56 protein-coding genes, 1 tRNA gene and 2 pseudogenes (2 of these 59 cut by a window edge) are annotated in these 55979 nt (G+C 73.3%); 32 read left to right on the forward strand and 27 right to left on the reverse strand.

Going from position 1 to position 55979, the window contains the following annotated elements:
• The 5 genes and pseudogenes from fliS to GKE82_RS31465 all read right to left on the reverse strand — a co-directional run.
• Positions 1-203, reverse strand: the start of a protein-coding gene (fliS, locus tag GKE82_RS14665) for a flagellar export chaperone FliS (RefSeq protein WP_107567617.1). Its footprint begins 223 nt before the window's first position; only the first 203 of its 426 coding nucleotides appear in the window; the start codon lies at positions 201-203; its stop codon lies off the left edge, out of view.
• A 51-nt stretch (positions 204-254) separates the two neighbouring features.
• On the reverse strand, positions 255-1604 hold the full coding sequence (gene fliD / locus GKE82_RS14670; protein ID WP_154733812.1) for a flagellar filament capping protein FliD: 1350 nt from the start codon (positions 1602-1604) through the stop codon (positions 255-257).
• Positions 1601-1963, reverse strand: coding sequence for a hypothetical protein (locus GKE82_RS14675; RefSeq protein ID WP_107567619.1), 363 nt, complete (start codon positions 1961-1963; stop codon positions 1601-1603). Before GKE82_RS14675 ends, fliD begins: the two co-directional genes overlap by 4 nt.
• Positions 1964-2114: 151 nt before the next feature.
• Entirely contained in the window at positions 2115-3737 is a 1623-nt protein-coding gene (locus tag GKE82_RS14680; protein ID WP_154733813.1) for a tetratricopeptide repeat protein, read from the reverse strand.
• Positions 3738-3819: 82 nt separating this feature from the next.
• Positions 3820-4569 (reverse strand): annotated as a pseudogene (locus GKE82_RS31465) (glycosyltransferase); the annotation flags it as partial.
• A gap of 186 nt (positions 4570-4755) precedes the next feature.
• Between GKE82_RS31465 and GKE82_RS14690 the strand changes: the two are divergent.
• The 3 genes from GKE82_RS14690 to GKE82_RS14700 all read left to right on the forward strand — a co-directional run bounded on the left by GKE82_RS14690 (position 4756) and on the right by GKE82_RS14700 (position 7284).
• A complete protein-coding gene (locus tag GKE82_RS14690; protein WP_196189242.1) occupies positions 4756-5571 on the forward strand; it encodes a sigma-70 family RNA polymerase sigma factor in 816 nt (271 codons plus the stop codon).
• Positions 5572-5695: 124 nt separating this feature from the next.
• Complete coding sequence (locus GKE82_RS14695) at positions 5696-6727, forward strand: alcohol dehydrogenase catalytic domain-containing protein (protein WP_309233612.1); 1032 nt, start codon at positions 5696-5698, stop codon at positions 6725-6727.
• A complete protein-coding gene (locus GKE82_RS14700; protein WP_154733815.1) occupies positions 6724-7284 on the forward strand; it encodes a TetR/AcrR family transcriptional regulator in 561 nt (186 codons plus the stop codon). Before GKE82_RS14695 ends, GKE82_RS14700 begins: the two co-directional genes overlap by 4 nt.
• 71 nt (positions 7285-7355) lie before the next feature.
• On the opposite strand, the gene GKE82_RS14705 is transcribed toward GKE82_RS14700, so the two are convergent.
• Genes GKE82_RS14705 through GKE82_RS14725 form a run of 5 tightly spaced genes read right to left on the reverse strand, consistent with a single transcriptional unit; the run spans position 7356 to position 12292 of the window.
• The gene (locus GKE82_RS14705) at positions 7356-8276 is read right to left on the reverse strand and encodes a VOC family protein (protein ID WP_107567623.1); all 921 of its coding nucleotides are present in this window, start codon (positions 8274-8276) and stop codon (positions 7356-7358) included.
• A gap of 12 nt (positions 8277-8288) precedes the next feature.
• The gene (locus GKE82_RS14710; protein WP_154733816.1) at positions 8289-9065 is read right to left on the reverse strand and encodes an NAD(P)H-binding protein; all 777 of its coding nucleotides are present in this window, start codon (positions 9063-9065) and stop codon (positions 8289-8291) included.
• The gene (locus GKE82_RS14715; protein ID WP_154733817.1) at positions 9062-10528 is read right to left on the reverse strand and encodes a bifunctional 3-(3-hydroxy-phenyl)propionate/3-hydroxycinnamic acid hydroxylase; all 1467 of its coding nucleotides are present in this window, start codon (positions 10526-10528) and stop codon (positions 9062-9064) included. The genes GKE82_RS14710 and GKE82_RS14715 overlap by 4 nt, the downstream gene beginning before the upstream one ends.
• Positions 10528-11448, reverse strand: coding sequence for a fumarylacetoacetate hydrolase family protein (locus tag GKE82_RS14720; protein ID WP_154733818.1), 921 nt, complete (start codon positions 11446-11448; stop codon positions 10528-10530). Before GKE82_RS14720 ends, GKE82_RS14715 begins: the two co-directional genes overlap by 1 nt.
• Positions 11449-11464: 16 nt before the next feature.
• A complete protein-coding gene (locus tag GKE82_RS14725; RefSeq protein WP_154733819.1) occupies positions 11465-12292 on the reverse strand; it encodes a lysophospholipid acyltransferase family protein in 828 nt (275 codons plus the stop codon).
• Between the two features lie 76 nt (positions 12293-12368).
• Between GKE82_RS14725 and GKE82_RS14730 the strand changes: the two genes are divergently transcribed.
• The 10 genes from GKE82_RS14730 to GKE82_RS14775 all read left to right on the forward strand — a co-directional run bounded on the left by GKE82_RS14730 (position 12369) and on the right by GKE82_RS14775 (position 19491).
• Complete coding sequence (locus GKE82_RS14730) at positions 12369-13079, forward strand: TetR/AcrR family transcriptional regulator (RefSeq protein WP_107567628.1); 711 nt, start codon at positions 12369-12371, stop codon at positions 13077-13079.
• An 89-nt stretch (positions 13080-13168) separates the two neighbouring features.
• A complete protein-coding gene (locus GKE82_RS14735; protein WP_146175273.1) occupies positions 13169-13864 on the forward strand; it encodes a flagellar hook-basal body protein in 696 nt (231 codons plus the stop codon).
• Between the two features lie 161 nt (positions 13865-14025).
• The gene (locus tag GKE82_RS14740) at positions 14026-14754 is read left to right on the forward strand and encodes a flagellar hook-basal body protein (protein WP_158276672.1); all 729 of its coding nucleotides are present in this window, start codon (positions 14026-14028) and stop codon (positions 14752-14754) included.
• On the forward strand, positions 14751-15047 hold the full coding sequence (locus GKE82_RS14745) for a rod-binding protein (protein ID WP_107567631.1): 297 nt from the start codon (positions 14751-14753) through the stop codon (positions 15045-15047). Before GKE82_RS14740 ends, GKE82_RS14745 begins: the two co-directional genes overlap by 4 nt.
• Complete coding sequence (gene flgN, locus GKE82_RS14750; protein WP_154733820.1) at positions 15044-15613, forward strand: flagellar export chaperone FlgN; 570 nt, start codon at positions 15044-15046, stop codon at positions 15611-15613. Before GKE82_RS14745 ends, flgN begins: the two co-directional genes overlap by 4 nt.
• Before the next feature lie 6 nt (positions 15614-15619).
• Positions 15620-16930 carry a flagellar hook-associated protein FlgK gene (gene flgK, locus GKE82_RS14755; RefSeq protein WP_154733821.1) on the forward strand — a complete coding sequence of 437 codons (1311 nt, stop codon included), beginning with the start codon at positions 15620-15622 and terminating at the stop codon, positions 16928-16930.
• Between the two features lie 6 nt (positions 16931-16936).
• A complete protein-coding gene (gene flgL, locus GKE82_RS14760) occupies positions 16937-17845 on the forward strand; it encodes a flagellar hook-associated protein FlgL (RefSeq protein WP_154733822.1) in 909 nt (302 codons plus the stop codon).
• Positions 17842-18309, forward strand: a complete 468-nt coding sequence (gene fliW / locus GKE82_RS14765) for a flagellar assembly protein FliW (protein WP_107567635.1) — start codon at positions 17842-17844, stop codon at positions 18307-18309. Before flgL ends, fliW begins: the two co-directional genes overlap by 4 nt.
• Positions 18310-18371: 62 nt before the next feature.
• Positions 18372-18602, forward strand: coding sequence for a carbon storage regulator CsrA (gene csrA / locus GKE82_RS14770; protein ID WP_107567636.1), 231 nt, complete (start codon positions 18372-18374; stop codon positions 18600-18602).
• Between the two features lie 79 nt (positions 18603-18681).
• Positions 18682-19491, forward strand: coding sequence for a flagellin (locus GKE82_RS14775; protein WP_154733823.1), 810 nt, complete (start codon positions 18682-18684; stop codon positions 19489-19491).
• 54 nt (positions 19492-19545) lie between these two features.
• Here the strand turns inward: GKE82_RS14775 and GKE82_RS14780 are convergent, their stop codons facing one another.
• Positions 19546-20445, reverse strand: a complete 900-nt coding sequence (locus GKE82_RS14780; protein WP_154733824.1) for a LysR family transcriptional regulator — start codon at positions 20443-20445, stop codon at positions 19546-19548.
• A 104-nt stretch (positions 20446-20549) separates the two neighbouring features.
• Between GKE82_RS14780 and GKE82_RS14785 the strand changes: the two genes are divergently transcribed.
• The 3 genes from GKE82_RS14785 to ligA all read left to right on the forward strand — a co-directional run bounded on the left by GKE82_RS14785 (position 20550) and on the right by ligA (position 24668).
• The gene (locus GKE82_RS14785) at positions 20550-20978 is read left to right on the forward strand and encodes a VOC family protein (protein ID WP_154733825.1); all 429 of its coding nucleotides are present in this window, start codon (positions 20550-20552) and stop codon (positions 20976-20978) included.
• 102 nt (positions 20979-21080) lie between these two features.
• Positions 21081-22625 carry a protein kinase gene (locus tag GKE82_RS14790; RefSeq protein WP_309233613.1) on the forward strand — a complete coding sequence of 515 codons (1545 nt, stop codon included), beginning with the start codon at positions 21081-21083 and terminating at the stop codon, positions 22623-22625.
• Positions 22626-22640: 15 nt separating this feature from the next.
• A complete protein-coding gene (ligA, locus tag GKE82_RS14795) occupies positions 22641-24668 on the forward strand; it encodes an NAD-dependent DNA ligase LigA (RefSeq protein WP_154733826.1) in 2028 nt (675 codons plus the stop codon).
• A gap of 28 nt (positions 24669-24696) precedes the next feature.
• Here ligA and GKE82_RS14800 read toward each other — a convergent pair whose 3' ends face one another.
• Positions 24697-25224, reverse strand: coding sequence for a hypothetical protein (locus GKE82_RS14800; RefSeq protein WP_230316179.1), 528 nt, complete (start codon positions 25222-25224; stop codon positions 24697-24699).
• A gap of 82 nt (positions 25225-25306) precedes the next feature.
• On the opposite strand from GKE82_RS14800, the gene GKE82_RS14805 reads away from it, so the two are divergent.
• Both GKE82_RS14805 and GKE82_RS14810 read left to right on the forward strand, forming a co-directional pair.
• Positions 25307-25756 (forward strand): Fur family transcriptional regulator, encoded by a 450-nt coding sequence (locus GKE82_RS14805; RefSeq protein WP_196189243.1) that lies wholly within the window; start codon positions 25307-25309, stop codon positions 25754-25756.
• A gap of 78 nt (positions 25757-25834) precedes the next feature.
• Complete coding sequence (locus GKE82_RS14810) at positions 25835-26218, forward strand: hypothetical protein (protein ID WP_154733828.1); 384 nt, start codon at positions 25835-25837, stop codon at positions 26216-26218.
• Between the two features lie 14 nt (positions 26219-26232).
• Here the strand turns inward: GKE82_RS14810 and GKE82_RS14815 are convergent, their stop codons facing one another.
• The 8 genes and pseudogenes from GKE82_RS14815 to GKE82_RS14850 all read right to left on the reverse strand — a co-directional run bounded on the left by GKE82_RS14815 (position 26233) and on the right by GKE82_RS14850 (position 36327).
• Positions 26233-27219 (reverse strand): D-alanine--D-alanine ligase family protein, encoded by a 987-nt coding sequence (locus tag GKE82_RS14815; RefSeq protein WP_309233614.1) that lies wholly within the window; start codon positions 27217-27219, stop codon positions 26233-26235.
• Positions 27216-29195, reverse strand: coding sequence for a Stk1 family PASTA domain-containing Ser/Thr kinase (gene pknB / locus GKE82_RS14820; RefSeq protein WP_154733829.1), 1980 nt, complete (start codon positions 29193-29195; stop codon positions 27216-27218). The genes GKE82_RS14815 and pknB overlap by 4 nt, the downstream gene beginning before the upstream one ends.
• On the reverse strand, positions 29188-30624 hold the full coding sequence (locus GKE82_RS14825) for a penicillin-binding protein 2 (RefSeq protein WP_107567647.1): 1437 nt from the start codon (positions 30622-30624) through the stop codon (positions 29188-29190). Before GKE82_RS14825 ends, pknB begins: the two co-directional genes overlap by 8 nt.
• A 7-nt stretch (positions 30625-30631) precedes the next feature.
• The gene (locus tag GKE82_RS14830; RefSeq protein ID WP_154733830.1) at positions 30632-31933 is read right to left on the reverse strand and encodes an FtsW/RodA/SpoVE family cell cycle protein; all 1302 of its coding nucleotides are present in this window, start codon (positions 31931-31933) and stop codon (positions 30632-30634) included.
• 595 nt (positions 31934-32528) lie between these two features.
• A pseudogene (locus GKE82_RS31470) lies at positions 32529-33170 on the reverse strand (protein phosphatase 2C domain-containing protein); the annotation flags it as partial.
• A gap of 20 nt (positions 33171-33190) precedes the next feature.
• Complete coding sequence (locus tag GKE82_RS14840) at positions 33191-33703, reverse strand: FHA domain-containing protein (RefSeq protein WP_107567650.1); 513 nt, start codon at positions 33701-33703, stop codon at positions 33191-33193.
• Positions 33700-34479: a DUF3662 and FHA domain-containing protein gene (locus GKE82_RS14845; RefSeq protein ID WP_107567651.1), complete on the reverse strand. Its 780-nt coding sequence runs from the start codon at positions 34477-34479 to the stop codon at positions 33700-33702. The genes GKE82_RS14840 and GKE82_RS14845 overlap by 4 nt, the downstream gene beginning before the upstream one ends.
• A gap of 24 nt (positions 34480-34503) precedes the next feature.
• Positions 34504-36327 (reverse strand): serine/threonine-protein kinase, encoded by a 1824-nt coding sequence (locus GKE82_RS14850; protein WP_154733831.1) that lies wholly within the window; start codon positions 36325-36327, stop codon positions 34504-34506.
• A 172-nt stretch (positions 36328-36499) separates the two neighbouring features.
• On the opposite strand from GKE82_RS14850, the gene GKE82_RS14855 reads away from it, so the two are divergent.
• The 4 genes from GKE82_RS14855 to GKE82_RS30835 are packed head-to-tail and all read left to right on the forward strand — an operon-like array spanning position 36500 to position 39709.
• Positions 36500-37639, forward strand: a complete 1140-nt coding sequence (locus tag GKE82_RS14855) for a hypothetical protein (protein WP_154733832.1) — start codon at positions 36500-36502, stop codon at positions 37637-37639.
• 52 nt (positions 37640-37691) lie between these two features.
• Positions 37692-38219, forward strand: coding sequence for a DUF4446 family protein (locus tag GKE82_RS14860; RefSeq protein WP_107567654.1), 528 nt, complete (start codon positions 37692-37694; stop codon positions 38217-38219).
• Positions 38219-39076 carry a prephenate dehydratase gene (pheA, locus tag GKE82_RS14865; protein WP_107567655.1) on the forward strand — a complete coding sequence of 286 codons (858 nt, stop codon included), beginning with the start codon at positions 38219-38221 and terminating at the stop codon, positions 39074-39076. The genes GKE82_RS14860 and pheA overlap by 1 nt, the downstream gene beginning before the upstream one ends.
• A 39-nt stretch (positions 39077-39115) precedes the next feature.
• Positions 39116-39709: an HNH endonuclease gene (locus tag GKE82_RS30835; protein ID WP_154733833.1), complete on the forward strand. Its 594-nt coding sequence runs from the start codon at positions 39116-39118 to the stop codon at positions 39707-39709.
• Here the strand turns inward: GKE82_RS30835 and GKE82_RS14875 are convergent.
• From GKE82_RS14875 to dnaA, 7 genes are all read right to left on the reverse strand, one after another.
• Complete coding sequence (locus tag GKE82_RS14875) at positions 39706-40338, reverse strand: DUF4328 domain-containing protein (protein WP_154733834.1); 633 nt, start codon at positions 40336-40338, stop codon at positions 39706-39708. The genes GKE82_RS30835 and GKE82_RS14875 overlap by 4 nt on opposite strands.
• Before the next feature lie 315 nt (positions 40339-40653).
• Positions 40654-43200 carry a DNA gyrase subunit A gene (gene gyrA, locus GKE82_RS14880; protein WP_154733835.1) on the reverse strand — a complete coding sequence of 849 codons (2547 nt, stop codon included), beginning with the start codon at positions 43198-43200 and terminating at the stop codon, positions 40654-40656.
• 62 nt (positions 43201-43262) lie between these two features.
• On the reverse strand, positions 43263-45764 hold the full coding sequence (gene gyrB / locus GKE82_RS14885; protein WP_154733836.1) for a DNA topoisomerase (ATP-hydrolyzing) subunit B: 2502 nt from the start codon (positions 45762-45764) through the stop codon (positions 43263-43265).
• 150 nt (positions 45765-45914) lie between these two features.
• A complete protein-coding gene (locus GKE82_RS14890; RefSeq protein ID WP_107567660.1) occupies positions 45915-46298 on the reverse strand; it encodes a DciA family protein in 384 nt (127 codons plus the stop codon).
• A complete protein-coding gene (recF, locus tag GKE82_RS14895; protein ID WP_154733837.1) occupies positions 46295-47401 on the reverse strand; it encodes a DNA replication/repair protein RecF in 1107 nt (368 codons plus the stop codon). The genes GKE82_RS14890 and recF overlap by 4 nt, the downstream gene beginning before the upstream one ends.
• A gap of 5 nt (positions 47402-47406) precedes the next feature.
• Positions 47407-48525, reverse strand: a complete 1119-nt coding sequence (gene dnaN / locus GKE82_RS14900) for a DNA polymerase III subunit beta (RefSeq protein WP_309233615.1) — start codon at positions 48523-48525, stop codon at positions 47407-47409.
• A gap of 124 nt (positions 48526-48649) precedes the next feature.
• The gene (gene dnaA / locus GKE82_RS14905; protein ID WP_154733838.1) at positions 48650-50056 is read right to left on the reverse strand and encodes a chromosomal replication initiator protein DnaA; all 1407 of its coding nucleotides are present in this window, start codon (positions 50054-50056) and stop codon (positions 48650-48652) included.
• Positions 50057-50361: 305 nt separating this feature from the next.
• On the opposite strand from dnaA, the gene rpmH reads away from it, so the two are divergent.
• The 10 genes from rpmH to GKE82_RS14955 all read left to right on the forward strand — a co-directional run.
• A complete protein-coding gene (gene rpmH / locus GKE82_RS14910; protein WP_107567664.1) occupies positions 50362-50496 on the forward strand; it encodes a 50S ribosomal protein L34 in 135 nt (44 codons plus the stop codon).
• 5 nt (positions 50497-50501) lie between these two features.
• Complete coding sequence (gene rnpA / locus GKE82_RS14915; protein ID WP_107567665.1) at positions 50502-50912, forward strand: ribonuclease P protein component; 411 nt, start codon at positions 50502-50504, stop codon at positions 50910-50912.
• Positions 50912-51175, forward strand: coding sequence for a membrane protein insertion efficiency factor YidD (gene yidD, locus GKE82_RS14920; protein WP_107567666.1), 264 nt, complete (start codon positions 50912-50914; stop codon positions 51173-51175). Before rnpA ends, yidD begins: the two co-directional genes overlap by 1 nt.
• A 9-nt stretch (positions 51176-51184) precedes the next feature.
• Positions 51185-52033: a YidC/Oxa1 family membrane protein insertase gene (locus GKE82_RS14925; protein WP_154733840.1), complete on the forward strand. Its 849-nt coding sequence runs from the start codon at positions 51185-51187 to the stop codon at positions 52031-52033.
• Positions 52030-52512 carry a R3H domain-containing nucleic acid-binding protein gene (locus tag GKE82_RS14930; protein WP_154733841.1) on the forward strand — a complete coding sequence of 161 codons (483 nt, stop codon included), beginning with the start codon at positions 52030-52032 and terminating at the stop codon, positions 52510-52512. The genes GKE82_RS14925 and GKE82_RS14930 overlap by 4 nt, the downstream gene beginning before the upstream one ends.
• A 410-nt stretch (positions 52513-52922) precedes the next feature.
• A complete protein-coding gene (gene rsmG / locus GKE82_RS14935) occupies positions 52923-53633 on the forward strand; it encodes a 16S rRNA (guanine(527)-N(7))-methyltransferase RsmG (protein WP_154733842.1) in 711 nt (236 codons plus the stop codon).
• Between the two features lie 91 nt (positions 53634-53724).
• Positions 53725-54483 carry a ParA family protein gene (locus GKE82_RS14940; protein ID WP_107567670.1) on the forward strand — a complete coding sequence of 253 codons (759 nt, stop codon included), beginning with the start codon at positions 53725-53727 and terminating at the stop codon, positions 54481-54483.
• The gene (locus tag GKE82_RS14945; RefSeq protein WP_309233616.1) at positions 54476-55384 is read left to right on the forward strand and encodes a ParB/RepB/Spo0J family partition protein; all 909 of its coding nucleotides are present in this window, start codon (positions 54476-54478) and stop codon (positions 55382-55384) included. Before GKE82_RS14940 ends, GKE82_RS14945 begins: the two co-directional genes overlap by 8 nt.
• A 54-nt stretch (positions 55385-55438) precedes the next feature.
• A tRNA-Ile gene (locus GKE82_RS14950) sits at positions 55439-55512 on the forward strand.
• 199 nt (positions 55513-55711) lie between these two features.
• Positions 55712-55979, forward strand: the start of a protein-coding gene (locus GKE82_RS14955) for a peptidoglycan DD-metalloendopeptidase family protein (protein ID WP_154733843.1). 653 nt of this gene lie beyond the right edge of the window; the window shows 268 of its 921 coding nt (coding positions 1-268); it begins with the start codon at positions 55712-55714; its stop codon lies off the right edge, out of view.

The following is a 55979-nucleotide window of genomic DNA, read 5'->3' on the forward strand; positions in this document are numbered from 1 at the left end:
AGCGTCGCGAGGAGCTCGTCGACGATCGCCTCCGCGCGGGTCAGGCGGTCGCCGCCGTGCTTCCACGCGCCCTCGCCGAAGGCGGCCTCGGTCTGGCGCAGGAAGCGCAGCGCGCCGTCGTAGAGCATCACGACGAGCTGCTCGGGGGACGCGGTCAGGACGCTGCTCTCGCGGTACGCGGCGGGTCGGGCGTACGGGTTCATGGGGCGGAGGCCTCCGTGGTGTCGGTCGGGGTGAGACGCATGGCGGTCGGGCTAGGCCTGGCCGAGCGCGCCGAGCAGGTTGGACTGCTGGCTCTTGCTGCGGGACAGGGCGGTCTCCAGCGCGGCGAACTGCTTGCGCAGCAGCTCCTCGCGGCTGGCCAGGCGGGAGTCGAGGCGGCTCATCGCGTCCTTCAGGCGCGTGACCTCGCTGCCCGCCGCGGTGGCGGCGCCCTCGATCGTGCCGCCGACCTGGGTGGCCGGGGTGAGGGCGCCCTCGAAGCGCTGGGCGAAGCCGTCGACCCCGCCGCCGCCCAGAAGGCGCCGCACGGCGGTCGGGTCCGCGGCGAGCGTGGCGGCGAGCTTCGTGGTGTCGAGCTTGAGCTTGCCGGCGACGGCGTCGGCGCTGAACGTGGCGGAGCCGGTGGCGTCCCCGGTGGTGATGCCGAGGTCGGCGAGCGCGTCGGTGGCCTCCGGGTTGCCGGAGACGACCGCGCCGATCTGCCCGCGGAGGTTCGAGAGGATCCCCTGCAGCGCCGGGTCGCCGAACAGCGCGCCCTTGCGCGCGTCGGCGGAGGTGGACGCGTCCGGGACGCGCTTCTCGGTGAGCTTGCCGCGGACCGTGTCGACGGTCGCGTTGTAGGCGTCGACGAACGCCTTGAGCTTCTCGGTGATCGCGGCGGTGTTCGGCGCGGGCGCCCCGGCGGTCACGGTGACCTCGCCGGCGGTGACGGCCTTGAGCGTCAGCTCGACGCCGGGGACGGCGGTGGTCACGACGTTGGAGGACGCGGTGCCGGGGACGCCGTCGACGGTGAACTGGGCGTCCAGGCCGGCCTTCGCCTTGCCGGTGTCCTCGACGAGCCCGGCTCCGGAGGCGGTGATCGTGGCGGCGGCCCCGGTGGTCTTGCCGGAGAGGACGAGCTGCCCGCCGACGTTGACGGCGTACACGCCCGCGTCGGCGGAGGCGTTGATCGCGGCGACGGCGTCGTCGAGCGTGGCGCCGGCGGTGAGGTCGACGGTGGTCGAGCCGATCGTCAGCTGCGACGTGCCGGCCTGCGGGGTGAACGCGTAGGTGCGCTGGGGTGCGCGCGCGAGCTGCCCGACCTCCAGGCGCACCCCGCCGGGGGCGGCGCCGGCGATCTGGCGGGCGGTGATCTTCGTGGTGTCGGAGCTCTCGACGGTCTGGGTCTCGCCCCAGGTGGCGGCGGAGCGCAGCGCGACCGCCGCGGTCTGCAGGGCGCTGAGCTTGCCCTTGACCTCGTTCCAGCCGTCCTGGCGGGCCTGGGCGGCCGCCTGCCGCAGCTGCAGGCGGACCTTGCCGTTGCCCTCCACGGCCATCATCGAGCTGATGATGGACTCGGTGTCGAGCCCGGACGCCATGCCGCTGAAGCTGATCGGGCTCACGCCGCGTCGCCCCCCTGTCGGCGGCCGGGCGCGCCGGTCCCGAGGGCGGTGACGACCTCCGCGGGCGGGACCGCGCGCAGCACGCGGCCCTCGAGGTCGCAGAGGGCGATGACGAGCCGGCCGTCGAGGTGACCGTCGTCGAAGACGATCTGGTGGCCGTCGTCGTGCAGCTCCTCGAAGAGGCGGTTGGCGGCCTCGACCTCGGCCCAGACGTCGGCGGGGATGTCCCCCGGGACGGCGGGCTCGTCGGCGAACGCCGGCGCGGTCAGCGCGGCCTTGACCGCCTCGCGGTCGGCGCGCCGCGCCCGGGCGGCGGCGAGGTCGTGGACCTGGGCGACGTGTCCTGTGGTGAAGCTCATGCCGATCCCTCCTGGATCTCCGGGCGACCCGTCCGTGGGTCGTGTCCGCGCCTTCCGGTGATCGGTGTCCCCGGGGCGCCCTTGAGCGACCCCCTGGACGTTCGGTCGAGGGGCGGCGGGCAGCTGGATGTGGCGCGCGTACGGCACGCGCTCAGCCGGTGGGCTGGAGGTCGGGGGTGCCGGCGCGCAGGCGGCGCGCCTCGTCGGCGAGCGCCCGCGCGTCGTCGTCCAGGCCGCGGGCGACGGCGACCTCGCTGAGCCCCTCGAACGCGCGCGCGTCGGGGCCGGCGTGCTCCACGACGGCGATCCACTCGTCGGCGGCGGACTCCAGGAAGCCGCGGCGCAGGTACAGCCGGGCGAGCGCCTCGCGGCGTTCGCGCCAGGGCGCGTCGACGGCGTCGAGCACGGGCGCGAGCCGTTCGAAGGCGTCGAACTGCTCCAGGCGCGCGAGCGCGTCGAGCATCGTCAGCGCCGGCGGGCCGGCGGCGGCGGGCAGCGTCCCGGCGGCGGGGGTCGCGGCGGGCGCGTCGCGCCAGGCGCGCAGGGCGGCGACCTCGGCGGCGGGCAGGCCGACCGCCGCGGCGGCGTCGAGCTGCGCGTCGGCGACCGCGGTGCCCGCGGCGAGGCGGCAGAACAGGGCGGTGCGGGCCGCGGCGTCGGCGCACGAGGCGTCGGCGGGCACCTCCTCGGCGACGGTGCGGGCCCCGTCGAGGTCCCCGGTGGAGAGCAGCGCCTCGGCGAGGATCGCGCGGGCGGGGTGCGCGCCGGGCTGGGCGTCGAGCACGCGGCGCAGCAGCGTCGCGGCGGTGCCCACGGCGCCGTGCTCGAAGCAGGCGATGCCGACAAGGAACGCGGCGGTCGGGGCGAGCGGGCCGCCGAGCGCCTCGATCTCGGAGACGACCGTGTCGCCGGGCCGGCCGGCGCGCAGGAGCACGAGGGCGAGCTGCTCGATCGTGCCGAGGTAGCCGGGGTGGTCCACGAGCGCGGTGCGCAGCAGCTGCTCGGCGGCGGCGAGGTCGCCCTGGTCGCGGCGGACCTCGGCGAGCGCGCACGCGGCCATCGAGGTGCCGCAGCCGACGGTGGCGCTGTAGCGGCTGGGCGCGTCGCCCATCTCCTGGCAGCGGGCGAAGAGCTCGGCGGCGCGGTCGAGGTCGCCGCGCGCGCGGGCGCTGAAGCCCTGCTCGTAGACGACGTCGGTGAAGCCGGGCAGGAAGCCGAGGATCTCCGCGGCGACCGCGTCGACCTCGTCGAGGCGACCGGTGACGCGCAGGGACTTCACGTAGCGCGCGGCGAGCGACGGGACGTACCCGTAGCTGCTGCGGCCCGGGTCGCTGCGCAGCGCGGCCCACGCGTGCGCGAAGCGGTCGTGCGCGCGCTCGTTCTCGCCGGCGGCGGCGTACTCGCTGCCGAGGTTGAAGGCGAGGAACGGGGTGTCGACGCCCTCGGCGGCCTGCTGCTCGAGCAGCTCGATGTTGCGGCGCGACTTGCCCTTCGCGTCGCGCACGGCTCCGAGGTAGCCGAAGTGCTCGACGCGCACGGGGGTCCGCTCGATCCGCTCGGCGAGGTAGCCGGGGAGGTGGTGGGCGATCTGCTCGTGGACGCGGCCCTCGAAGCGGTAGGCCGGCCGGTTGCGGAACACGCGCAGCGCGTCGTGGGTGACGGCGGTGCCGTCCTCGAGGTCGCCGGTGTGGTTGACCTCGACGAGGTAGAACGCCTCGCGCCAGGTGCGGCCGGTGAGGGCGCGCAGCGCGGCGACGTCCTCCTCGATCAGCACCTCGTCGGCGTCGAGGTAGAGGGAGCCAGTCGCCGGTGGCGGCGTCGAAGCTGACGTTGCGGGCGGCGGCGAAGTCCCCGGTCCACTCGTGGTGCAGGATCCGCGCGCCGTGCTCGCGCGCGATCTCGACGGTGCGGTCGGTGGAGCCGGTGTCGACGACGACGATCTCGTCGACGGCGTCGCGCACCGCGGCCAGGCAGCGGCCGAGCATCGCCTCCTCGTCCTTGACGATCATGCACAGCGAGAGCGTCAGGCCCTCGGCGGGACGGGCGCGCGCGGCGACGCGGCGGGCGCGCTCGTCGAGCGTGCGCAGCGCGGCGGTGACGGCGGGCGGCAGGCCGGGCATGCGGGTGAGCCCGGCGGCCTTGCGGCGGGCGACCTCGCGCAGGTTGCCGGCGGCGTGCGGCAGCTCGGGGTCGAGCCGCAGCGCGGCCTCGAACAGGCGGGTGGCGGGGCGCAGCGCCCCGAGCTCGTAGAGCGCGACGCCCGCCCAGTTGAGCAGCAGCGGCTCGCGCGGGTCGTCCTCGAGCAGCTCGAGCGCCGCGTCGGCGACGGCGGCGAACACGGGCGCGACGACGGCGATCGCCGAGCCGTGGACGCCCAGTCCGGCCTGCAGGAGCGCGGAGCGCGCCTCCCAGCGGCGGTGCGGGTCCTCGACGTGCGCGGCCTCGCCGAACAGGCCCCGGTAGGCGGCGACGTCGCGGCGCGCGAGCAGCGCCTGCGCGCGCGGGACGAGCAGCGCGGCGGGTGTCGCGCGCGCCTGCGGAACGGGCGGCAGCGCGATACCGGTCCGCTCGGACGGATCGGGCGAGGGCGTGAGGCGGAGGGCCATGCCCAGGGTGGTCGGACAGCCGACGGCGCCTTTGAGTTCGTGGACGTCCTCCCCAGAAGTGGGGATGGAGACATTCGACACACGGACGACGCAAATACCAAGAAGCGGGGATATCGCTCCTAGCACATGGGGCCGACACTCTCCCTGTCCCCGCCGGTCACGCAGCCACAAAGGACCAACGAACCCATGCAGCAGGTCACCAGCAAGCCCCACCGCCGACTGTCCTCCGAGGACGCGCTGGCGCTGTGGAAGGAGTACCGCCGGACCGAGGATCGCGCGCTGCGCGACCGCCTCGTCCTCACCTTCGCGCCGCTCGTGAAGTACATCGTCTACAAGAAGGTCCGCGAGATGCCGGCCCGCTGCGAGGTGGAGGACTTCATCTCCTGCGGCCTCGAGGCGCTGATCCAGTCGATCGACCGCTACGACCCGGCGAAGGGCGCGACGCTCGAGCAGTACGCGTGGACGCGGATCCACGGTGCGGTGCTCGACGAGCTGCGCCGCCAGGACTGGGCGCCGCGTTCGGTCCGCCGCTGGGAGCGCGACATGGAGAAGGCCGCCGACGAGTTCACGACGCTGCACGGCCGCCGCCCGAAGACCGAGGAGCTCGCCGCCGCGATGGGGGTCACGGCCGCCGAGCTGCGCCGCAAGCGCGACGAGGTCACCCAGTCCGACGTCACCTCGCTGAACACGACGGTGATGAGCGACGACGAGACGACGATCGAGCGCCTGGACACGATCGCGTCCAAGGACGAGCGCCTGGACCCGATCCACATGGCGGCGACCGACGAGGCGAAGACGAAGTTCCGCGCCGCGTTCGCCCGGCTGCCCAGGCGCGAGCGCGAGGTCGCCGTGCTGCTCTACGTGAAGAACATGACGCTGGCCGAGATCGGCGACATCCTCGGGGTCAGCGAGTCGCGGGTCTGCCAGATCCACGGCGCGATGAAGAAGACGCTGCGCGCGGCGCTCGACGCCGACGAGGCGCTGTTCAAGGCCGTCGCCTGACGTACCGCCTCACCCCGCAGGTCCCTCCCTCCCCTCCCCGCGAGCGCCCCGTTCCCACCGGGGCGCTCGCGCGTTCTGCGGACCCGGCCGACACGTCCGATACAGAACGGTACAGTCTCGTTCCGTGCGTGCCCTGACCTACCTCGGCCCCCGCGACCTGCAGTGGCGCGAGGCCCCCGACCCCGTCCTCGCCGGCGACGGCCAGGCGATCGTCCGCCACCTCGCAGTGGCCACCTGCGACCTCGACGCGCTGATCGTGTCCGGTCGCTCCCCGTTCCCGGCCCCGTTCACGCTCGGCCACGAGGGCGTCGCCGAGGTGCTCGAGATCGGCGACGGCGTCACCACGGTCCGGCCGGGCGACCGCGTGCTCGTGCCGTTCCAGATCTCCTGCGGCACCTGCGGCGCGTGCCGGGCCGGGCGCAGCGGCAACTGCGAGACCGAGGCGCTGGGCACCACCTACGGCTTCGGGTTCGGAGAGGAGCTGACGCGCTTCGGCGGCTTCCTCGCCGACCGCGTCCTCGTGCCGTACGCGGACGCGATGCTCGTCCGGCTCCCCGACGGGCTCGCCCCCGAGGTGGCGGCGGGCGCGTCGGACAACCTCACCGACGCGTACCGGGCGGTCGCCCCGGCGCTGGCGCAGCGCCCGGGCGCCCCGGTGCTCGTGGTCGGCGGCGCGATGTCCGGGTCGATCGGCGTGTACGCCGCCGGGCAGGCCGTCGCGCTGGGCAGCGAGGACGTCCTCTACGTCGACGCCGACCCGGGCCGGCGCGCGCTGGCGCAGGCGTACGGGGCGCGGACGCTCGACCACGTCCCCGACCGCGTCGACCGCCGCTTCCCGGTGACGGTCGACGCGAGCGCCAGCCGCGAGGGCCTCGCGCTGGCGCTCGGGAGCCTCGACCGCGACGGGATCTGCACGAGCACCGCGATCTACTTCGACCCGGCGACCGTGCCGTCGTTCCCGCTGCTGGGCATGTACGTCATGGGCTCGACGTTCGTGACCGGGAGGATCCACGCGCGCCGCGACGCGCCCGCCGTGCTCGACCTGCTGGCCGCCGGGACGTTCGACCCCGCCCCCGCGACCACGCGCGTGGTCCCGTTCGACGAGGCGGCCGACGCCCTGGTCGAGGACTACGTCAAGCTCGTCTTCACGAGATGAGCGCCGCCCGCGACCGCGTCCTGCACACCGCCACGAAGCTCTTCCACCGGGAGGGCATCCGCGCGGTCGGGGTGGACCGGATCGCCGCCGAGGCGGGCGTCTCGAAGATGACGCTCTACCGGCACTTCGCGACGAAGGACGAGCTCGTCGCCGCCGTCCTCGTCGCGCGCGACGAGCCCGCGCTCGCGCTGCTCGCCGCCGCGGCCGACCACGCCGAGGGCGGCGCGCGCGGCGCCCTGCTCGCCCCCTTCGCGCTCCTCGATCCGTGGTTCGCCTCGCGCGGGTTCCGCGGCTGCCCGTTCATGAACGCGCGGCTCGAGCTCGCCGACGCCGACCACCCGGCGAGCGTCGTCGCCGCCCGCCACAAGGCGGCCACGCGCGACCACTTCCACGCCCGCGCGGTCGCCGCGGGCGCCGCCGACCCCGACGCGCTCGCCGACCAGCTCGCGATCCTCTTCGACGGCGCGATCGTGCAGGCGCAGCTGCGCGACCCCGCGTCGGTCGCCGCCGCCGCGCGCGCCGCCGCCACCGCGCTGGTCGACGCGGCGCTGGGCTAGCGCCGCGGGTCAGCGCAGCCGCGTCGGCCGTGCCGCGAGCTGGGTGCTCGACGGCCGGACGAGCGTGGTGCTCACGCCTCGGCACCCGCCGGGGTCCGGCCGGGCGAGGACGCCCACGACGGGCGGCCCGGCGTCGGGCGCGCGATCGGGAAGCCGGTGAGGAGGAACCGCGGCGGCGGCGGACCGCCCCACTGGTTGATCGTGCCGGGATGCATCGACCAGGTCTTCGGCTCGTAGCCCTCACGCATCTGCGCGAGCTCGGAGCAGCACTCGACCATCGCCCCGTCCTCGTCATGGAGGTAGAGGAAGTGGTTGTTGCCGGGCCCGTGACGCGACGGCCCCCAGATGCACTTGCGCCCGCGGTGCGCGCGGAGCCTGTCCGCGACCCGACCCAGGGCGTTGAGATCCGGGAACGCGTAGGCGTAGTGCGAGAGCTCCGCCTTCGGGGCCCGCGTCAGCGCGATGCCGTGGTGGTCGTCGTCACAGTGCCACCAGGACGCCAGCACCCCCATCCGGTCGGCGTTGCGGAAGCCCATCGCCTCCAGGAAGCGATCCTCCGCACGGTGGTTCCAGACCTTCGTCGAGACGTGCTCGAAGTGCGTCGGCCGCCCGTCCCGCAGCGGCACGTCGACGGTCTCCATCCCGCAGAACAGCTTGTAGACGTGTCCGCCCGGCGAGAGGACCTTCAGCGCCCGGTCGATGCCCGGCTCGCCGTCGTAGACCCCGCCGAGGAGCGTCGCGCCCGCGGCGGGCAGTGCGCTCTTGGCCCGCTCCAGCGCCGCGGCGTCCTCGACCTGCATCGCGAGGTGGTCGTAGCCACGGTTGCTGCCGTCCTGCACGAGGATCAGCTCGTGATGACGGTCGTTGCACGTGAGGTACGCCACGCCCGCGGTACGCTCGACCTCGGTCAGGCCGACGACCTGCTCCTGGAAGTCGACGGCGCGGTCGAGGTCGGCGACGTTGAGGGCGATGTGCCCGATGCGGGTGACCATGGGATCTCCTGTTCAGCTGGTCTCGGTGAGGAGCGCCTCGACGGGGCGAGGCGCGCGGCCGGTGAGCCGCTCGACGTGATCGGTCGGCGTGCCGTCGGCACCCGACGCGAAGTAGGCGGCCATGCGGACCACGTGCTCGATCTCGAAGGGCGATGCCCCCCGACGGGCGAGCCCGCGCGCGGCGAGGCGGGCGGGGATCGGGAGATAGCGCGCTCCCACCGCCGCGGCGATCTCGGCGAGCGTGACGCCGCGTGGACCGGTGAGCTGCCACGCCCCGGTCGCCGGCCTCGGGTCCAGCAGCACGCTCGCGGCGACGGCCGCCACGTCGCGCAGGTCGATCATCGCGATCGGCGCGCGGCCGAGCGGGGCGACGAGCACCGGCCCGACGCGCGGGAGCCCGAGCACGCCCTGCTGGAACATCGACGGTCGCAGGAAGGAGAAGCCCATCCCGGACGCCTCGAGCAGCTGCTCGGTCCGCCAGTGGGCGGTCGCGGTGGCGGACGCGCCGTTGGGACCCAGCGATGCGGCGCCACCGGAGACCTTCACCACGTGCCCGATCCCCGCGTCGGCCGCGGCCCGGACCGCGGCCGCTTCGAGCAGGTCCTGCTCGGGACCGTGCGGGGTGACGAGGAACAGCCGGGTGGCGCCGTCGAGCGCCCGCCGGACCGAGGGCTCGTCGCGCAGGTCGACCTCGGGCCGTCGCAGCGCCCGTGCCTGCGCGCCGCGCGCTTCGAGCAGCCGCATGACCTCGCCGCCGATCCGGCCGGTCGCTCCGAGGACGGCGATCACGTCGCCGACACCCCGCGAAGGGCGGCGACCGCCTGCCCGACATCCGCCACGCGGCCCGCCGCGAACACGAACCGGTCGGGACGCAGGAGCGCGAAGGTCAGCGCCCGGTCGTGCAGCCACGCGCCGTCGGCGCCCGGGTCGGCGACGGCGACGCCGGCCTCCTCGAAGAGCGAGGCCGCGACCGCGTCGGTCGTCACGGCGACCCAGCCGCGCGGCAGACGGTCGTCGAGTCGCCCGGTCTGGGGGAAGAGCGTCCCGACGGCGCGCCGCGGCGGCAGACGGTGCGGCGGGTGGGAGAACGCGCCGGCGCCGTAGGTCGGCAGCGGCTTGACGTTCGCGGCGAGGAACCGCTGGACGCGGGTCCCGTCGATCGCGTGCAGCCACGCGTCCCGCGCGCGGACGACCCACGGCGTGGTCGCCTGGACGATCCCGCCCATGAGGTTCGCCGTGCGCTGCATCGCCTCCACGTGTGGTCGGCGTTCGGTCTCGTAGCTGTCCAGCAGCGCCTCGGGCGCCCCGCCCAGGACGGCGGCGAGCTTCCACGAGAGGTTCGCCGCGTCGCGCGCGCCGGAGGAGAACCCCTGGCCCGCGAACGGTGGCATCACGTGCGCGGCATCCCCGGCCAGCAGCACGCGCCCGCGTCGCCAGGTCGCGGCCGTGCGCGTGTGGAACGTGTAGACGACCGCGCGCTCGACCTCGACCGTCTCGCCGTCGAGCCACTCGTCCAGCGCGGCGCGGACCGCGGCCGGCTCCAGGAACGGCGCCGGGTCCTCGCCAGGGTGGAGCATCCACTCCCAGCGGTGGCGTCCCGGAGACATCGGGAGCGTGACGGTGGGCCGGGCGGCCCGCCCGACGAAGTGCGGATGCGGGACGCGGGCGAGCGGCCGGTCGACCAGCGCGTCGACGACGATCCAGCGCTGCGGGGCCGTTCGGCCCACGAACGGGACCTGCAGGCGCGCACGGACCGCGCTGCCACCGCCGTCGCATCCGATCAGATAGCGGGCCGAGAGCCTCTCGCCGCGCCCGCCGCTGGTCGGCCTGACGTGCACGTCGACGCGGTCCGCCCGACGGTCGATCGTCTCCAGCTCGACGCCACGACGGATCTCCACCGTCGGCCGGTCGGCGAGCGCGCGGAGGAGGGTGCGCTCCATCGCCGGCTGGTTGATCGACACGAGCGGCGGATGGCCGAGCCGACCGACCGACGCGGCGAGGACCTCGACCGCGCGGCCGTCCTCGGTGACCACGCTCGCGCCCGCCTGCACCTGGGCGTCGGCGAGCACCGCGCCGTCCAGGCCGACGGCCTGGAGGATCCGGAGGACCTCGTCGTCCACGACCGCCGCCCGCGGGAGCGGGTACACGTCGTCCGCCCGATCGATCGCCAGGACGCGGACGCCCTGGTCGCCGAGCAGCAGCGCAAGCAGCTGCCCGACGGGACCCAGGCCGCAGACGAGGACGTCGACCATCAGACCGGGACTGCCGTCTCGGTGATCGTGTTCGTCAGGGTGCCGATCTGGTCGATCTCGAGCTCGATCGTCTGTCCGACGCGGATCCAGCGGTCGAGCTCCAGGCCGCAGCAGCCAGGCAGCGTGCCCATCGACAGCACGTCGCCGGCGTCGAGCCGCTCGCCCGCGGAGCAGTAGGCCAGCATCGCGCCGAGCGTGTGCTGGGGGTTCGCCGCGCTGCCCTCGCACCAGACCTCGCCGTCCACGCGGACGCGGCCGGTGGCCGCCGTCCAGTCGGGCAGCGCGTCGGCGGTGAGGACGTCCGAGCCGATCGAGTTGCAGAACGTCTTCGCCTTGACGACCGGACCGAAGACGTTGCGGCGCGCGTCGTCGGCCTGCACCTCCCGGGCGGACCAGTCGTTCAGCACGACCCAGCCGCCGACGGCCTCGAGCGCCTCCTGGGGGCTGGCATCCACGAGCGGCTTCGCGAGCACGCACGCGAGCTCGAGCTCGAAGTCGAGCCACCGGGTGTGCTTCGGCCACCACATCTCCTCGCCGTCGGCGAGCGTCGCCGCGTGGTTGCCGACGTAGAAGGTCGGGGCTTCCTTGAACCGGGCGTTGGGCCTGAGCTTCGGGAACGTCTTTCCGGTGACGCGCTCGAACGTCGCGATCACCTTCGGGACGGGCGCCGGGAAGAACTTCGTCGCGAGCACGCGGCTGGAGGCGATGACGTGGTCCTCGTAGAGCATGAACGCGCGCATGGAGCGCGGCCGGAACGGCAGGCCGGCGGTCGACGGGTCGGCGGCGGTGGCGGTCAGGGCGGCCTCGCGCGCAGCGGGCGTGAGCGCCAGGAACGAGAGCAGGTCACCGTCGTGGTCGACGCGGACCCAGCCGGCCGCGGTCTCGGCGATGACGCCGTCGGGTGTGGAGCGGAGCTTCATGGCGGAGCCTTTCGAGCTAGGAGGAGATGGCGTGGCGGACACGAGGAAGCAGGGCGCGCTGGTCGTCGGTCTCGCGCCGGGCGCGGAGCGCCGCGATGCCGGCCTCGATCTCGGCCCGGACCAGGTCGCGGCACTCGGCGCGTGCGTCGGGATCGCTCGCACGACCGGACCACGGGGTCGTCGGGATCGGGGCGCCGAAGCGGAAGTAGAGGCGGTCGGTCCCGGGCAGACCGGCAAAGCCGGAGCCCTTGACCACGAGGGTGCCCAGGTCGGGGCGCCCCACCCGCCGTGCGACCGCGCGCGCGGGGGCGGCGAGCCGGCTGTCCATGTCGAGGAGCACGTCGAAGCGATCCTCGGCGCCGACCGCGGCGAAGGGGACGATCGGGGCTCCGGCCTCGATCGCCATCCGCGCGAAGCCGGTGCGCTCGCCCCAGAGCAGCTCGTATCGCTGGCCCCGCCGCTTGTAGACCTCGCGGGCGCCGCCCGGGAAGACGAGGACGGCCTCGCCCGCGGCGAGGAGCGCGGCGCAGTTCTCGCGCGTGCCGGGAACGGCCCCCATGCGGATCAGGAGGTCACGCCAGCCCGGCACCGCGAAGTGGAAGCTGTCCCCCATCCCTCGGACGCGGACGCCGCGTCGGCGCTCGAGCTCACGGACGAGGGTGGGGAGATCCTGCATGCCGAGGAGCTGGTGGTTGCCGACGAGCATGAACGGCCCGCTCGTCGGGACGTGCTGGAGGCCCTGGAGCTCGGGACGGGTGGCGCGGTGTGCGACGTCGATCGCGACCTTCAGGACGTCCGCGACGCGGCTCGCGGGGATCGGGAGCGGGCTGTCGATGTCCGGCATGGATGACAAGCTATCTCAAGTCTGATGATCTTGTCAATCTTGTGAGGCGCGATCACCATGCCGCTACGATCTCCGCATGGCCAACGACGCGTCCCCCCCAGCGCCGTCCGATCGCCGGGCGCGCCGCAAGGCCGAGACCCGGGCGCGCCTGCTCGACGGCGCTCGCGTCGTCTTCGCACGACAGGGCGTGGACGCCACGCGGATCAACGAGATCACCGAGGAGGCCGACATCGGCTTCGGCTCCTTCTACAACCACTTCGAGAGCAAGGACGCGATCGTGGCGGCCCTCGTCGAGGAGCAGGCCGTCGGTCTCGCCGCAGCGATCGACGCCGCGACGGAGGGGGTCGACGACGTCGCGGAGATCGTCAGCGTCGCGCACCGCGCACTGATCCAGCACGCGCTCCGGGACACCGACCTGGGCTGGCTGCTCGTCCGGCTGGAGGCGTCGCACGACGTCGTCTCGCTCGCTCTCGGGCCCTACGCCGCGCGCGACCTCGAACGCGGGATCGCGGCGGGCCGGTTCGCCGTCGACGACGCGGCGATCGCCCTGGTCGCCTCCGGTGGCGCGCTGCTGGCCACCGTCCGCGCCGCACTCCAGGGCCGGTTCGTCGGGGACGTCGGCGTCGCGCACGCGGCAGCGGTGCTGCGGATCTTCGGCGTCCCCGCGAGCGAAGCCGCCGAGGTCGCCTCCCGCCCGATGCCGACGGTGGACGCGCCCGCCCCGTCGGCCGGCGGGCCCGGGCGCCCCGTCCCCGGCTCGCCCAGGTCCGCGACACCACGCGGGTGACGCGGCCGCCGCACCCCCGCCGGACGGACCTCGACCGTCCGTCCGCCCCGGTCAACCCGCCGGGCGCCCGGCCGACCATCCGGCCCGAGATGGAACGCGGCCTCTACATCGCGGCGTCCGGGATGCTCGCCGAGCAGGTCCGTCAGGACCAGCTCGCCAACGACCTGGCCAACGCCTCCACCCCCGGCTACAAGTCCGACCGCGTGAGCCAGCACAGCTTCGCGCGGGAGCTCGACCTCGTGAACCGCCGTTCCGGTGCCGCCGTCGGCACGCTCGGGGCGGGGGCGATCATCGCCGAGAAGCGCACCGACCTCACGCCGCAGACGCTGAAGGAGACCGGCGAGCCGCTGGACCTCGCCGTCGCGGGCGAGGGCTACTTCCAGGTGCAGACCGCGCAGGGCGTGCGCTACACGCGCGACGGCAGCTTCACCGCCGACGCGCAGGGCCGCCTCGTCGACCAGGCCGGGGACCCGGTGCTCGGCGCCGACGGCCGGCCCGTCCGGCTGAACGCGGACGGCACCGTCGACCCGGCGCGGGTCGGTGTCGTGGCGCTCACGAACGTCGCGAAGGCCGGGGACGGCCGCTACACCGGCACGCCGGACCGCGGCGCGGAGACCGGCACGGTGCGCACCGGGGCGATCGAGACCTCGGGCGTCGACGCGTCCCGCACGATGATCGAGATGATCGGGTCGCTGCGCGCCTTCGAGGCGGGTCAGCGGGCGATCACCACGATCGACGAGACGCTGCGCCTGGCCTCCGGCCAGGTCGGCAACCTGCCCGGCTGAGCCGCGCGCCGCCGCCAGGTCCCCGGATCCGGCGGACGGACCTGGACGCACGTCCGACCGCGCTCAAGCTGCGCCCCGCCTGACCGACCACCGGACGGAACCGGCGCGAGCCCTCACTCGCGAACCCTCACTCCGCACTGGAGATCCGGATGTTGGAAGGCATGTACACCGCGGCCGCCGGCATGGCGGCACAGCAACGCAGGCTCGACAGCCTGGGCAACGATCTGGCGAACGTCTCGACGACGGGCTACAAGCACGTCCGCGTCGCGTTCCGCGACCTCGTCTACACGCAAGCCGCCCGCGGCGGCGCCGACGGGGTCGAGCTCGGCAGCGGCGCGGCCGTCCGGACGCTCGGCCGCACGACGCAGCAGGGCGCGATCAAGCAGACCGGCGAGCCGTTGGACGTCGCGATCACCGGTGAGGGCTTCCTCGCCGTGCGGATGCCCGACGGCCGCCAGGCGCTCACCCGCGACGGCCAGCTGCGGCTCGACGCCACCGGCCGGCTCGTCACCGCGACCGGCGGGCTGCTGATGGACCCGTCGATCACGCTGCCCGCGGGCACGCAGCCCGACCGGATCGCGATCGGCGCCGACGGCACGATCACCGCGGACGGTCGCGCGGCGGGCCGGCTGCGGCTCGTCACCGTCACCGCCCCCGGGGCGCTCGACGGCGGTGCGGACAACGTCTTCTTCGCCACGCGCGGCAGCGGCGCGCCGACCGCCGCGCCCGCCACGACGTCGGTGCAGCAGGGGGCGCTCGAGTCCTCGACGGTCGACATCGGCAGCGCGATGACCGACATGATCAGCACGCAGCGCGCCTTCGAGCTCGCCAGCAAGGCGATCCAGATGCAGGACCAGATGCTCGAGGTCGCCAACGGGGTCAAGCGATGAGCACCTCCGTCGGCCCCGTCGACCAGGCGCTCCTCCCGGCGGAGATCCGCTCGGGGACCGCGCAGCAGCGGGAGGCGTACACCGCCGCGCTGGGCTTCGAGCGCCAGCTGGTCGAGCAGCTCACCAAGCAGCTGTCGGCGAGCACCGAGGCCGCGGGCGAGGAGGAGGAGTCGACCTCCGCAGCCACCCAGACCTACAAGGACATGCTGCCCGGAGCGCTGGCCGACGCCGTCATCGGCGCCGGCGGGCTCGGGCTCGCCGCCCAGATCAGCCGGGACGTCGCCGCCGCATGAGCACGCTCGTCCCCACCAACGCCTTCGGGGCCGAGGTCCTCGCCCACCTCGACGCGCAGCTCGCGTCGGGCCGGCGGCTGCTCGCCCACGTGCTCGGCCAGAGCCGCGCGATCCGCGAGAAGGACGTCGCGACCGTGCTCGTGCAGCTCGAGGAGATCCAGGCGGAGATGGAGCGCCGCGCGGGCCTGGAGCAGGAGCGCGCCCGCCTGCTCACCCGCGCCGGCCAGGCGCTCGGCGTCCCCGCGCACGTCGTCACGCTCGACGCGATGGGCCAGCTGCTCGGCGACGCGATGGCGGCCGCCGCCCGCGAGCGCAGCAGCGAGCTGCGCGGCCTGCTGGAGGAGATCGCCCGCGAGCACCGCGCCAACCGCGCGCTGATGAAGCAGGAGCTCGCGTTCCTGGACCACCTCATGCGCCAGCTCGGCGCGGGCGGCGACGAGACGGGCGGCTACGGCGTCGACGCGATGCCCGCCTCCGCCTCGCGGCAGCCCTACCTCCCGGTCGGCCGCGCCGCCGCCGACGCCCCCACGAGCTCCGCGCTGCGCGCGCTGGATCTGCAGGCGTAGCGTCCGATGCCCGTCTCCGGATTCAGCGGTCTGAACGTCGCCCTGCGCGGCCTGCTCGCCCAGCAGCGCGGACTCGACGTCACCGGCCACAACATCGCCAACGCCGAGCGCGCCGGCTACACGCGCCAGGAGGCGGTGATGAGCGCGGCCGCCTCGCTGCAGCTGTCCGCGGGCGCGGTCGCCGGTGGCGCGGGCGCGCAGCTCGGCCAGGGCGTCGAGGTCGAGCAGTACCGCCGCATCCGCGACCAGTTCCTGGACCTGCAGGCCCGCGCGCAGACGATGAGCGCCGGCCAGCACCAGACCACCGCGAAGGCGCTCGGCAACGCGGAGGCGCTGCTGGCCGAGCCCGGCGACGGCGGCCTGGGCAAGCTCATGTCGAACTTCTGGGACGCGTGGTCGACGCTGGCCGCCAACCCCGAGTCGGCGTCGGCGAAGTCCTCGCTGATCGGCCACGCGCAGAACCTCGCCGACGGCTTCCGGCGCCTGGACGCCCAGCTCGGCCAGCTGCAGACCGTCGCCGGCCAGGAGTACACGGACCTCACGAGCGCCACGGGCGTGGTGCGCCAGACCGCCGACGAGCTCGCGCGGCTCGACGCCGCGATCGTCCAGCAGACCTCGGCCGGGCGGACCCCGAACGACCTGCTCGACCGTCGCGACGAGCTGCTGGACCAGCTCAGCCAGTACGGGCAGGTCAGCGTCACCGACCTCGGCGGCGGCTCGGTCAGCGTCCAGTTCGGTGACGCCGCCGCCCCGCTGACCAACGGCTCGGCCGTCACCTGGCCGCAGACGCTCACCGCGCCCGGCGGCAAGCTCGGCGCGCTGCTGACGCTCCAGTCCGCGACCGGCCCGATCGGGGCGCGCCGCACCGACCTCGACACGGTCGCCGCGCAGCTCTCGACCGCGGTCAACGCGCTGCACGGCACCCCCCCGTTCTTCTCCGGCAGCACCGCCGCGACCCTGGCGGTCAACGCGACGTCCTCGACGCTCGACGCCGGCAGCACCGCGGCGGCCGGCGCCAACGACATCGCGCTCGCCGTCGCCGCGCTGCGCGGCGGGACGGCGGACGGCACCTACGCGTCGCTGGTGCGCAGCCTCGGCGACGACGCCGCGGCCGCCGACCGGCTCGCCGCGACCGCGGTGACGCTGAAGGCGGTCGCCCTGGAGCGCCGGACCGAGGTCAGCGGCGTCAGCCTCGACGAGGAGATGACGAACATGGTGCGCTTCCAGCGCGCCTACCAGGCGTCCGCGCGCGTCATGTCGACGATGGACGAGGCGCTCGACACGCTCATCAACCGCACCGGTCGCGTGGGGCTCTGATCGACGATGCGGATCACGCACACGATGCTCACCGACCGCCTGCTCGGCGACCTGCGCACCGGCAAGGACCGGATCGCCGAGGCCCAGCAGCAGGTGTCGACCGGCCGGCGGATCAACCGGCCCTCCGACGACCCCGCGGGCGCTCGCGCCGCGGTGGTGCAGCGCGCCGACCTCGCCGGCCTCGCCCGTCAGAAGGACGCGGTCGCCGAGGCGAACGACTGGACCGACGCGACCGACACGGCGCTCGGCGGGCTCGCCGACCTGCTGCACCGCGCCCGCGAGCTGGCCACGCAGGGCGCCAACGGCTCCTACACGCAGGCCGACCGCGAGAAGATCGCCGGCGAGATCGACCAGCTCGTCGAGGCCGCCAAGGAGCGCGCGAACGCGAAGGTCGGCGACCGCTACGTCCTCTCCGGCACGGCGACCACCACCCGGCCGTACACGCCGGGCGGCCCGGACACCTACGGCGGCGACACGGGCGCGGTGCTGCGCGAGATCGGGCCCGGGGTGACCGTGCAGGTCAACCAGCTCGGCTCCCAGATCCTCGGCTCCGGCCAGACCCCCGGGGACGGCCTGATGCTCGACACGCTCCGTGACGTCGCCCAGCACCTGCGCGGCGGCACGACCGCCGACCTCGCCGCCCTGCGCGGCGCCGACCTGCAGGGCCTGCAGGCCAACCTCGACACGATCTCGACCGCCCGCTCCGCCAACGGGGCGACCGCCGCGCGCCTGGCGTCGGCGGCGACGAGCCTCGGCGATCTCGAGCTCGCCGGCCAGACCCGGCTCGACCGGCTCGAGGGCGCCGACATGGCCCAGGCGATCCTCGCCCTCTCCACCCGGCAGTCCGCCTACGAGGCCGCGCTGAAGTCCGGCGCGACCGTCATCCAACCCTCCCTCATGGACTTCCTCCGATGACCAACGACAAGAAGGACCCCTCAATGACCGTCGTGCTGCAGAGCTCGCGGTTCGGGCGGATCGAGATCCCCTCGGACGCGGTGCTCGACTTCCCCGCGGGCCTCATCGGCCTCGGGGGCACCCGCTACGCGCTGCTGGCGCGCAGCGAGGAGAGCGCGTTCGTCTGGCTGCACTCGCTGGACGATCCCGAGCTCGCCGTCCCGCTGACCAACCCCTGGCGGTTCTTCCCCACCTACGAGGTGGAGCTGGCCGACGAGGAGGCCGACCGCATCGGGATCACCGACGCGGAGGCGACCTCCGTGTACGTGACCGTCCGTGCGGCAGAGTCCCTGCAGGACTTCTGCGCGAACCTCCGCGCGCCGATCCTGATCGCGCACGGTGCCGGCCACCAGGTCATCAACCAGGCCCCGGACGCGCCCGTGCGCGCGCCGCTGTTCCCGACCGCCGCCGAGCAGGCGGCCTAGGACGAGCGTCCACCGGACGAGTACGCTCGCACGACAGCCCATTTCCAAGGAGGAAGCCCGAGATGCTCATCATCACCCGACGCCCCGGCGAGAAGCTCATGGTCGGCGACGACGTCGTGATCGAGGTCATCGAGGTGAACGGCTCGTCCGTGCGCATCGGCATCGCCGCGCCGAAGTCGATTCCCGTGTACCGGGAGGAGATCTACTCCGCGGTGAAGGAGGAGAACACGGCCGCCGCCTCGGCGGACGCCGCGCAGCTCCCCGACGACCTTCCCAGCAGCACCAACACCTAGCCAGACGCACCCCGTCGCCGGCCCGGCCCTCACCGGACCAGCGGCGCTCAAGGACGAATCCCGAAAGGACCAGGACCGGATGTCCCTCCGCATTCAGAACAACGTCGAGGCGCTCACCGCGCACCGGCAGCTCACCACCACGAGCGCCCAGACCTCGAAGTCGATGGAGCGCCTGAGCTCCGGCTACCGCATCAACCGTGCGGCGGACGACTCGGCGGGCCTCGGCATCTCGGAGAAGATGCGCGGCCAGATCCGCGGGCTCGGCCAGGCGCAGCGCAACGCGCAGGACGCCGTGTCGCTCGTGCAGACCGCCGAGGGCTCGCTCGACGAGGTCCACTCGATGCTGCAGCGCGTGCGCGAGCTCGCGGTCCAGTACAAGAACGGCGCGCTCTCCCAGGCGTCCCGTGACGCGATCCAGACCGAGGTCAACCAGCTCGCCTCCGAGATCGAGCGGATCGGCTCGACCGCCGAGTTCAACGGCCTGTCGGTGCTGAACGCCGCGACCTCGATGACCTTCCAGGTCGGCGCCAACGACGGCGAGACGATCTCGGTCGCCACCGTGAGCCTCGGCTCCGCGGTCGGCACCGCCTACGCGTCGCTGAGCGCGACCGGCACCGCGGACATCTCCGAGATCGACGCGGCGATCGACGCGGTCACCGCGCAGCGCTCCGCGTTCGGCGCGGCGCAGAACCGGCTCGAGCACACGATGCGCAACCTCGGCGTCTACCAGGAGAACCTGGTGGCCGCGGAGTCCCGCATCCGCGACGTCGACATGGCGGAGGAGATGGTGAAGCTCAGCAAGAACCAGATCCTGACCCAGGCCGGCACGGCGATGCTCGCGCAGGCCAACCAGTCCCCGCAGTCGGTCCTGAGCCTGCTGCGCGGCTAGGAGAACGCACGGGGGCTCGACTCGCCGGCCACATGGCCGGACCGCCGGGCCCCCTCACGCTCTCCCCCAGGAGTCGGCGAGCGCCAGCACGGCGGCCGACTCCGACTCCGCCGTCCACATCGCCACGATCTCGTGGCGCAGCGGCGGGTCGAAGGGGATCGTGCGCAGGCGCGGGTGCGCAGCGGCGTCGAACCGGGACGCCGCGACGATCGTCTGGCCGCACCCGCGGCCGGCCGAGCGCAGCATCGCGCTGGCCCCGTCGTCCAGGGACCGGACCTGCTGGATGCGCAGCTGCTCCGGCTGGCGCCCGGCCGCTGCGACGGCGAGCCAGTCGAAGACGTCCGCGGACTGCTCCCGCTCGAACATCACGAACTGGCCGCGGCCGAACGCGTCGCGCGTCATCGCCGGGCGCACCGCCTCCGGGTGGTCGTCGCGCAGCACCGCGAGGATCTCCTCGCTGTCGAGGGTCAGGGAGCGCAGCGGCGGCCCGTACGGCATGCGGCCCCAGCCGACGACGAGGTCGACCTGGTCCCCATGGAGCGCGTCGAGGGCGTCGCCCTGGTGCTGGCGTACGACCTTCAGCTCGATCTCCGACCGGATCTGGGAGAACAGCCGGATCTGCTGCAGCACGCGCTCGGGCAGGTCGAGATCCACGGCGACGCGGAGCACGGCCGGCGCGGTGTCGGTCACGCGTTGCGCGGCCAGCGCGGCGCGGTGCGCCGCCGCGACCGCCTCCCGCGCGCCGGGGAGGAACGCCTTCCCCGCCCCGGTCAGCTCGACCTTCCGCGCGTCACGGTCGAACAGCTGCACGCCGAGCTGGGTCTCGAGACGTCGCAGCTGCTGGGACAACGCGGGCTGCGCGACCTGCAGGCGTTCCGCCGCCCGGCCGAAGTGCAGCTCGTCCGCGACCGCGAGAAACGACGTCAGCAGTCGCAAGTCGTAGGTCACAGACATGGATGCACAGAATGCATCATCGGGCCCACATCGCGTCTTGGACGCGCTCCACGCGGTCCGCGAAGGTGCGCTTCCACAAGCACCGACCGCCCGAAAGGCACCCCATGACCCGCATGATCTTCGTCAACCTCCCCGTCCGCGACGTCCAGGCCTCCCGCGCCTTCTACACGTCACTCGGCTTCACCATCAACGAGCGGTTCAGCGACGAGACGGTCGCCTGCGTCGTCGTCAGCGAGTCGATCTTCGTGATGGTCATGGAGCGCTCGCGCTTCGAGGGCTTCAGCCTCAACCCGATCTCCCCCGCCGGTACCACCGAGGTCCTCAACTGCCTCTCCTGCGAGAGCCGCGAGGAGGTCGACCAGCTCGTCACGAAGGCGCTCGACAACGGCGGCGCCACGTGGAAGCCGGCCATGGACATGGACTTCATGTACGGCGGCAGCTTCCAGGACCCGGACGGCCACGCCTGGGAGCTCAACTGGATGGATCCGGCGGCCCTCCACGGCGACGCGGCCCCGGAGGCCGCCACCGCCTAGCGCCCCTCGCAGGCCCGGTCCGGAAGGGAATCGGGCCCTTGTCATCGAAGCTGGGTCGGTGCGTGTGACACGAAACGCCGCCCCTCCCGCACAATACGTCCAGTGACCGTCACGGTCGGCACCCTGCTCAGCGATCGCTACCGGCTCGACGCCCACGTGGGCGCGGGCGGGATGTCGACCGTCTATCGGGCGTTCGACACCCGTCTGGAGCGGCAGGTGGCGATCAAGGTCCTGCACCCGCAGGGCGCGACGGACGCCGACCAGCTCGAGCGGTTCCGTCGCGAGGCGCGCGCCGTCGCCCAGCTGAACCACCCGCACATCGTGCAGGTGATCGACGCGGGCGAGCAGGACGACGCCTACCGTCCGACCCCGTACATCGTCTTCGAGTACGTCGAGGGCGAGACGCTGAAGGCCCGCATCCGCCGGCACGGCAAGCTGCCGATCGGCGAGGCGATCGCGTACACGATCGAGATCGCGCGCGCCCTGGGCGCCGCGCACGACGCGGGGATCGTGCACCGCGACGTCAAGCCCCAGAACGTCCTGATCGACGAGGAGGGCTCGGCGAAGGTCACGGACTTCGGGATCGCGCGGACGCTCGACCAGGAGGGCCTGACCGCCGACGGGCGCGTGCTCGGCACGACCGACTACGTGTCCCCCGAGCAGGCGCTCGGCCACGCGGTCACCGGCCAGTCGGACCTGTACTCGCTGGGCATCGTGCTCTACGAGATGCTCACCGGGGACGTCCCGTTCAAGGGCGAGAACCAGGTGGCGGTCGCGATGAAGCACGTCCGCGAGGACCTGCCCGACGTGCAGGTCCGCCGCCCGGAGGTCAGCGGCGCGCTCGCCGCCGTCCTCGACCGGGCGACCGCGAAGGAGCTCGACCAGCGCTACCGCTCCGACGCGACGTTCGTCGCTGACCTCGAGGACGTGCTCGTCCAGGAGACGCGCCGCACCGGTCAGGCGACGGGCGAGGCGACCGCGGTGCTGCGCACGCTGCCGGAGCAGTCGCGCCGCCGGCTGCCGCGCCGGGTCACGCAGCCGTGGCGGCTCGCCGTCCCCGGACTGCTGGCGCTGATCGCGATCGTCGGCACGGTCGTGATCCTCGCGCAGGGCGACCGGGTCGAGCGCGGCACCGGCACGCGGACCCCGGTCGACGTGAAGGCGCCGCCGGGCCTGCAGCCGATCAGCCTCGGGCAGGACCGCGCGACCGACTACGACCCGCAGGGCGACGGCGGCGAGCACTCCGACGCGGCGAAGTTCGTGCTCGACAAGGACCCCAACTCGATCTGGGACACCGAGCGCTACCAGGGCGGCGTGCTGACGAAGACCTCCCCGCCCGCGGACCCGGCGGACCTCGGGGTCGGCATCTACCTCGACGCCAAGCCGGGCGTCGCGGCCCGCGCGATGTCGATCCGCACGACGACCCCGGGCTGGAAGGGCAAGATCTTCGTCGCCAAGAGCGCGGTCCCCAAGACGTTGCCGTCCGACGGCTGGATCGAGCTGGCCGACGTCGACGCGACCGGTCGCACGACGAGCATCGACCTCGACACCGCCCGTCAGCCGTTCCGCTACTACCTCATCTGGATCACGAAGCTGCCCGAGGGCAAGGACCGGGCGGCGATCAGCGAAGTGGTGCTCTTCCGATAGGTAGCGTGCCGGGGGATGGCCGACGCTGACCCCCGGGACCGGATCGACGAGCTCGCCGCCGCGCTGCGCGGGTGGCGCGAGGAGTACTACGCCGGCGAGCCGTCGGTCGACGACGCGACGTTCGACGCGGCCGAGGACGAGCTGCGCGGGCTGCTGGCCGAGCACCCGGACCTGACCCCGGCCGACAACCCGCTGGACCAGGTCGGGGCCGCGCCGTCGGGCGCGCGGCGCGCGATCCGGCACGCCCGTCCGATGCTGTCGCTGGCGAAGGTCTCCCCCGCCAACCGCGAGGAGGGCGTCCGCGAGTTCGCGCAGCGGTTCCCCGGTCAGCCGCTCCGCGTCACGCCGAAGCTCGACGGGGTGTCGCTGAGCATCGTCTTCCAGGACGGGGCGCTCGAGTACGTCGCCACCCGCGGCGACGGGACGGCCGGCGAGGAGGTGACGTCCGCGGCGCGCGCGGTGATCCCGGAGCTGCCGACCGCGCTCGGGGACGGCGCAGCGGGGCGGGTCGAGGTGCGCGGCGAGGCCGTGATGCTGCAGTCGACCTTCGACGCGTACAACGCGGCGCACCCGGACAAGCCGCTGGCCAACCCGCGCAACGCGTGCGCGGGCACGCTGCTGCAGAAGGACCCGGCCGCGGCGGCGGAGGCGGGGCGCGTGCTGCGGTTCTACGCGTTCGACGTGCACGCGCCCGACGCCCCGGACCTGACGGTGCAGGGCCTCGCCGACCGCGGGTTCCACGTGCCGGCGATCGAGGTCGTGGAGGGCGCCGACGCGGTGCTCGAGGTGATCGCGGCGATCGAGGCGGCGCGGCCGACGAACGACTTCGACATCGACGGCGCGGTCGTCCAGCTCGACGCGGCGAAGGCGTTCGCCGCCGCGGGCAACCGGTCGAGCACGCCGCGCGGCGCGGTCGCGGTGAAGCTCGCGGCGGAGGAGCGGGAGACGGTCCTGCGCGACATCTCCTGGGAGGTCGGGCCGGGCGGCAAGGTCGTACCGCGCGCGGTGCTCGAGCCGGTGTTCGTCGGCGGCACCACGGTGTCGAGCGCGACGCTCGCCAACCAGGAGGTGGTCCGCGCGCGCGGCGTGAAGGTCGGCATGCGCGTGCTGGTCAAGCGCGCCGGGGACGTGATCCCGTTCGTGTCGGGTCCCGCCCCGGGCCCGCAGCCCGACGACGTGCGCGAGGCGGAGATCCCGACGCACTGCCCGTCCTGCGGCACCGAGCTCGTCGAGCAGGGCAACTCGCGGGAGCTGTTCTGCACGAACCTCGACTGCCCGGCGCAGACGCTGCGCCGGCTGCAGTGGTGGGCGGGCCGGGCGGCGGCGGACATGGAGGCCGTCGGCGAGGTGTGGATCGCGAAGCTCTACGAGGACGGCGTCCTGCGCACCCCGGCGGACTTCTACGCGATCACCGCCGAGCAGCTGATGGAGTACGACCGGATGGGCGAGGTCAGCTCGCGCCGGTTCGTCGAGTCGATCGAGCGGTCCAAGGACATGGGCCTGCGCCGGGCGCTGATCGGCTTCGGGATCCGTCACGCGCGTGAGGGCACGGCCAAGCGCCTGTGTCAGGCCGGCTTCGGATCGGTGGAGGAGATCGCGGCCGCCTCGGCGGAGGAGCTGGCGGCGGTGAAGGACATCGGGCCGATCGTCGCCCGGTCGATCGCGGACTACTTCGCGCGACCGGAGGTCGGGGAGCTCGTGGCGGCGCTGCGCGCGCACGGCGTGTCGCTCGACGTCCGCGACGAGGACCGGCCGGTGGAGGTGGCGGCCGCCGCCGACACGCCGCTGAAGGAGGCGACCGTCGTGGTGACCGGGGCGATCGTGCATCCGGACACGGGCGAGAAGGTCGCGCGACCGGCGTTCGTGCGGCTGCTGGAGCAGGCGGGCGCGACGAGCGCCTCGTCGGTGTCGGCGTCGACGACGTTCCTCATCACCGGCAACGACGTGGGCGCGTCGAAGACCGCGAAGGCGCAGAAGCTCGAGGTCGCGGTGGTCGACCAGGCGCAGGCCTGGGGCTGGCTGGCCGACGCGGGCGTCTCGTGAGCGACGCCCGCACGGGTGGTCGCGCCCGTCAGGCGTGGCCGACGAGGATGCCCACGACGGTGACGACGATGCCGCCGAGCGTCACCTGGACGAGCGAGCCGAGCCACGGCACCTGCAGGTAGCGCTGCCGGACGACGGCAATGAGCACGAGCTCGACCGAGACGACCGCGTAGGCGACGGCGAGCGCGGTCTCGCGGTCGCCGATGAGGAACGGCAGGGCGTGCGCGGTGCCGCCGACGAACGTGGCGCCACCGGTGAGGAGGCCGCGGGCGACGGCGCTGCCGCGACCGGTGATGGCGCCGTCGTCGCTGAGCGCCTCGCTCATGCCCATCGAGATCGCGGCGCCGAGTGCGGCGGCGAGGCCGACGAGCAGGGCGGTACGCGGTCCGGCCGCGTAGGCGGCGGCGAAGATCGGGGCGAGGGTCGAGATCGTGCCGTCGATGAGGCCGATGAGGGTGGGCTGCACGACCTGCAGCAGCCGGGTGCGCTCGTCGCTGCTGCGCCAGTGCCGCAGGACCTGGAGGGTCGAGGGGGGCGTGGTGGTGGCGGTCGACATGCCGGGAGGGTACCGCTGTTTGGAGAGATTCCAAAATAGGGAACCCTAAGACCTGCGGCCTGCTCCTGATACGGTGGAGGTCGTGGCGACGCTCACCACCCAGCACGACGCCGAGCTGACCGAGGCCCTCCGTCGCGGCGGGCTGCGCGTCACCTCGCAGCGACTCGTCCTGCACCGGCACCTGCGCGCGCAGGACACGCACGCCACCGCCGAGCAGATCCGCGCCGCGGTCGCCGACCGGCTCCCGGGCGTGTCCGTGCAGACCGTCTACGCGACGCTCGAGCTGTTCGAGCAGCTCGGGATCGTGCGCCGCGTCGCCGCACCGGGCGGGGCCACCCTGTTCGACTCCCGGCAGGCGCCGCACCACCACCTCGCCTGCCGCGTCTGCGGCCGCGTGCAGGACCTCGACGCGCCCGCGGTGGCGCTCGACGCGGTGCTCGACGCCGCCCGCGCCGCCGGCCACGCGGACCCGGTCGCGTCGGTGACGGTCACGGGCACGTGCGCGGACTGCGCGGACATCACCCGCGGCTAACCCACGGCTGGCCGATCGCTGGCCGGCCGGACGGCAGGCTGACCGGGCACACCGAACCCGGTCCACCAGGAGCCCGCCATGCCCGCCGTCAGCACCCCCGCCCCCACCGACGTCCTCGTCACGACCCTGCCGGTCGCGACGCCCCCGGTCCCGGACCCCGCGACGCTGCGGACCGTCCTCCTGACGCCGTCGCCCTACCGGTCGGGGGTCGCCGCCCAGCTCGCCGCCGCGGGCCGGCCGGTGCACGTCGTCGTGCCGATGCGCCCCACCCGGCTGCAGGCCTGGTGCTCGGACATCGACGGCGCGCACGCCGCCGCGCTGCGCGTCGTGCACGGCTGGCTCGACGGCCTCGCCGCCCACGGCGTCCGGGCGACGGGCGAGGTCGGGGATCCCGACCACGCGGTCGCGCTCGCCGACGCCGGGGCGCAGGCCCCGACGCTCGCGGTGCTCACGCTGCCCTGAGCGCGGCAGGCGCCCTAGAACCGCTGCGCGCGCTCGGCGCGGTGGCGGTCCAGCGCGATCCGGCAGAGCCGGTCCACGAGCGCGGGGTAGGCGAGCCCGGAGGCGTCCCAGAGCTTCCCGTAGACGCTCGTGGCGGTGAAGCCGGGCATCGTGTTGAGCTCGTTGAGCAGGACGGTCTCGCCGTCGACGAAGAAGTCGGCGCGGGCCAGGCCGCTGCAGCCGGCGCGGGAGAAGGCCAGCGCGGCGAGCTCGCGCACGCGCGCGGCGGCGGTCTCGGAGATCCGGGCGGGCACGACGAGCTCCATGCCGCCGGGCGTGTACTTCGCCTCGTAGTCGTACCACTCGCTCTGGATCACGATCTCGCCGAGCACGGAGACCTCGGGCGCCTCGGTCGGCCCGAGGACCGAGCACTCGATCTCCAGGCCGCCGCAGTTCGCCTCGACGATCACGCGCGCGTCGTGCGCGAAGGCGGTGCGCAGCGCGTCGGGCAGCTCCTGCGCCGCCCGGACCTTCACGATCCCGACGCTCGACCCGAGCCGTGCGGGCTTGACCCAGCACGGGAACCCGAGCGCGAGGACGTCCTCGCGCGCGGCGACGGCGTCGACGCCCTCCCCGGCGAGCGCGAGCGCGTAGCCGACCTGGGCGATGCCGCCGACGGCCATGAGGTCCTTGAAGACGACCTTGTCCATGCACGCGGCGGAGGCCAGGACCCCGGACCCGACGTAGGGGACGTCCAGCAGCTCGAGCATCCCCTGGACGGTGCCGTCCTCGCCGAACGGGCCGTGCAGGACGGGGAAGACGACGTCGGCGCCGAGCAGGCCGTGCCCGGGGACGACCTCGACCGGGATGCCGGTGGGGTCGCGCCAGCCGCCCTCGCGGTCGAGCAGCACCGGGACCACCTCGTGGCCGGCCTGCTCGAGGCCCGCGGCGACCGCGGCGCCCGAGCGCAGCGAGACGTCGTGCTCGGAGGAGCGGCCGCCGGAGAGGACCGCGACCCTCACGGCGTGGCGGTGGGGGTCGGGGTGGGCGTGGGCGTCGGGTCCGGGTTCAGGTCCGGGGAGAACGCGCCGACGGTGATCGTGACGCGCTGGCCCTTGCGGAGCTTGCCGTCCTTGGGGTCCTGGGCGAGGACGACGCCGTCCTGGTCGGGGCTGTCGACCTCCTGCTCGCGCGGGACGACGGTGAAGCCGGCGCCGGAGAGCGCGGCGGTCGCCTCGGCCGAGGTCTGGCCGGTGACGTCGGGCACGTCGACCTCCTCGGCCTCCTTGGCGACGGTGATCGTGACGCGCGAGCCCTTCGGCCGGGAGGTGCCGCCCGCCGGGTTCTGCGCGAGGACGGTGCCGACCTCCTCGTCGCTCTCCTGCTCGCGGACCGACACGGTGAAGCCCGCGTCCTCGAGCGTCGTCTCGGCGTCGTCGCGGTTCTGGTCGACGACGTTCGGGACCGCGGCGCGCTCGGCGCCCTCGGAGACCGTGATCGTCACGGTGCTGCCCTTCTCCAGCGACTCGCCCTGCCCGGGCTCGACGGAGATGACGCGGTTCTCGCCGATCTCGGCGGAGAACGCGGTCTCCTCGCGCACGAGGAAGCCGGCCTCGCGCAGCGCCTTGGTCGCCGCGTTGCGGCCCTGCCCGACGACGCGCGGGACGGTGGCGTTGCCGGGCCCGTCGCTGACGGTGAGCGTCACGGTCGAGCCCTTGTCGGCCTCGCTGCCGCCGTTGGGGATCTGGCCGATGACCTGGCCCTTGGGGGCGTTGGGGTCGTTCTTCGTGGTGATGTCGGTGTTGAAGCCGTCGGCGCGCAGCCGCGTGACGGCGCTGGCCTCGTCGACGCCGACGACCTGCGGGACCGTGACCTTGTCGCCGCCGAGCAGCAGCAGGCCGCCGACGATCGCGGCAGCGACGAGCAGGCCGGCGAGCAGCGCGACCCACCAGCGGCGCGAGCCGCGGTCGTCCTGCGGCGGCTCGGGCGGCGCGGTGGTCGGGTAGGCGTAGCCGTCGTAGGCGGAGACCTGCGGGATCGCGCCGGAGACCTGGGTGTGCTGCGAGAGCCCGGTCTCGGCGGGCGGCAGCCCGTAGGCGGTGGCGACGGCGGCGCCCGCGACCGACGTCACGCCGGTGGACCCGGCGCTGCCGCTCGCGAGGCGCTCGGCGACCTGCTCGAGCGCGGCGATGAACGCGTCGGCGTCGGCGAAGCGGCGGGCGGGGTCCTTCTCGAGCGCGCGCAGGACGACCGCGTCGAGGTCCGGGCCGACGGCGGGGTTGTAGGCGCTGGGTGGCGTGGCGGGCTCGTTGACCTGCTTGAGCGCGATCGTCACGGCGCTGTCGCCGTCGAACGGGATCCGGCCGGTGAGCAGCTCGAAGAGGATGACGCCGATGGCGTAGAGGTCGGACTGCCCGGTGACCGGGTGGCCCTGCGCCTGCTCGGGCGAGAGGTACTGGGCGGTGCCCATGATCGACCCGGTCTGGGTCATGTCGGAGACGCCGGCGAGCGCGATGCCGAAGTCGGTGACCTTCGCGCGGCCCTCGCCGTCGACGATGACGTTGTGCGGCTTGAGGTCGCGGTGGATGACGCCGCGCTTGTGCGCGAACTTCGCGGCGCGCAGGATCTGGATCGCGAGCTCGACGGCGGTCGCGGGGTCCTGCGGCGTGGGCGGGTTGGTGCCGTGGACGACCTGCTTGAGGGTCTGGCCCTCCACGTGCTCCATGGCGATGTAGTAGGTGCCGTCCCAGGCGCCGCGGTCGTAGACCGACACGACGTTGGGGTGCTGCAGGCCGGCGGCGCTGGACGCCTCGCGGCGGAACCGCTCGACGAACTCCTCGTCCTCGGAGAAGCGGCGGTGGAGGATCTTCAGGGCGACGTCGCGGCCGAGCTGGAGGTCCTCGGCGCGGTACACGTCCGCCATCCCGCCCGAGCCGATCCGCTCGACGACGCGGTAGCGACCATCGACGATGGTCTCGGGGGCAAGGCGCTCATCCATTCAGCAACGACTCCATGACCTGCTTGGCGATTGGTGCGGCGACGACGCCACCCTGGCCGCCGACGACGCTCTCGATCGTGACGGCGACGGCGATCTTGGGGTTTCGCGCGGGCGCGAACCCGATGAACCACGGCTGGTTGATGTTGCGCTGCACGTCCTTCTCCGCGGTCCCGGTCTTGCCCGCAACATCGATACCCGAGAGCGCCGCGGCGGTTCCAGTGCCCTCGCGCACGACGTTGGTCATCATCGCGATGAGCTTGTCGGCGGAGCCCTCGCTCATGACGCGGGACTGCTCCTCGGGCTCGATCCGCTCGACGGTGCGGCCGTCCTCGTCGACGATCCGGTCGGTCAGGTGCGGGCGCATCAGCCGGCCGCGGTTCGCCACGGCGGCGGCGACCATGGCCATCTGCAGCGGGGTCACGCGCAGGAGGTTCTGTCCGATCGCCATGCGGCCCACGTCGATGAAGCGTGACGTGGCGGGGATCACCTTCCCGTCACGGTAGGAGCCCGACGGGAGCATCTGGCCGTCGGGGTAGTCCAGCGGCGGGTCCTTGTCGAAGCCGAAGCGCCGCATGTACGTGCGCATCGTGTCCTTGCCGAGCCGCTCGGCGACCTCCGCCCAGACGGTGTTGACGGAGTTCGTCAGGGCGGTGGTGAGCGTGATGCGCCCGAAGCTCGCGCCGCCGGAGTTGTTCAGCGGGACGCCGGAGATCTCCTTGCCGCTGTTGCCGTCGAGCGTCGACTCGGGGGTGAACTCGCCGCTGTCGAGCGCCGCGGCCGCGGTGACGACCTTGAACGTCGAGCCGGGCGGGTAGCCGGCCTGCGTGGCGCGGTTGAGCAGCGGCGAGTTGTCCTCGTCGTTGGCCAGCCGCGAGAAGGTCTCGGCCGAGCGCAGGTCGCGCGGGTCGAAGCCGGGGAACGACGCCATGACCTTCACCGCGCCGGTCTCGGGCTCGATCGCGACGACCGATCCCTTGCGCCCGTTCAGCGCGTTCAGCGCGACGCGCTGCGCCTCGGGGTCGAGCGTCGTGAGGACGTTCTCCCCCACCGGGGTGCGGCCGATCACGCGGTCCACCACGCTGCCGAGCTCGCCGCGCTTGCCGCTCAGCGCGTCGTTGCGCGAGCGCTCCAGGCCGGCGCGGCCGAGCGTCGTGTACGAGTAGCCGAGCGCGTGGGAGAACAGGCCGCCCTCGGGGTAGGAGCGGCGATAGGTGTCGTCCTGGGCGGAGACGCTGCGCGCGAGCACCGTACCGTCGGCGGCGCGGATCAGGCCGCGCTTGATCCGCTGCTCCTCGAAGACGCCACGGCGGTTGAGCGCGTTGTCGTCGAGCTGCTGCGCCTCGAACACCGTCCACCGCGACGTGAACGCGATGAGCAGCGCGAACAGCAGCAGGAAGACGACGTACAGCCGGGCGATCGGGGCGTTCACGGCGGCCTCAGATCTCCCGGCGCGCCTTGTCGGAGACGCACAGCAGGAGCGCGAGCAGCACGAAGTTCGCGACGATCGAGGAGCCGCCGTAGGAGATGAAGGGCAGCGTGACGCCGGTGAGCGGGATGACCTTCGTGACGCCGCCGACGATGACGAACACCTGCAGCGCGAACACCGCGGTCAGGCCGGTGGCCAGCAGCTTGGAGAACGAGTCGCGGGCGAGCATCGCGACCTTGAACCCGCGCTCGACGATGAGCAGGTAGACGAGGATCACGGCGGCGGCGCCGACGAGCCCGAGCTCGTTGGTGATGAGCGCGTAGATGAGGTCGGTCTGCGCCGCGGGCAGGAACTGGATGTCGCCGCCCTGCAGCGTCGTGAACGCCTGGCCGAAGCCGGCGCCGAAGAAGCCGCCGTCGGCCTGCGCGAACAGCGACTGGGCGAGCTGCTCGCTGCCGCCGACCTGCTCGAAGAGCGAGCGGTCGAACGGGTCGCGCCACGCGTCGATGCGGTTCTGCACGTGCCCGACGGTGTTGGCGAAGAACCAGAACCCGGCGGCGAACATCCCCAGGCCGATGAGCGGGAAGCTCAGCCGGTTCGTCGCGACGTAGATCAGCGCGAGGAACCCGCCGAAGAACATCAGCGACGAGCCGAGGTCGCGGATGAAGACGAGCAGGACCATGGCGCCGCCCCAGATGACGAGCAGCGGCCCGAGGTGCTTCAGCGGCGGGATGACGATCCCGGCGAAGGTCCGTCCCCCGGTCACGAGCAGCTGCCGCGTGTCGCGCAGGTAGGACGCGAGGAAGATGACGATGCCGATCTTCGCGAACTCGGCGGGCTGGAACGTGATCGGGCCGATGCCGATCCCCAGGTAGGCGCCGTTGGTCTGCTGCCCGATGCCGGGCACGCGCGGCAGGAGCAGCAGCGCCAGCGACCCGACCGCGATGACGTACCGGTACTGCTCGAGCTTGCGGTAGTCGCGGCAGGTGATGATCGTCGCCGCGAACGCGATGAGGCCGAACACGAACCACTGCGCCTGCTCGCGCGCGAGGTCCTCGTCGAGGCGGTAGATCATCACCAGGCCGAAGCACGCGAGCACCGCGACGAGCGGGAACAGGTACGGGTCGGCCTCCTTGAGCATCACCCGCAGGAACAGGTGCGCGGCGAAGCAGAGGCCGAGGAAGATCGCCCCGTAGGTGAGCGACAGGTTCGTCAGCACGTCGTCGCGCTGGACGAAGACGGCCGTGAACCCGGCCGTCACCAGCAGCGACGCGGGGATCAGCGCGAAGAGCTCGCGTGTGCGCGCGCTCATCCGCCGGCCTGCCCGGCGAGCTCCCCCGCTCGATCTGACGCACCAGGTCGTTGGCGTCCTCCAGCGAGCGGAGCTTGTGCGCGGTGACCGTGTCCTGCGCGCGCGCCGGCAGCGTGCTCGCGGGCACGCCGGACACGAAGTTCTCGGAGAACATGTCCAGGCCGCCGGGCAGCTCGTAGGGCACGCCCTTGTACACGGTGACGAAGCCCTCGTCGTCGACGCCGACGAAGTACACGGCCTGGGAGGCGATGTAGCCGCCGGCCGCGAACGGGAACAGGACGACGAGCAGCCAGATCAGGCCGCGCGCGACCTTGCGGACGGGACCGCGCTCCTTGGCCTCCTTGACCTTCATGCCCGGCGCGCGCGGCTGGCGCTGCTGCACCGGGGCGGGCGCGGCGGTGGCGATCGACGACTCGCGCGTCGCGGGCGGGGCGTCGCGCAGCGCGGCCTGCACGTCGGCGACGGTCGGGGCGGTGTCGCCCAGCCGGGTCGCCTGGTCGTCGGCGGCGCCGGCGAACGCGACCTCCTCGAGGCGGAACAGGACGACGGTGATGTTGTCGCGGCCGCCCGCGGCGTTGGCGGCGTCGATCAGCGCCCGGCCCGCGTCGGGCAGCGACCCGGCCGCGGCGACGATCTCGCCGACGCGACCCTCGGGCACCATCGACGTCAGGCCGTCGGAGCACAGCAGGTACACGTCGCCCGCGCGGGCGCGCCAGGTGAGCCGGTCGACCTCGACCGCCGGCTCGGGCCCGAGCGCCCGGGTGATGATCGACCGCTGCGGGTGGACGTCCGCCTCCTCGGGCGTGAGCTTGCCCTCGCGGACGAGCTCGTCGACGAGCGAGTGGTCGCGCGTCAGCCGCTCGAAGCTGCCGTCCCGCAGCAGGTACAGGCGGCTGTCGCCGACGTGCGCGATCGACAGCTCCTCCTCGCCGACGTACGCGGCGGTGATCGTCGTGCCCATGCCCGCACGGTCCTCGTCGGCGCGCGAGAGCTCGTGGATCTGGGCGTTGGCGTCCTGGACGAGCGCGGCGAGGCGCTCCTCGACGCTGCCCTCGCCCTCGGGCAGGCCGGGCTCGAGCACGGAGACCGCCATCCGCGAGGCGACCTCGCCGGCCTGCGCGCCGCCCATGCCGTCGGCGACCGCGAACAGGGGCGCCCGCGCGAACGCGGAGTCCTCGTTGGCCCGGCGGGCACGGCCGGTGTCGGTGTCCTTGAAGTAGTCGGCGACGCGAAGCACGAAAAGGGTTCCTCTGGTCCCTACCCCTCGAGGTAGGTGAACTCACTGTCGCCGATCCGGACGCGGTCCCCGGCGTGGAGCGGCTGCGGGCCGCCCAGGAGCTCCTCGTTGAGGTAGGTGCCGTTGGTGGACCCGAGATCCTCCAGCACGATCACGCCACCCTGTCGCACCAGACGCGCGTGGCGCGAGCTGGCGAACGGGTCCTGGAGCCGGATCTCGGCCTGGTCTCCGCGACCCATGACCGCTCCTTCGCCGATCTCGTACTCCATCCCTGCCGTGTGCCCGGGGGCGCGCTCGACGACGAGCCGGGCGTCGAGCCCGTCGAGGTCGGTGCGCGGCAGCTCCGCGGCGCTGTGCAGGCCGGTCGCGTCCGAGGGCGCGCCGACGATCGGCTGGAAGGCCTGCGGGCCCTGCTGCGGCTTGACCGCGCTGCGCAGGTCCTTCAGCGCGCTGCGCGACACCCAGAGGATGAACAGGTACAGGACGGCGAGGAAGCCGAACTGCAACGCGACGGAGATCGGCTCGAGCGTCATTCGACCTCGAAGGAGACGGGGACGGTGCCGATGTCGAGGCGGTCGCCGCCCCGGATCGGGGTGGCGCCGCGGGCGGGGTCGCCGTTGACGCGCACGCCGTTGGTGGAGCCGAGGTCCTCGACCACCCAGCCGTTGCCGTGCGGGCGGATCTCCGCGTGCCGGCGGCTGACGTTGGAGTCGCCGAGCACGATGTCGCACTCCCGGCTGCGGCCGATGACCGCGCCGCCCGCCGGGACGACCATCCGCCGTCCCTCGGCGACGACGAGCGCCCGGCCGCGCCGCTCGGCGCGCTGCGGCTCGAGCGGCTCGCTGAGCCGCTCGGCGCTGGAGAAGACCATCGTGCTCGAGTGCTCGGCCTGGACGACCGCGGGCACGTCGCCGGTCGCGCGGGCGCGCGGGCTCTCCTCGGGGCGCACGAGCCGGGCCTGGATGCCGAACTCGCCGAGCCGCAGCCGGTCGTCGGTGTCGAACGTGATGACCGGCCGGGACACGAGCGCGAGGCGCTCCCCGCGGGCGTGCTCGAGCACGCGGACGGCCAGCTCGTCGGCGACCTCGTGCTCGATCGCGACGAACGACTCGCGGTCCTCGGGCGAGAGCCAGACGATGTACTCGTTCGGGACGTAGGTGCGGGACACGGACACGGTGCGGTGCTCGTCCATCTCCTTGACGAGCCGCCGGGCGATCTCGACCGGTCGCACGGGCGTGCGGAAGACACGGCCGAACGTCCCCTCGACGAGGCCGGCGATCCTGCTCTCGAGGTTGCGAAGGACGCTCATCTGCGGAAGACCTGCCCCGTCATGCTACGGAAGGGAACGGGTCTCGGGCCCCGAGCGTGACGGGGCGGACACCGCCCGCACCGCGACCGCGAGCACGGCGGCGAGCACCGCCCCGGCGACGAGCCCGCGTGGCTCGGGGGCGCCGGCCGTGGCGCCGAAGCCGTGGACGACCCCGCCGAGCGCCTGCGTGCCGGTCGCCAGCGCGGCCGCCCACACGGTCGCCGCGACGAGGTCGACGGCGGCGACGCGCCCGCGCACGAGCAGCGGCAGCACGGCGGCGGCGAGGCCCCAGAGCACGCCGACGAGCAGCAGCCCGCTGGACAGCACGGGCCAGGCGACGTCGGCGAGCACCGTGCCGGTCCCGAGGTCGCGCGGCGCGCGAGCGACGGCGGGATCGAGCAGGCCGGTGGCCCCGAACAGCAGCCGCTCGCCGCTGAGGGTCTCGGCGAGCAGCAGCCACCAGCAGCCGAGCAGCCCGAGCACGAACCGCTGGGCGGGTCGCGGCGCCTGGCCGGCGATCGTCGGGTAGGCGAGCGCGAGCGCCCCGAGGCCGAGGCCGGGCGCGAACGCGGGCAGCGACCACCACGCCCCGGCGCGGCGGGCGAGCAGCGCGACGGGCAGCGCCGCGAGGACGACGTAGGTGGCGGTGCCGGCGGCCCCCGCGTCGGTGAGCCAGAGCAGCAGGCCCGTGACGGCGGCCAGCCAGCCCAGGCGCGGCAGCAGCGCGACGAGCACCGCGGTGACCGCCGCCACGGCGAGCGGGGGCGCGAACGGCGCGGGACCGAGCCACTGGACCGCCGCGGCGAGCAGCACTCCGGCACCGAGCCCCGCCACGACGCGCTGCGAGGGGCGCGGGCGCACGGCGGCGACGAGCGACGGGTCGTCGTCCTCCCACGGGTCGTGGCGGCCGCCCCACGCGGCGCGCTCGAGCCGCTCGGTCGCGGGGGCGGCGATCGTGCCGGGCTCGTCGCCGACGTCGTCGAGGGCGTCGCGCAGCGCGTCGCGGAGCTCCTCGACGGTGCCGCGGTCCTCGGGGTGCGGGCGCACGCCGCGGTCGATCGCGGCGCACAGGGGCAGCGGCAGGTCGCGGCGCAGGCGGCCGAGCGCGGGCATCCGACGGCCGATGCGTCGCACGGTCTGGGCGGCGTGCGCGGGCCGCGCCGGGTTCATGCCGCGCACCGGGTTGACCCCGCACAGCGCCTCGTAGAGCACGAGCGCGAGCGCGTACAGGTCGGTGGCCGGGGAGATCTCGCCCCCCTCGGCCTGCTCGGGCGCCATGTAGGCGAGCGTGCCGACGAGGTCCCCGGTGCGGGTGAGCGCGTCGTCGCCGGCCATCCAGGCGACCCCGAAGTCGGTGAGCTTGGCGATCCCCTCGCCGTGCACGTCGCCGCCGGGCCGCGCGGGCACGAGGATGTTCCCGGGCTTCACGTCGCGGTGCACGATCCCGCGGGCGTGCGCGTGCGCGAGCGCGTCGCAGAGCACGACGCCGGTGAGCAGCACGTCGCGGTCGCTGAACGCGCCCTCGTCGAGCAGCTCGCGCAGGGTGTGGCCGCGGACGAGCTCGCTGACGAGGTACACGGTGTCGCCCTCGCGGCCCGCCTCGTAGAGCGCGACGATCCCCGGGTGCTGCACGCGCGCGGCGGCCTTGCCCTCGCGGGTTGCGCGCTTGGCGATCGCCGGGTCGCCGACCGCGATCCGCTTGACCGCCACCGCCCGGTCGAGCTGCTCGTCGTGCGCGACGTGCACGGTCCCCATCCCGCCCGAGCCGAGGCGACGCCCGAGCCGGTAGCGGCCGAGCACGAGCTCCGGGACGGCGCCGGGACGCGTGGTGTGCGGGGCGGTCTCCACCGGTTCGTCGTTCCGCTCCCGGGCGAGGTGTCCTGCCGACGGGGAAGGGATCGCACCGTTTGACGGCGAACTTGCAGGGGAAACACGCTCCTCACGGGGCGGTCATACTGCCTCTGCGGAAGCGGCGCACCCGGCCCTGCCCGGCGCTCCCCGCTGTCGCGCCCCCAAGACCATGTCGTTCTTCGACGACGACGAGCCCACACGCGCAACCAGGCCGGCCCGGCCCCGACGCCCCGCACCAGCGGCGGCCCGTCCTCGACGGTCCGCGGCCGCACCGGACCCGCAGACGCTGCGCAACCGGCAGATCGCCGCGCTCGGCGCCGGGATCGTCGTCTTCTTCCTGCTGGTCCTCGGCGTCAAGGGCTGTCTGGACAGCCGCAAGGAGCGCGCGCTCAAGGACTACAACCGCGAGGTGACGGCGATCGTCAGCTCGTCCAACGAGCAGGTCAGCGAGCCGTTCTTCGAGCTGCTCGGCGGCGCCACCGGCGACGCGACCGAGCTCGAGCAGGGGATCAACGAGTACCGCGTGGTGGCCGACCAGGACGCCCAGCGCGCCCGCAGCCTCGACGCGCCCGACGAGATGGCCCCGGCTCAGCAGAACCTCGAGCTGGTGATGAACCTGCGCGCCGAGGCGCTGCGCAAGATCGCCGACCGGATCGGCGCCGCGAAGGCCGACGGCGAGGACAACCGCCAGAGCGCGGAGAACGCGGTCCGCCAGATCGCCGGGCAGATGAGCGCGTTCCTCGCCTCCGACGTCGTCTACTCCCAGCGCGTCGCGCCGCTGATCAAGCAGGCGCTCGACGAAGCGGAGATCAGCGGGCAGAGCATCGCGACGAGCCAGTTCCTGCCGACCGTGGCGTGGCTGAACGTCGACCAGGTCGCCGGCCGGCTGGGCGCGCAGCGCGCTGGCGGCGGGCAGGGCGCGAGCAGCGCGCCGGCCCCGGGCACGCACGGTCACGGCCTGGAGAGCACCGCGGTCGGCACGACGACGCTGCAGCCCGGCGGCTCGGTGAACCGCGTGCAGGCCGGCTCGAACCTCGCCTTCACCGTGAAGTTCGCCAACCAGGGCGAGAACGACGAGACCGACGTGCGCGTGTTCGTGCGCGTGCGCTCGCCCGGCACGAAGACGATCAGCGTGTCGAAGACGATCAACCAGACGAAGGCCGGCACGTCGATCACGACCGTCGTGCCGCTGACCGACGCGCCGCCGATCGGCACGCCGTCGACCGTCGAGGTCGAGGTCCGGGGCGTCCCGGGCGAGAAGGTCCTCGACAACAACAAGAGCACCTACACCGTGCTCTTCACCCGCTAGCGGCCCGCGGCGCGCACGGTGCTCCGGGCGGCGTCCCGGATACCCTGCAGGCGTGGACGAGCTGAGCACGACCACCGGGATCGTCGCGGCCGTCGCCGTGGTGCTCGCGCTCGCCGCGCTGGCGTTCGCGGTGACCGCCACCGTGCGCCTGCGCCGCATCGCCGCGCACCAGCGCGTGGTCCTCGGGACGGGCGGCGCGCAGGACCTCGTGGCCCACGCCGCGCGGCTGGAGCACTCCTTCGCGGTCCTGCACGACTACGTCGAGGACGTGTCGGCGCGGCTCGACGACCGCCTCGCGACCGCGGAGCTGCGGCTCGACGGCGCGATCACCTACCACGGGCTCGTGCGCTACGACGCCTACAACGAGATGTCGGGCCGGCAGTCGACGTCGATCGCGCTGCTCGACGCGACCCGCTCCGGGGTCGTCGTGTCCTCGATCCACCACCGGGAGAGCGCGCGGATGTACGCGAAGCTCGTCCGCAACGGGCAGGGGGAGCTGCAGCTCTCCCCGGAGGAGCAGCAGGCGATCGAGCTCGCCCTGGCCCGCGAGGTCGAGCCCGTGGACGACCAGGCCGTCTGATGCGGATCGGCTTCCTCGGCCCCGCCGGGACGTTCTCCCACGCGGCCGTGCACGCCAGCCCGCGGACCCCCGCCGACGCGGAGCTCGTGCCCGCGGGCACGGTGCACGCGACCGTGCTCGCCGTCCAGTCGGGGACGGTCGAGCGGGCGCTGGTCCCGATCGAGAACGCCCTCGAGGGCGCGGTCAACGCGACGCTCGACGCGCTCGCCTTCGACGCCCCGGACGTGAGGATGGTCGGCGAGGAGGTCCTCGCGGTCCGCCACTGCCTCGTCGCCGCGCAGGACGTGCCGCTGGCGGCGATCCGCACGGTGCTCTCGCACCCGCAGGCCAACGGCCAGTGCCAGGACTTCCTGCGCCGCGAGCTGCCGTCGGCCGCGGTGCTCCCGGCGGCGAGCACCGCGGAGGCGATCCGGCTCGTCGCCGCCGGCGAGGCACCCGACCCGCCGGCCGCGGCGATCGGCACCGCCCTGGCCGCCGAGCTCTACGGCGCGGTGGTGCTGCGCGAGGGCGTCGAGGACGACGCGTCGAACGTGACCCGGTTCGTGTGGCTCGCGCGCGACGGGGCCGTGGACGACGCCGCGGACGCACCGGGCGGCAGGTGGAAGACGTCGGTGGTCTTCTCCGGGGACGGCGACGGTCGACCCGGCTGGCTGGTGCGCTGCCTGAGCGAGTTCGCGTTCCGCGGCGTCAACCTCACGAAGATCGAGTCGCGGCCCGCCCGGCACCGGCTGGGCCACTACCTCTTCCACCTCGACATGGACGGGTCGATCGCCGACCCGCGGGTGGCGGAGGCGGTCGCCGCGCTGGAGATCCACGGCGCCTCCACCCGCGTGCTCGGCTCCTACCTGGCGGCCTGAGGGGCTGGCGCTCGCCGCGTCGGCCGTTACACTCGGCGCGTGCCATCCACCACGCCAGCAGCGCAACTGCGGTCCACGTCGCTCTCCGAGCACCGGCGACGTGGACGAGAAGGTGGCCGGGTGCTCGTCCTCAACGCGACGTACGAACCGATCAACGTGTGCACGGTGCGCCGTGCCGTCGTCCTGCTGCTGAAGAGCAAGGCCGAGGTGATCGAGCAGGGGGAGCGTCCGCTGCGCTCGGAGTGCGAGGTGATGACGCGCCCCGCGGTGATCCGGCTGACCCACTACGTGCGCGTCCCGCGCGACACGCACCGGCGCAAGATCACCCGCCGCGCCGTGTTCGCCCGTGATGGCTGGGAGTGCCAGTACTGCGGGTCGCGCCAGCAGCTGACCGTCGACCACGTGATCCCGCGCTCCAAGGGCGGCAGCTCGGACTGGACCAACATCGTCGCCTCGTGCGCCCCGTGCAACCGGCGGAAGTCCGACCACCTGCCCGCCCAGGCGAACATGCACCCGCGCCGGCCGCCGCGCGAGCCGAGCCCGCACGTCTTCATCCACGTGGCGTCGCCGCGGATCCCGGCGGCCTGGCGTCCGTGGCTGCCGGACGCCGACGCCTACGCGGACGCCGCCTAGATCCGTCGGTCCTCGCCGGGCGGCGCCGCGGCGGCGACCTCGGTGAGCGCGCGGACGACGCCGATCGCGGCGACCGCGGCGGCGAGGGCGAGGATGTCCCCGATCATCGCGAGCCCGTCGGGCAGCCGCTGGTCGGCGAGGCTGTCCGGGTTGGCGGTGCCCACGATGGCCAGCGCGATCGCGGCGAGCCACGCCACCCACCAGCCGGCCAGCAGCGCGGCCGCTCCGCGGCCGCCCGCCCGCAGCAGTGCCGCCAGCACGAGCGGCGGGGCGAGGAGGTTGACCCCGGGCACCACCCAGGCGAGCAGGCCGCTGCGCGGCTCGGCGACCCGCCCGTCGAGGCGGTCGGCGAGCCGGCGGTGCGCCGCGTGCTGCCAGGGCAGCCACAGGGCGGCGACGGCGAGCAGGCAGACGACGCTCAGCACGAGCGTGATCGTCACGTAGTCGTCGGCGCGGCCGATGACCGAGTCGGGCACGGCGATGGCGACGTCCCCGACCTGGGTGTTCACCGCGTCCTGCACGATGCGCAGCCGGTTGACGTGCGCGTAGGCGTCGGCGATCGACGCGACGGCCGCGACCCAGAGGGCGACGACGGTCAGCTGTGCGCGGCCTTCGAGGGTGCGGAGCACGGCCGCGGAGCATAGGCGACCGCACGATCGGCGGAGCGCCCCGAGAACTGCGAAGGCCGCGGTTTCGACGGACCGCGGCCTTCGCCCAACTGTGACTGGAAGATCGTCGTCCTAGGTACGTCTGCCGTGGGACCAAGCGGCAAGGAGCGACGACGGTGCCCGGCTGGTATTCCGCTGAGCGGCCCAGCCAACCGGCTCAGGTGCCGGCCACCTCCAGGGTCCCGCAAGAACTGTGACTACAGATACGGACCACCTCCTTTCTCTGGTGAACCGACTGTAGCAACGGCCCGGACGGAACCTCAACGGTTGACCCGCTCAGGCCTCCTCAGCGGGCGCGTCGCCACCCGCCGGTTCGGATCCGGGCTCCGTGCCCATCGCCGCGTCGATGCCCTCGATCGGCTCGAGCGCCCCGTCCTCCTGGGCGCCGTTGCCCTCGACCACGAGCGCGACGGCCGAGACGCGGTCGTCGTCCTTGGGGTTCATCACGCGCACGCCGGTCGCCGCCCGGCCCTGCTGGGAGATGCCCTTGACGCCGGTGCGCTGCACCATGCCGCCCTCGGAGATGAAGACGAGCTCCTGGTGCGGGCGCACGACGAGCGCGCCGGCGAGGCCGCCCTTCGCGTCGGTGAGGCCGATCGTCTTGACGCCCTTGGCGCCGCGGGAGGTCTTGCGGTACTGGTCGATCTTCGTGCGCTTGCCGTAGCCGTTCTCGGTCACGACGAGCAGCTCCATGTCGTCGCGTGCGACGTCCATGGCGATGACCTCCTCGGCGTCCATGCCGCGCACGCCGGCGGTGTCGCGGCCCATGGCGCGCGCGTCGGACTCCGAGAAGCGCACGGTCAGGCCCGCGCGGGAGACCATGATGATCTCGTCGCCGGGGTCGACCGGGCGGACCGCGACGAGCTCGTCCTCGTCCCGGATCTTGATCGCGATGATCCCGTCGGCCTTGATCGGCGTGTTGTAGGCGAGGAACTCGGTCTTCTTGATCACGCCCGCACGGGTCGCGAACACCAGGAACTGCGTCTCCTTGAAGTCGCGCGTGGAGACGACCGACTGGATCCGCTCGCCCTCGCGCAGCGGCAGGACGTTGACGAGCGCACGACCCTTGGAGGTGCGCTGCGCCTCGGGCAGCTCGTAGACCTTCGACCGGTAGACCTTGCCGCGGTTGGAGAAGAACAGCAGGTAGTCGTGGGACGAGCAGACGAAGAGGTGCTCGATGAAGTCCCCGTCCTTCATGTCCATCCCGGTGACGCCGCGGCCGCCGCGCTGCTGGGCGCGGTAGGTCGCCAGCGGCAGCGACTTGATGTAGCCGCTCTTCGTCAGCGTGATGACCATCTGCTGGTCGGGGATGAGGTCCTCGATGTCGAGGTCGTCCTCGCTCGGGGAGATCTGGGTGCGGCGGTCGTCACCGAAGCGGTCGAGGATCTCGGCGAGCTCCTCCTTGATGAGGTCGAGCACCTTCTGCTCGTCGCCGAGGATCTCGCGCAGCTCACGCACGCGCTCGGTCTTGTCGGCGTGCTCCTGCACGATCGCGTCGGTCTCGAGCGCGGTCAGCTGCGAGAGGCGCAGGTCGAGGATCGCGGTCGCCTGGATGACCGACAGGTTGAAGCGGCCGACGAGCTCGGTGCGCGCCTCCTCGCGGTTCTTGGACCGGCGGATCAGCTCGATCACCGCGTCGAGGTTGTCGAGGGCGATGAGCAGGCCCTCGAGGACGTGGATGCGGGCCTCGAGCTGGGCCAGCTCGAACTTGCAGCGGCGGACGATGACGTCGCGCTGGTGCTCGACGTAGTGGCGGATGACCTCGCGCAGCGACAGCGTCTTGGGCACGCCGTCGACGAGCGCGACGGTGTTGACGCCGAACGTCGACTGCATCGCGGTGTGCTTGTAGAGCTTGTTCAGCGCGACCTTCGGGAGCACGTCGCGCTTGAGCTCGATGACGAGCCGCATGCCACGGCGGTCGGTCTCGTCGCGGATGTCGGAGATCTCCGAGAGCTTCTTCTCGTGCACGAGCTCGGCGATCTTCGTGATCAGGCCGCCCTCGCCGCCCTTCTTCACCGTGAACGGCAGCTCGGTGACGATCAGCGCCTCCTTGCCGCGACCGATGTCCTCGGTGTTCACGCGCGCGCGGACGCGCACGCGACCGCGACCGGTCTCGTACGCGTCGCGGATGCCCTGCAGGCCCATGATGATCCCGCCGGTCGGGAAGTCGGGGCCCTTGACGTGCTCCATCAGCCCGTCGACGGTGATGTCCGGATCGTCGATGAACGCCATCGTCGCCCGGATGACCTCGCCGAGGTTGTGCGGCGGGATGTTCGTCGCCATCCCGACCGCGATGCCGGAGGAGCCGTTGACGAGCAGGTTCGGGAACCGCGACGGCAGGACGGTCGGCTCCTGGGTGCGCCCGTCGTAGTTGGGCACGAAGTCGACCGTGTCCATGTCGATGTCGCGCAGCATCTCGACGGCGAGACGCGTCATCCGCGCCTCCGTGTACCGCATGGCGGCCGCCGGGTCGTCGTCGATCGAGCCGAAGTTGCCCTGGCCGTCGACGAGCGGGTAGCGCAGCGAGAAGTCCTGCGCCATGCGCACGAGCGTGTCGTAGATCGACGAGTCGCCGTGCGGGTGGTAGTTGCCCATGACCTCGCCGACGATGCGGGCGCACTTCGCGTAGCCGCGCGTCGGTCCGAGGCCCAGCTCGGACATGCCGAACAGCACGCGCCGGTGGACGGGCTTGAGCCCGTCGCGCACGTCGGGCAGGGCGCGCCCGACGATGACGGACATCGCGTAGTCGAGGTACGCGCTCTTCATCTCCTCCTCGAGCGCGCGGGGCTCGATGTTCCCGCCGTCCAGCACGTCAATCGCCATGGGGCGTCACCTTCCGTCCTTCGTGGTCAGTCATGTCCTGCGGTGGGCGCGTCGCGCGAGCGTCAGACGTCGACGGTCGCGGCGAGCGCGTTCTCCTCGATGAACGCCTTGCGGTGCTCGACCGCGTCGCCCATCAGCTGGGAGAAGATGAGGTCGGCCGCGGCCGCGTCCTCGATCGAGACCTGCGCGAGCGTGCGGGTCGTCGGGTCCATCGTGGTCGTGCGCAGCTGCTCGGCGTTCATCTCGCCCAGGCCCTTGAAGCGGCTGAGCGACACGCCGCGCTGCGCGACGGACAGCACCGCGGTGCGCAGCCCCTCGAACGTCGTGGCCTCCTCGCTGCGGTCGCCGAGCGTCACGGTGAACGTCGGCAGGCCGACGAGCTCGACGATCTGGCCGTGCAGCTTCACGAAGCTGCGGTACTCCGGCGAGTCGAACAGCGAGCGGCGGACGCGGTGCGTCTGCGCGAGGCCGGTCTTCTTCTCGATCCCGCGGACGGTCAGCACGTCGCCGTCCTGGTCGACGAGCTCGACCGACACCGCGTCGGCGTCGGTCGCCCCGTCGGCGAAGTGCGCGACCGCGGCGTCGGCGCTCGCGATCTGCGCGCCGAGGACGCCGGCCTCCTCGAGGAACCCGACGAGCGCGGCGCCGTGCGCGGCGCGCAGCGTCGAGGCCCAGCCCTCGAACTGCTTGAGCATCCGCGTGTAGCGCTGCCACCGCGCCTCGGTGACCTTGAACGCGTTGCCCTCGCGGTCGACGATCTGGAGCTTCTCGAACTTGTCGGAGAGGAGGACCTCCTCCAGCTCGGACTCCTTCTCGATGTAGCGCTCGTTGGAGCCCTGCTTGAGCTTGTACAGCGGCGGCTTGGCGATGTAGACGTAGCCGGCCTCGATGAGCTGCGGCATCTCGCGGAACAGCAGCGTCAGGACGAGCGTGCGGATGTGCGCGCCGTCGACGTCGGCGTCCGTCATGAGGATGATCTTGTGGTACCGCGCGCCCTCGATGTTGAACTCGTCGCGCACGCCGGTGCCGATCGCGGTGATCAGCGCCTGGATCTCGTTGTTCTTGAGGACCTTGTCGATCCGCGCCTTCTCGACGTTGAGGATCTTGCCGCGCAGCGGCAGCACCGCCTGCGTGTTGCGGTCCCGGCCCTGCTTGGCGGAGCCGCCCGCGGAGTCGCCCTCGACCACGAAGATCTCGCTCAGCGAGGGGTCGCGCACCGAGCAGTCCGCGAGCTTGCCGGGCAGCTTGGAGTTCTCCAGCGCGCTCTTGCGGCGCGTCAGGTCGCGGGCCTTGCGCGCCGCGTCACGGGCCTGGGCGGCCTGGATCGCCTTCTTGATGACGCTGGTGCCGACGCGCGGGTTCTCCTCGAAGAACTCCGCGAGCTTCGCGTTGACGACCGACGCGACGAACCCCTCCATGCCGGGGTTGCCGAGCTTCGTCTTCGTCTGCCCCTCGAACTGCGGGTCGCCGAGCTTCACCGAGATGACGGCGGTGAGCCCCTCGCGGACGTCCTCGCCGCTGAGGTTGACGTCCTTCTCCTTCAGCAGGCCCTTCTCGCGCGCGTAGCGGTTCAGCGTGCGCGTGAGCGCCGAGCGGAAGCCCGACATGTGCGAGCCGCCCTCGTGCGTGTTGATGTTGTTCGCGAAGCTGAACACCGACTCCTGGTAGGAGGTGTTCCACTGCATCGCGATCTCGACGTAGCCCTCCTCGGACTCCCCGTCGAAGAAGACGACCTTGTCGTGGGCCGCCTCCTTGGAGGAGTTGAGGTAGCTGACGAAGTCCTCGATGCCGCCCTCGTAGTGGAAATCGGCCTTGTGGCCCTCGCCGCGCTCGTCGGTGATCGTGATGCGCAGGCCGCGCGTCAGGAACGCGGTCTCGCGCAGCCGCTGCTCGAGCGTGTGGAAGTCGAACTCGGTCGTCTCGAAGATGTCGGGGTCCGGCGCGAACGTGATCGACGTGCCGTGCTCCTTCGTCGGCTCGCCCTTCTGCAGCTCCATCTGCTTGGCGCCGCGCGCGAACTCCTGGAACCACGTGTAGCCGTCGGTCTTGATCTCGACCTGCAGCAGCTCCGAGAGCGCGTTGACGACGGAGGAGCCGACGCCGTGCAGGCCGCCGGAGACCTTGTAGCCGCCGCCGTCGCCGAACTTGCCGCCGGCGTGCAGGACGGTCAGCACGACCTCGACGGCCGGCTTGTTCTCCTTCGGGTGCATGCCGACGGGGATGCCGCGGCCGTCGTCGGACACGGTCACCCGGTTGTCCGGGTGGATCGTCACGTCGACGCGCGTGGCGAAGCCCGCGAGCGCCTCGTCGACGGAGTTGTCGACGATCTCGTAGACGAGGTGGTGCAGGCCGCGGACGCCGGTCGAGCCGATGTACATGCCGGGCCGCTTGCGCACCGCCTCGAGCCCCTCGAGGACGGTGATGTCCGCCGCCCCGTAGGTCTCGGAGCCCTTCTGGCGCTCCTTGCGCGCGGCCTGCTCCTCGGCGCGCCGGGCGGCCGCCTCGGCCTCCTGCGCCCCGTCGCCTGCCTGCTCGCCCTGCACCTGCTCGTCCTCGTCAGCCATGCCGCTCCATCAGTACGCGAAAAACCCCGGTCACCGAGTCAGCCGACTCCGGGCCGGGGTGCGGGATCTGGTTGACGTAAGTCTACCACAGCAGCCCCACGCGGCCGGACCGTTCTCCGTCACGAAAGTGCTGCAAAACAGCACTTTCTCTCAGCGCTGCGGACGGCCGTCGCGCGCCCAGCGCACCGCGGGCGCCGCCTGGCAGCGCAGCGCGGTCACCAGCGGCTCGCCGAGGGCGGCGTTGAGCTGGTCCACCAGGGTCGGCGCGAGGAGGTCCAGCTCGGCCGCCCAGACGCTCGACCGGCACGTCACCGTGACCACCCCGCCCTGCGCCGCGGTCGGCTCCGCCTGCTCCGCGACGCCGGCGCCGACGGCCTGCGGCCAGACGCGCTGCACGTCGGCCAGCAGCGTCTGCGGGGCGAGCGCGTCCGCGAGCCGGGCGATCGACCCGGCCGCCGGGCGGGGCCCGCGCGCACGGTCGCGACGGCGCCGCAGCTCCGGGGCGGGGTCGCGCTCGGGGCCCGGGCCGCTCATGCCGCCTGCGCCTCCTGGAGGACGCCGTCCTCGGTCACCGCGATCCGCACGACGTCCGCCTCGCCGCCGCCGGGGACGTGCGCGAGGTCCGTCGTGGTGATGACGCTCTGGCCGGCGCGGCGCAGCCGCGCCACGAGCAGCCCGCGGCGGTCGGCGTCGAGCTCGCTCATGACGTCGTCGAGCACCATCAGCGGCGCGGCGCCCCGCACCTCCTCGAGCGCCTCGCGCTCGCACAGCAGCAGCGCCAGCAGGCCGAGCCGCTGCTCGCCCTGCGAGCCGTAGACCCGCAGCTCGCGGCCGTCCCGCAGGAGCGCGAGGTCGTCGCGGTGCGGCCCGTGCCCGGTGAAGCCGCGCTCCAGGTCGCCGTCGAGCCGCTCGGCGAGCTCCGCGGCGAACCCCTCGGGGCTATCGGCCTTCGTCCGCGGCCGGTAGCGCAGCTCCGGCGCGCCCGCGAGTCCCAGCTCGGCGGCGATCTGCACGAACCCGGGCTGCAGCAGCGCGACCGTCTCGGCCCGGTCGGCGCACAGCGCCAGCGCGTGCCGGCCCAGCTCGAGGTCCCAGGGCGCCATCGCCTCCCGACCGACGTACCCCGCGCGGACGCGGCCGAGCAGCGCGTTGCGCTGCGCGAGCGCCTGCTTGTAGGAGCGGCGCGTGGCGGTGCGCGACGGCCACAGGGCGCTGACGACCTGATCCAGGTGCGCGCGGCGCAGCGCCGGCGGGCCCTTGACGAGCTCGAGGCGGTCCGGCAGGAACACGCTGACCAGCGGCCGGGCCGGGTGGTCGACCAGGCGCTCCACGAGCGCGTCGTCGACGCGGATGCGCTTGGGCTCCCCCGGCTGGAAGCCGACGCTCAGCGCGTGCTCGTCGCCATGACGGTCGACGGTGTCGACCTCGACCCGTGCCGCGTCCGCGTCGAAGGCCACGCACTCGCGCTCGTTCGAGGTCCGGCAGGACCGCGCGGTACAGCCGAAGTACAGGCCCTCGACGAGGTTCGTCTTGCCGATCCCGTTGCGCCCGTGGACCACGGTGAGGCCCGGGCCCAGGCGCACCTCGACCCGCTCGTGCGTGCGGAAGCCCCGCAGCCGCAGGCGGGTCACGACCATCGCGGCTAGACGTTCAGCCGGATCGGCATGATCAGGTAGAGGAACCCGCTGCCGTCGCCGGCCTCGATCAGGCCCGGGCGCAGCGGGCTGATGAGCTTCAGCACCACGTCGCCGGACTCCACGCTCTCCAGGCCGTCGCGCAGGAAGTCCGGGTTGAAGCCGATCTCGAACGGCTCCCCGGTGAACGGGACCGGCAGCGGCTCGCTCGCCTCGCCGACGTCCGGGGTCTGCGCCGAGACGGTCAGCTCGCCCTCCTGGAAGGCCAGGCGCAGCGGCGCGTTCTTCTGCGCCATCAGGCTGATGCGCCGCACGACCCCGGCGAGCTCGTCGCCCGGCACGTGCAGCTCGTGCTCGTAGGTGTCGGGGAGCAGCTGGCGGTAGTTCGGGAACTGGCCGTCGATCAGCCGCGAGGACAGGACGGTCGCGCCGACCTCGAAGACCACCTGGTTCTCGCGCAGGCCGATCCGGATCTCCGAGGCGTCGCCGCCCTGGACGATCCGCTCGAGCTCCTGCAGCGCCCGCGCCGGCACGTTGGCCTCGAAGCCCTGCTCGATCGGCGCCTCGAGCTTCGTCTCCTTGACGCTCAGCCGGTAGGAGTCGGTCGCGACCATCCGCAGCTCGTCGCCGGAGGCCGAGACGAGGATGCCGGTGAGGATCGGGCGCGTCTCGTCGCGCGAGGCCGACCGGGCGACCTTGCCGATCGTCCCGACGAACGCGGCCGCGGGCATCGTCACGACCTGGTCGCCGGCGGCGTCGGCGCGCGTGGGCAGCGTCGGGAAGTCCTCGTTGCGCAGCGTGCGGATGTGGAAGCGCGCCGGACCGCAGACGATCTCCACGTCCTGCTCGGCCTGCCGCAGCTCGAGCGTCATCGGCCCGTCCGGCAGCTGGCGGGCCACGTCGAGCAGCAGCCGCGCCGGCAGCACGACGGTGCCGTCGCGCTCGACCGTGGCGATCAGCGGCACGCGGAGGGAGACCTCCATGTCGGTGGCGCGCAGTTCGACCGCGCCCTCGGCGGCGGCGAGCTGGACGCCGGACAGGGCCTGGACCGCGCTGCGGCTCGAGGCCACGCGCGTGACCGTCTGCAGCTGCGAGAGCAGCTCACGGCTGGTGGTGGACAGCTTCACGATGGAAACCTCGTATCACTGATAGGAGTCATCAGGCCTGTGGACGTGTGGAGAAGGCACCGAAATGGCCGCACGGTGCGGGGAACTCGCGCACACGTCGGCCCGCAGGGGCGTGCGAAGTCTGTCAGTCCTGCCGGTCGGCTCGGAGGCGACGGGTGAGGTCGTCGACCGTGGCGAGCGCGTCGGGGTCGGTCGCGAGGCGCTCGGCGGTCTTGCGGCACGCGTACATGACCGTCGTGTGGTTCTTGCCGCCGAAGGACCGGCCGATCGCCGGGAGGGTGGCGTCGGTGTGCTCGCGCGCGAGGTACATCGCGAGCTGCCGCGGCCAGGAGACGCGCGCCGAGCGGTCGCTGCCCAGCAGCTCCTCGCGCGTGATGCTGAAGGCGTCGCACACCAGGTCCTGGATCTGCTCCATGTCGATCCGCACGGTCTTGCGCGCCTGCGGGTAGAGCGTGTCGAGCACCCGGGTCGCGAGATCGGCGGTGATCGGCTCGCGCTCCAGCGACGCGAAGGCGACCACGCGGATCAGTGCGCCCTCGAGCGCCCGCACGTTCGTGGTGATGCGCTGCGCGATGACCTCGAGCGCGCCCTCGTCGGGCAGCGTCAGGCCGTCGTGGTGGGCGCGCTTGCGCAGCACGCCCATCCGCGTGGCGGGGTCGGGCGTGGTGATGTCGGCGACGAGACCGGCCTCGAACCGCTCGCGCAGCCGGTCGTGCAGGGCGTCGAGGTCGCGCGGGAGACGGTCGGAGGTCAGGACGAGCTGGCTGCCGGTGTCGTAGAGCGCGTTGAAGGTGTGGAAGAACTCCTCCTCGGTCTTCGCCTTCTGCTCGAGGAACTGGACGTCGTCGATGAGCAGGACGTCGTTGCGCCGGTAGGTCGCCTTGAAGCGGTCGATGTGCCCGCCGTGCAGCGCGCCGAGGAACTCGTTGGTGAACCGCTCGACGGTCGTGCAGCGGACGGTGAGCCCGGACCCGTAGCGCCGCACGTAGTTGCCGATCGCGTGCAGCAGGTGGGTCTTGCCGACGCCCGGGGGCCCGTAGAGGAAGAGCGGGTTGTACGCCTGGCCGGGCAGCTCGGCGACCGAGAGGGCCGCGGCGTGCGCGAAGCGGTTGGCGTCGCCGATGACGAACTGCTCGAAGGTGAGCTTCGGGTTCAGGGGGTCGGGCTGGGGCTCGTGCGGGACCACGGCGCGGGTGCCGTCGGTGCGCTCGGCGCGCCGACGGTCCCGATCGGCGCCGGCGTCGGTGCCGCGACCGCGGCCCGCCGGCTGCTTCCCGCGCGCGGGCGTGGAGGACTGCACCTCGACGGTGACCTCCGGGCCGAGCAGCGCGGCGGCGGTCGTGTCGAGCAGCCGCCCGAACCGCTGGGCGACGAGCGAGCGGATGCCGGCGGGGGCCTCCAGGGCGAGCAGCTCGCCGTCGAACCCGACGGGCTGCAGCGGCGTGATCCAGATCTCGTACGTGCTGTCCGGGACGGCCTGGCGCAAGGCGGCCTGCAGGCGGTTCCAGATGTCGTCGAGGTCGTGGGTCACGGCAGGGTCCGGCGGCACCGGGCGGAGCCCGGCAAGCGGTGGTGCGAGGTGCGGCGAGGACGGCCCTGCGGAGCGGCTGGATCAGGTGCTGCCGGGCCGGGCGGCGACCATACCAGAGGTCCTGGGAGCCGTCGGAGGCGCTCGCGTGCCGTCCGGGAGGGAGCCCGCAAAACGCGGCAGAATCGGATCTGCACACGGTGTGCACGTCCTGTTCACGGCCTGTGCGCAGGCCTACCGCACGGCTCGGACGGCGTGAGCGCGCTACACTGCCTCGCCCGTCGTCCAACCCCGGCGGGACTCTCACCATGAAGCGGACCTACCAGCCCAAGAAGCGCAAGCGCGCACGCACCCACGGCTTTCGCGAGCGTATGAGCACGAAGGCCGGTCGTTCGGTGCTCAAGCGCCGCCGCGACAAGGGCCGCAAGAAGCTCACCGTCTGATCGCGGTGGCGCAGACGCCGGGATCCGGCGGTCGGCGCTCCAAGCGCGGTCGCCTCTCGCGTTCCGCCGAGTTCGATCGGGTCTTTCGCAGCGGCCGCTCCCATGGCGGCCGCTATCTCGTGCTGTACACGTTCCCGCGCGGCGCCGATCCGGCCGCGGGCGAGGAGCTGCAGGCCGAGCCGCGCCTCGGGCTCTCGGTCTCCCGCAAGGTCGGCGGAGCCGTCGACCGGAACCTCGTCAAGCGCCTGCTGCGCGAGGCGTTCGTGACCGAGTCGCAGCGCCTCCCGGCGGGGGTCGACGTGGTCGTCGTCGCGAGGCCAGAGGCCCGGGAGCTCGCCGAGCGCGAGGGCCTGGCCGGCATGCGCCGCGAGCTCGGCGAGCTGGTCGGCAAGGCCGCCGGACCGGCGACGGACTGATGCGCGCGCGCCGGATCGCCACCGCGCCGATCCGGTTCTACCGTCGGGCCATCTCGCCCGCGCTCCCGCAGCGGTGCAAGTACGAGCCCAGCTGCTCCGCCTACGCCGCGCAGGCCATTCAGGACTACGGCATACTCCGCGGTCTCGTGCTCGGGGCGTGGCGCCTCCTGCGCTGCAACCCCTGGAGCCACGGCGGCTTCGACCCGGTGCACGCACAGCGCCTCTTCCGGCCGCGGGACCCCGGCCCGACCCAAACGAGCTAGCTGATCCCCATGACCTTCGTCCTGGCCAACATCTTCCAGCCGCTGATCGACGTGTTCGAACAGGTCCTCCTGTTCTTCCACGACACGATCGGCTTCGGCTGGGGGTTCTCGATCGTCTTCCTGACGATCGTCGTCCGAGCGCTGCTGCTGCCGCTCACCATCAAGCAGTTCAAGTCGATGCGGGCGCTGCAGGTGCTGGCGCCCGAGATCAAGAAGCTGCAGAACAAGTACAAGGACGACAAGCAGCGTCTGAACCAGGAGATGATGAAGTTCTACCAGGAGAACAAGGTCAATCCCTTCGGCTCCTGCCTCCCGGTCGTCGCCCAGCTGCCGGTCTTCCTCTCGCTCTTCTACATGCTGCAGAAGGACCTGCGGCAGGACATCTGCGGCCAGACCGCCAAGGCCTGTGGCGACCTCGCCACGGCCGCCTGGACGACCGGCACGCCCGGAGACGAGAAGTTCCTCTTCATCCCGGACATCACCGACAAGGCGACGGGTGGCGTGCTCATCGCGCTGATCGTCATGTACGTCGGCTCGCAGCTCGTCTCGAGCCTCCTGATGTCGGTGACCGCGGACCGCAACCAGCGCCTGATCATGATGGCGCTGCCGTTCGTGTTCGTGATCTTCATCCTGAACTTCCCGGCCGGCCTGATCGTCTACTGGATCACCACGAACGTCTGGACGATCGGCCAGCAGGCGATCGTGCGCCGCACGCTCGGACCGCCGCCGGACACCCGTGCCGCGATGGCCGAGGCGAACGCCGTCCAGCCCGTCGCGGCCGGCGGCACATCGGTTGCCGGCGCGGCCCCGCCGCCGCCGCCGCGCAAGAAGAAGAAGAAGACGGGACGCCGCAAGTGACCGACCGAACCCCGCCCGGCGCCGACGAGCAGGACGCACTGCTCGACCTGCTCGAGGAGGTCGCCGACGCACTCGACCTCGACGCGGAGATCGAGGTCGCCGTGGATGCCGACGGCGAGACGCTCGTGGGCACGCTCCATGGTGAGGACCTCGGGCTGTTCATCGGCCGTCACGGCCAGACGATCGATGCGGTGCAGCACCTCGCGGTCCGCACGCTGGCGGCGCTGAAGGACCAGCCCCGGCGCGTGGTCGTCGACGCGGAGGGCTACCGCGCCCGCCGCCAGGAGGCGCTGGAGCGCCAGGCCGACGAGGCCGCGGCCGAGGCGCTGGAACACGAGCGGCCGGTGGCCCTGGACCCGATGACCGCGAGCGAGCGCAAGCTCGTCCACAACTACCTCGCCGAGCGCGGGGACGTGGAGACCTACAGCGAGGGCCGCGAGCCCGAACGCCACCTCGTCGTGGCACCCGCCAAGAGCTGACGACCCGCGCACGCCCGCTGGAACCCGAACGCCCCGCCCGACCGCGGGGCGTTCGTCGTTCCGGGACCGTTCCACGTGAAACGTCCTCGCCCTCGCCGCGCCGCCCCGGGGAGGGCGGGTGGCTGCACCACGCGGGTTCGGTGGCGCTGCCCGCGTCGGGCGTTCCACGTGAAACGTCGAGCGCCGGGGGGTGGTGTTCCACGTGAAACATGGAGGCAGCCGCGAGCGTGCGGGAGGCCCTCGAGGGCGAGGTCCGGGCCGCCCGGGTGCCATGGCGCGTCGCGGGGTCGGCTCCGTGGAGCCCTCCGTGCCGGGAACGCCGGCGGTCCGGGCACGGCCGGCGCGGTCGCCGAGCACGTGGCGAGCCGACGGCAGGACGTTCCACGTGAAACGTCCCTACCGTCACGGGCGTGACCGTCGCGCTGCCCCGTCTCGAAGAGCTCGTCCTCGTCCACGACCTGCCTATCGCGGCAGCCGCCCGGCTCGACCTCCTGCTGGAGCGGTTCGCCACCGATCCCCAGGCGCCGACGACTGTCACGGCCCCGCGGGAGGGGGCCGACGTCCACGTTGCCGACAGCCTGGTGGCGCTGGAGGTGCCGGTGGTCCGGGAGGCCCGCCGCATCGCGGACCTCGGCGCCGGTGCCGGCGTCCCCGGGCTGGTGCTGGCCCTCGCGCTGCCGGAGGCGACCGTCGGCCTCGTCGAGAGCGTCGGGAAGAAGTGCGACTTCATGGCCCGGACCGCCGAGGCGATGGGTCTCACGAACGCCGCGCCCGTCGCCCGTCGGGCGGAGGACTGGCCGGACGGCATCGGGGTCCACGACCTCGTCACGGCGCGCGCGCTCGCGCCGCTCACCGCGCTCGTCGAGTACGCCGCGCCGCTGCTCCAGGAGGGAGGGCACCTGTGTGCCTGGAAGGGGCAGCGCGATCCCGCCGAGGAGGCGGACGGCGCGGCCGCCGCCGAGGCGACCGGGATGGCGCTCGTGGAGGTCCGGGCGGTCCGGCCGTGGCCGGGGGTCGAGGCCCGTCATCTCCACGTGTTCTGCAAGATCTCGCCCACGCCGCCGCGATTCCCGCGGCGCCCCGGCATGGCGCGCAAGCGGCCGATCGTGGCGACTTCCTGACCTCTTCGTGCCGATTCGCCGCGCCGGAGGTCGCTACGAGCGGGTTTTCCGGCCCGGCCCGACCCCGCGGACGGCTACCGTGGAGGGTCGCATGGGCACCGTGTACGCGATCGCCAACCAGAAGGGCGGGGTGGGCAAGACCACCACCGCCGTCAACGTCTCGGCCTGCATCGCCGAGGCCGGCTACGAGACGCTCCTCGTCGACATCGACCCGCAGGCCAACGCGACGGTCGGGCTGGGGGTCGCCAAGGACCTCGAGCCGAACGTCTACGACGTCCTCGCCGGCGACGCGCCGGCGCACGAGGCGATCGTGCCGTCCGCGATCGAGCGGCTGCACGTCCTGCCGGCGAGCCCGGACCTCGCCGGGGCCACGATGGAGCTGCCGCGCCAGGCCGGCTCCGAGGGCAACCTGCGCGACGCGCTCGCCCCGATCAAGGACCGCTTCGCCTACATCGTCCTGGACTGCCCGCCGTCGCTGGGCCCCCTGACCGTCAACGCGTTGGTCGCCGCCGACCGGGTGATCGTCCCGGTCCAGACCGAGTACTACGCGCTGGAGGGCCTGGCGGGCCTGCTCGAGACGCTGCAGCTCGTCCAGCAGCAGCTCAACCCGCGCCTGACCATCGCCGGGATGCTGCTGACGATGCACGACGGCCGCACGCGCCTCTCGCGCGACGTCGAGGAGGACGTGCGCAAGCACTTCCCCGACCTCGTCTTCGACACCGTCATCCCGCGCAACGTGCGCATCAGCGAGTCGCCGAGCCACGGGGTCCCGGTCACCCACTACGACCCGCACTGCGTCGGGGCGGACGCGTACTTCGAGCTCGCCAAGGAGGTCGCGGCCCGTGGCTGAGAAGCGCGGCATGGGCCGTGGGCTGTCGGCGATCCTCTCGGTCACGGCCGAGGACGTCGCCGGACCGGGCGGCGCGGCGGCCCCGGAGGGTGACGAGCTGCGCGAGCTGCCGGTCGGCGAGGTCCACCCGAACCCCAACCAGCCGCGCAAGCGGTTCGACGAGGAGGCGCTCCAGGCGCTGGCCGACTCGCTCGGGGAGCGCGGCGTGCTGCAGCCGGTGCTGGTCCGGCCCGCGCCCGGCGGCGCGAAGGGCTACGAGATCGTCGCCGGTGAGCGCCGCTGGCGGGCCGCGCAGATCGCGGGCCTCGCGGCGATCCCCGCGATCGTCCGCGAGCGCGACGACGCCACGACCCTCGAGGACGCGCTCATCGAGAACATGGCCCGGCAGGACCTCAACCCCGTCGAGGAGGCCCGCGCGGTCGCCGGTCTCGTCGAGGAGCTCGGGCTCACCCGGGAGGCCGTCGGCAAGCGCATCGGCCGCAGCCGCGTGGCCGTCTCCAACCTGCTGCGGCTGCTCGACCTTCCCGAGGAGGCGCTCGACCTGCTCGAGAGCGGTGCGCTGACCGAAGGCCACGGCCGCGCGCTGCTCATGGCCGAGGACCACGCCGACCGTCGCCGCCTCGCCCGGGCCGCCGCCGACCAGGGGTGGTCGGTCCGCGTGCTGGAGGAGCAGGCCCGTCAGGCCGGCACGGCAGGAGCGCGGAGCGCCACGCGCGGACGGGCGGCGATCCACCCCGACCAGGCCGCCGCCGCCGAGGACATCGCCGCGGCGCTGGGCGCCGCGCTCGGCGCCGACCTGAAGGTCAAGCCCCGCGGCACGGGCTATCGGGTCGAACTGACGTTCGACTCGCCCGACGAGGCGCTGGCGCTCGCGGAGCGCCTCGGCGTGTCGGTCGGCTGAGCGGCTCCGGCCGGTCGCCACGTCACGGCGCGGCTCGCTACACTGCGCGTCCCCGGGCGATTAGCTCAGTCGGTTAGAGCGCGTCTCTGATAAGGACGAGGTCGATGGTTCGAATCCATCATCGCCCACCTCGCAGCACTTGAAGGCCCCGCCCGCGCGGGGCTTTCGTCGTTCTCGGGGTGCCACTTCCCAACCGTGAGAAGTCCGTGAGGGAGGACTACTCCGCGGGCCCGGCGGGAAGTTCACTGCGCGTCACGACGCGGTTCCCGGCAGCGCACGCCAGACCGCCGCAGCACCTCCATCCTCCAGATCCCGAAAGGAGCGCCCGTGCGTCGGTCGCTGATCCCTGCCGTCCTGCTCACGTCCGTCACCCTCACCGGCGTGGCCGCCGGCTCCGCCCAGGCGGCCGACCTGCGCCTCCCGTTCGCCTGCGGCGCCCAGTTCACCGGCAAGACCTACTCCGGGCACAGCCCGCAGAACGCCATCGACTACAACGGTCTCGGCGGCGGCGACTCCGACCTCGGCATGAAGATCGTCGCCGCGGGCTCGGGCACGGTCACGAAGTCGCTCTACTACTCCAAGGCCTCCAACGTCG

The sequence above is a fragment of the Conexibacter sp. W3-3-2 genome (assembly GCF_009707605.1).
Classification (GTDB): domain Bacteria; phylum Actinomycetota; class Thermoleophilia; order Solirubrobacterales; family Solirubrobacteraceae; genus Paraconexibacter; species Paraconexibacter algicola.

Excerpts from the sequence above, each read along its gene's own strand:
- GKE82_RS14675 (WP_107567619.1), bottom strand. The coding sequence starts at position 1,963 with ATGAGCTTCACCACAGGACACGTCGCCCAGGTCCACGACCTCGCCGCC.
- GKE82_RS14690 (WP_196189242.1), top strand. The coding sequence starts at position 4,756 with ATGCAGCAGGTCACCAGCAAGCCCCACCGCCGACTGTCCTCCGAGGAC.
- GKE82_RS14700 (WP_154733815.1), top strand. The coding sequence starts at position 6,724 with ATGAGCGCCGCCCGCGACCGCGTCCTGCACACCGCCACGAAGCTCTTC.
- GKE82_RS14705 (WP_107567623.1), bottom strand. The coding sequence starts at position 8,276 with ATGGTCACCCGCATCGGGCACATCGCCCTCAACGTCGCCGACCTCGAC.
- GKE82_RS14715 (WP_154733817.1), bottom strand. The coding sequence starts at position 10,528 with ATGGTCGACGTCCTCGTCTGCGGCCTGGGTCCCGTCGGGCAGCTGCTT.
- GKE82_RS14720 (WP_154733818.1), bottom strand. The coding sequence starts at position 11,448 with ATGAAGCTCCGCTCCACACCCGACGGCGTCATCGCCGAGACCGCGGCC.
- GKE82_RS14725 (WP_154733819.1), bottom strand. The coding sequence starts at position 12,292 with ATGCCGGACATCGACAGCCCGCTCCCGATCCCCGCGAGCCGCGTCGCG.
- GKE82_RS14730 (WP_107567628.1), top strand. The coding sequence starts at position 12,369 with ATGGCCAACGACGCGTCCCCCCCAGCGCCGTCCGATCGCCGGGCGCGC.
- GKE82_RS14735 (WP_146175273.1), top strand. The coding sequence starts at position 13,169 with ATGGAACGCGGCCTCTACATCGCGGCGTCCGGGATGCTCGCCGAGCAG.
- GKE82_RS14740 (WP_158276672.1), top strand. The coding sequence starts at position 14,026 with ATGTACACCGCGGCCGCCGGCATGGCGGCACAGCAACGCAGGCTCGAC.
- GKE82_RS14745 (WP_107567631.1), top strand. The coding sequence starts at position 14,751 with ATGAGCACCTCCGTCGGCCCCGTCGACCAGGCGCTCCTCCCGGCGGAG.
- flgN (WP_154733820.1), top strand. The coding sequence starts at position 15,044 with ATGAGCACGCTCGTCCCCACCAACGCCTTCGGGGCCGAGGTCCTCGCC.
- flgK (WP_154733821.1), top strand. The coding sequence starts at position 15,620 with ATGCCCGTCTCCGGATTCAGCGGTCTGAACGTCGCCCTGCGCGGCCTG.
- flgL (WP_154733822.1), top strand. The coding sequence starts at position 16,937 with ATGCGGATCACGCACACGATGCTCACCGACCGCCTGCTCGGCGACCTG.
- fliW (WP_107567635.1), top strand. The coding sequence starts at position 17,842 with ATGACCAACGACAAGAAGGACCCCTCAATGACCGTCGTGCTGCAGAGC.
- csrA (WP_107567636.1), top strand. The coding sequence starts at position 18,372 with ATGCTCATCATCACCCGACGCCCCGGCGAGAAGCTCATGGTCGGCGAC.
- GKE82_RS14775 (WP_154733823.1), top strand. The coding sequence starts at position 18,682 with ATGTCCCTCCGCATTCAGAACAACGTCGAGGCGCTCACCGCGCACCGG.
- GKE82_RS14780 (WP_154733824.1), bottom strand. The coding sequence starts at position 20,445 with ATGTCTGTGACCTACGACTTGCGACTGCTGACGTCGTTTCTCGCGGTC.
- GKE82_RS14785 (WP_154733825.1), top strand. The coding sequence starts at position 20,550 with ATGACCCGCATGATCTTCGTCAACCTCCCCGTCCGCGACGTCCAGGCC.
- ligA (WP_154733826.1), top strand. The coding sequence starts at position 22,641 with ATGGCCGACGCTGACCCCCGGGACCGGATCGACGAGCTCGCCGCCGCG.
- GKE82_RS14800 (WP_230316179.1), bottom strand. The coding sequence starts at position 25,224 with ATGTCGACCGCCACCACCACGCCCCCCTCGACCCTCCAGGTCCTGCGG.
- GKE82_RS14810 (WP_154733828.1), top strand. The coding sequence starts at position 25,835 with ATGCCCGCCGTCAGCACCCCCGCCCCCACCGACGTCCTCGTCACGACC.
- pknB (WP_154733829.1), bottom strand. The coding sequence starts at position 29,195 with ATGGATGAGCGCCTTGCCCCCGAGACCATCGTCGATGGTCGCTACCGC.
- GKE82_RS14830 (WP_154733830.1), bottom strand. The coding sequence starts at position 31,933 with ATGAGCGCGCGCACACGCGAGCTCTTCGCGCTGATCCCCGCGTCGCTG.
- GKE82_RS14840 (WP_107567650.1), bottom strand. The coding sequence starts at position 33,703 with ATGACGCTCGAGCCGATCTCCGTCGCGTTGCAGTTCGGCTTCCTCGCC.
- GKE82_RS14845 (WP_107567651.1), bottom strand. The coding sequence starts at position 34,479 with ATGAGCGTCCTTCGCAACCTCGAGAGCAGGATCGCCGGCCTCGTCGAG.
- GKE82_RS14855 (WP_154733832.1), top strand. The coding sequence starts at position 36,500 with ATGTCGTTCTTCGACGACGACGAGCCCACACGCGCAACCAGGCCGGCC.
- pheA (WP_107567655.1), top strand. The coding sequence starts at position 38,219 with ATGCGGATCGGCTTCCTCGGCCCCGCCGGGACGTTCTCCCACGCGGCC.
- gyrA (WP_154733835.1), bottom strand. The coding sequence starts at position 43,200 with ATGGCGATTGACGTGCTGGACGGCGGGAACATCGAGCCCCGCGCGCTC.
- gyrB (WP_154733836.1), bottom strand. The coding sequence starts at position 45,764 with ATGGCTGACGAGGACGAGCAGGTGCAGGGCGAGCAGGCAGGCGACGGG.
- GKE82_RS14890 (WP_107567660.1), bottom strand. The coding sequence starts at position 46,298 with ATGAGCGGCCCGGGCCCCGAGCGCGACCCCGCCCCGGAGCTGCGGCGC.
- recF (WP_154733837.1), bottom strand. The coding sequence starts at position 47,401 with ATGGTCGTGACCCGCCTGCGGCTGCGGGGCTTCCGCACGCACGAGCGG.
- rpmH (WP_107567664.1), top strand. The coding sequence starts at position 50,362 with ATGAAGCGGACCTACCAGCCCAAGAAGCGCAAGCGCGCACGCACCCAC.
- yidD (WP_107567666.1), top strand. The coding sequence starts at position 50,912 with ATGCGCGCGCGCCGGATCGCCACCGCGCCGATCCGGTTCTACCGTCGG.
- GKE82_RS14925 (WP_154733840.1), top strand. The coding sequence starts at position 51,185 with ATGACCTTCGTCCTGGCCAACATCTTCCAGCCGCTGATCGACGTGTTC.
- GKE82_RS14940 (WP_107567670.1), top strand. The coding sequence starts at position 53,725 with ATGGGCACCGTGTACGCGATCGCCAACCAGAAGGGCGGGGTGGGCAAG.